Here is a 55,096-nt window from a genome sequence, read left to right on the forward strand (position 1 = left end):
GGCTGCGTCCTCGTCCACAACGCTCAGGGTCACGGCCAGCTTTGCCGCGCCCAGCACCGGCTTTGTCATCTCCTGCCGGTAGGCATCGCTTACCTGCTGCATCAGATCACCCCGCAATCCACCACGCTGAAGCTGGCATCCTCGTAATACTCCGGCATTCCGGTGGCCGCATCCACGTTCACCGGGCTGCAGCTCACGTCGCTGAGATAAAACATCCGCGTCTCCCACCGGCCCAGGTTATGGCTGAAATAGTGACAGTAAAAGGTGAAGTGGCCGTCCTCAAACCAGCGGTTCATCTCCCACCACAGCTCGGGGCTGATGGTCTGCCAGCCCAGCTCCTGCTTGTCCACGCTGCGGCCCACCATCCGGCCCACCATGGTGCCCTGGGCGTTGCGGGCCGAATCCACCATGCGGCTGGTAGTAAAAGGCGCCTTGCCCTGGGTGGGGTAAGGCGCCGCAATGGCATAATTGCTCCGGTCGGTCTGGGGCGTGGCCCCCAGATAGATAAAGCCCTTGTTTTCCTTCAAATCAATAGGCATTTGCGAACGCACCTCCAATCTTTACGCCCCGGTTTGCCTCGATCTTCGCCATGGCGCGGTACAGCACCTGGCCGTCCAGCTTGACCTCGATGGGCTGATTTGCAACCAGCTCCCGCGCGCCGCCGCTGCTCACCGCCTGGGCCAGCTGCAAAATCGCTGCCAGCACCGGGCCGTTCTGCTCGGCCATCAATTCCCGCAGGCGGCTTTCCGGCGCGGCGATCTCGGGATTCGTGGCCGCGCCCGCGTACTCGCCCATCATGGCCAGCACCGGCTGGCGGATCACACCGCCCCTTGCCAGCATGGGGATCTGGGGCGCACTCACGGTGGGGATGTCGAACCCGAAGGTCATGCCGCCGATCTCCGGCACCAAAGAGGGAACCTCAAAGCTGATGCTGTTCAGCAACCGGATCACGGTGTTCACGCCCTCCACCGCCCCGCGGATCATGCCGTTCACAAAGCCGATGATGGAATTCACCGCTCCGCGCACACCGTCCGCGATGCCGTCCCACAGGTTAAGGACAATGTCCTTGAATCCGGTCCAGGCGCTGGTCAGCGGGTCAATCACGAGCCGCTGCATCCAGCCGCACAGCGTACCCCAGAGGGCCTGCAGCTTACTCAACGCCAGCTGGGCCAGATTCTGCACGATCTGCCAGAACGTACTGAACAGCGTGATGATCGGTTGCACCACGACCGCATTGAACCACTCGCAGGCCGCCGCCCATACTTCCTGAAGGAACTGCAGCGCGGCTGCACCCACCTGCTTCACCTGATCCCAGTGGGTGATCAACAGCGCGACCACGGCAATCAGCGCCGCAATTCCCGCAATGATCAGCGTGACCGGCGAGGTGAGGAACGCCACTGCCGCGCCCAGGGCTGTGGCTCCCGCAGTGGCCACCAGGCTGATCACGTTCCACACCGCAAGGGCGGTGTTCACCAGCACCCAGGCCGCCGCAAAGGAGCCCACCAGCGTCACGATCAGCTGCACCATCTCCATGTTCTCGCTGATCCAGGCGGAGAACAGGGTCAGCCCGTTCACAATGCCCCCGATCACGGTCACCACAACACCGCCGGTCCATTCGGCCAGGGGCTGCAAAAAGCTTTCCCATAAGTACTGGGCGAAGGGCTGGAACGCCTCCACAATGGGGTTCAGCGCCTGCATCGCCGCGCTCAGCAGATCGAAAAACGCCGGGGCAACGCTTTGGATGGCCCAGCCGCTCAAGGGCAGAAGTACGTTCTGCCAGGCCCAGGCAAGGCCGCCCATGGCCAACTGGACCACCGGCCCGATGGCCGATGCCAGACCGGCGAAGCTGCCCGCCAGACCGGAAAGGTCCAGCCCCTGCATCCATGTGCCGGTGGCCTGCCCCAGCTTGGAGAACATGCCAAGGATGCCGTCCAGCCCGGCGGTGAGCGGCGCAAGCAGACCGCTCAGGTCCACGCCGGAAAGCGCTTCACCGATTCCCCCCATCACTCCGTTCAGCAGCGGGGTCACCGTCTGAACCAGACTGCCGATTATCTGGACAAAGGAGTTGACAAATGGCGCCGCAGCCTGCGCCACATTCGCGATCGATTGTGCGAAGGTATCCACCAGCGGCAGCACCGCCTCGGTAATCGGAGCGAACGCACCCTGCAGGCTGGACTTCACGCTTTCCAGCGAAGCCTTCAGGGCTTCGTTTTCCTTGAGCATACCGGCAAGCCCGCCGCCCAGCATACCAAGCGCACCGGTCACCAGCGGCCCGCCGATGGCTGCAATGCCCTTACCCAGACCGCTCATTCCGCTTTGCAGCTTTTTCATTGACTGCTCAGCCCTCACCGCCCACTGGTTCAGCTTTTCCTTGCTTTCATCAATCGCATCTTTCTGCTTCTCCAGCGCCTTCGTTTGCAGCTCGGTAGCTTTCTGCGCCTCCTGAGAAAATTTTTTCTCCATTCCCATTGCTTCCCGCTGCGCATCAAAGCTGCTTTTATAAGCGTCTTTTAGTGTTTCCACTAATTTTTTCTGTTGTTCTAAAAGCTTATTTTCCAACTTAATGTCAGCAATATTTATCAAAAATGTCACCTCACATTCTTGCTCTATAGCGTTACTACATCACGATATTTCTTCCATTGATTTTCACGACCTGTATGCTATACTAATTATTAAACAAGTACTTTAGGAGGCCGTTTCATGGAACTGATTGATGCTTTGAATGAGACCTATGAGCTTCGTCGAAAAAACTTCATGTTCAAGCTTACTGGTGCACTTTACCGTCCTTTCCGTCAAGAGTATGATGCTTGTGTTTCAATGTTCCTTCCAAGCGAAAGCATCACATTTGCCTGCCGTATGGCTGCAAGCTTTTATCCGGCTGGTTTCGCTAGCTACAGATATAATCCAAGCGACGAAGTCTATGGCACCCTCATGGTAAGCAATGCGCGCATTTTCTTCTGCCGCTATTCTGATAAACGCTCCTTTTCTTATGAAATCTCCGCAGACGACATCACAGATGTATACTACGATACCGACCCAAAAGAAGCATATCTACGTGTAAACGGCCGGAACATCGTTTTTGTGATTCACGATGAACTGGCAGTTGTGGAGCGTCTGAAAAAAGCAGTCGACGAGCTTCGCTATGCACAACCTGAGCCGGAAGCCGCTGCCCCCATCCAGACCAATCCCGCCGATAACATGGACCAGATCACAGAAGCCATCAAGAATCTGAAAAGCCTGCTTGACCTTGGCGCCATTACCCAGGAAGAATTCGACGCGAAGAAAAAGCAGCTGCTGGGCTTGTGACTATCACCCTCCCTTCGTTTTCCGCCCCCTTTGTTCCAAAGGGGGCTTTTTCTTTTTACGCCGCCGCGTCCATAGGCATCCCCTCCTTTCGCCTTATCCTGCCGACCTCTCCCATCCCTTTTTCTGTGTGTTTCTTTTCGTGCTTTTTTGTCAGCCGAACGGCACCCGCGAATGGTTTGACCACCGGCCCGATGGCCGACGCCAGACCGGTGAAGCTGCCCGCCAGACCGGAAAGGTCCAGCCCCTGCATCCATGTGCCGGTGGCCTGCCCCAGCTTGGAGAACATGCCAAGGATGCCGTCCAGCCCGGCGGTGAGCGGCGTAAGCAGACCGCTCAGGTCCACGCCGCCAAGCATACCCGCAGCGACCTTGCTAACACTGCCCAGTACATTGCTCAGCAGCGGAGCTACCGTTTGGGCCAAGCCGCTGATGGTCTGGGCGAAGGTATCCACCAGCGGCAGCACCGCCTCGGTAATCGGAGCGAACGCACCCTGCAGGCTGGACTTCACGCTTTCCAGCGAAGCCTTCAGGGTTTCGTTTTCCTTGAGCATGGTGGCAAGCCCGCCGCCCAGCATACCAAGAGCACCGGTCACCAGCGGCCCGCCGATGGCGGAAATGCCCTTGCCCAGGCCGCTCATTCCGCTTTGCAGCTTTTTCAGCGACTGCTCACCCTTTGCGGCCCATTCCTCCAGCTTGGCCTTGCTCTGCTCCACCGCGGCTTTCTGCTTCTCCAGCGCCTTCGTTTGCAGCTCGGTGGCTTTTTTCTGGCTTTCCGCTCCTTTGACCGCTTCATTCATGGCTGCTTTTTGAGAATCCAGCGAATCTTTGTACACTCTTTTCAAAGCTCCCATAGCACTGGAGATTTTTGAGATTAGTTCCTTCTGTGTTTCCAACAATTTATTACTTTTTTCAATATCCGCCGTATTGATTTCTGCCAATTCATTTCACCTCCAACTTATATTTTGATTAGTCTCTTTCACAAACCAATCTCCTTTCATTGAAATTTTATCTTCACTATGCTATACTGTTTCCAAAATAGTAAGGAGGGTTTCTCATGACACTGGAGCAAGCATTTGAAGAATCACTTAGCGTAATCTCTACTGGTCTTTTCAGCAAAGTAAAGCGGGCTTTTGCTGAACCTCTCCCACGGGATATCCGTGCAATCAAATCCTCTTTACTAGCAAATGAAGATGTTTCATTTGCCGCTAAAATCGACCTGGGCGACACGCACGATAAGATCGGCGGTCTTATGGGAATTTTGATCATTACCAATCTACGTGTTTTGTACTATTACGGTCCTAATAAAGACAATTGGACCTTAGATCAGATTCCGGTGGATACCATTGAATCCATTGAATTTTCCCGCTCCTACACTTCTTCGTATTTAAGTGTTTATGGAAAATCCTCCATCTTCCATCTTAACAGCGACCGGCATATTTTAATGGAAAAAGCCCGCGACCTTATCAATCAGATGATTTACGACAAATCGCAAAATTCCGAATCCTCGGAATCCGAATCTTCGGCATCTGATAATATGGCTCAGGCCGCAGAAGCCTTAAAAAGCCTGAAAGAACTGCTCGACTCCGGCATCATCACCCAGGAAGAATTCGACACGAAGAAAAAGCAGCTGCTGAATTTATAAAATCGCCTTCCTTTCGCCTGTTTTGCCGCTCCCCGCTTTTTTGCGGGGAGCGGCTTTTTTCTGCCTGCCGTCAGCTGCCGAACGCCTTTGCCATCATCTGCTCCAGATCGTCCATCTGGCGGCGCAGCTGCTCGCCGGTGAAGGCTTTGGCCGCCTTTCGGGCCCGGAACGCTGCCCACTCGCTGCGCATTTTCCGCTGCTGTGGAGTGAATTTTTCCAGCATTTTTCGATCCCGCTCGCTGCGCACCGCCACCACCCGGCCCAGAGGGGTGTCGTCCATCAGGCCGCTCACCAGCTTGCTCCACTCCGGCCAACTCAGCTCCCCCTGCAAATGAGGCAGCACCCCATATTGCTTGGCGATGCTCTGCTCGATCAGCAGCGCGTCGAATTCCAGGTCATACCACTCAGGCCCGGGCGCTGTGCTTTGCCTGCTGAAATCGCTGCTCCATCGCCTGCTCCTCCTCGCCGGTCATGGCCGCCATCACCAGCTCGAACAGCTTCTGATAGGCGGGGAAGGGCAGGTCCATCTTGTCGATCTCCGCAAAGGCAGCCTCGCCCAGGGCCAGCTTCAGGGTCTGATCCATCTGCTCGCTCACCTGGCTGCCGTCCATCTGGTCGGTGTTGATCTGCATCAGCTTACGCACGGTTTTCTGCCGGTTATCCACCAGGTACAGCTTGTCCTTTACCCGAATCTCCGGGGTATCGGTGAGCAGCTTTTCGTCCAGGGTATACAGTTTTGCCATTTGTTTTACACTCCTTTTTCAATCAGTGCCCGGAGGCGGATGGCCCCCGGGCGTTTTCGGTTTTTCTCAGGCTGCCAGTCAGCCTTCCAGTGCAGGGGTGAAGGTGGGCTTGCCGTCGCTCATCACTTCCACCTCCAGAATGGCCACGTCGCGGCTCTCGCCGCCGCCGGGGTTGGTCACGTTCAGCACGCAGTCGAAGGCCAGCTTTGCGCCGCTGGGGAACTCCCACTCAAACTTGCTGGCGCAGCCGTCGCCGGTGGTCCAGGCGCTCTGGGCAACGTAATCGTTGCCCGCATCGCCCAGGCAGCGCTTGCCGGTGAGGGTGACGGTCAGTGCCTTGCCGGTCACCATACGTCTCAACCAACCCATGGCTGGCTCGGAACAGGGCGGCACTGGTTTTGGCTTAGGGGTTTGGCGCATAGGCGCATCGCAGCGGGCTTGGAAATACACCAAGTATTCCGCGCGCCCGCTTCAATGGCCTCTGCATCCAAACCCCGGCGCCAAAACTGCAAAGCACCCACGGCCCGGCGATTTTGCTGCAAATGCAAGGAAAAACGGCGAAGGCACCCTTGGTGGTTGTCGAGCCGTTTTGACGCAGTCAGTTGCACAAAATCGCCAGTCCGTGGGCAGCGCCGCCCTATTCCGAGTCAGCCCATCTCCATGGGGCTCCACTCCACGGTGTTGCCGTCGATGCTCACCTCAAAGGTTTCCAGCTCGGCAATGGCGACCATATCGCCCTCTTCGCTTGCACGGCCATTGGTGCCGATCTTAAACTTGTTTTCGTATACGGGATAAACGCCAGTATTCATAGCCATAATTCAGTTCTCCTTTTCGTTGTCTGATTTTTGTTGTTTGATTTGTTTGGTTTTTGTTCGGTCCTGCTTCGCCCCCGCCGGGGCCTGCCCCTCCATAGGCACCACCTCCTTTCCTGCGCCTTGGTCAATAGGCCTCGGCGAAGGCGCCGCCGATGCGCACGCCCCGGTTGGCCTCGATCTTCGCCATGGCACGGTACAGCACCTGGCCGTCCAGCTTGACCTCGATGGGCTGGCTCACGTACAGCTGAGCCGCGCCCGCGCCGCCCAGCACGTCCGCCACCGCCTGACGGATGGTCTCCAGCGGGGCCTCCACGTTGGTGCCCCGCCGCTGGTCGCCCACCACCGCCAGGAATGGCCGGTTGGCGGGCAGCACCGCGCCCTTTGCCAGCCGGGGAATTTGGTATTCCGGCACCCGGGGCAGGTTCACGCCGAAGTGCTGGCCGCCGTAGTCCGGCACCCAGGAGGGGATCTCCACCCCGATGCCGTTCAGCCGGTCGATCACCGCGTTCATGCCGCCGGTCAGTGCCCGCAGCATGGCGTTCACCAGGTCGATGATTCCGTTCACCCCCTGCTTTGCCACGCCGACCATGGTGTCCCACACGCTTTCAAAGATGTCGCTCAGGCCGCGCCAGGCCCGGTCCCAATCGCCGGTGAACACGCCGCTCACGAACTCGCACAGCCCGCGCAGAACTCCGGCGATGCCGTCCGCCACCTTGGCGATGGTCCCCAGCCCGTTGAAGAAGCTGTCCACAACGTACTGCACCGCCCCGGCCACCAGCGGCGCGAAGGTATCGGTGATGTTCTGCAAAAGCGGCAGAAGGGCCTCGGTCCACAAAATGGCGATCAGCTCCATCACCGCGCCAAACAAAAGGGTCAGGTTTTCCCACAAAGGGGCCAGATGCTCCTCCCACAGCTCCTGCAGCCGGGCCATCAGCTCATCCAGCACCGGGCGGATCAGCTCGTAATAGAGCGTCTGCACCCAGTTCCGCAGCTGTTCAAAGCCCTCGGCCAGCCGGTCCAGAATGGGCTGGCCGTACACCGCCCAGGCCTCGCTCACCGCGGCCAGCATATCCTGCACCACCTGCTGCAAAAAGCCCAGCAGCGGCATCAGATAATTCTGGATGGCGTCGCCCACCAGCTGGCAGCCCAGCGAGAAGTTCTGGGCGAACTGCTCCAGAAAAAGCTCGCCCACCGCACCCACGATGGGGGCGAAGGTCTCGGAAAAGGCGTTCACGATATTGGGGATGAACTCCCCCAGCAGATACTCCCCCAACGGGCGCAGGGCGGTGTCCCACAATTCCAGGGCGCTGTCCCGGATGACGGCCCAGGCGCTTTTGGCGGCCCGGGCCAGCTGGCCGAAGGCCTTGCCCCAGGCCTCGATGCTGGGGGCGAACAGCCGGTTCACTTCGTCCAGCACCGGGCGGAGCAGGTTCACAAGGCCGACCCACTTTTTCTGGGCCTCGTCCACCTCTTCGCCCGCCGTGCCGCCGCTGCCGCCGCCGGAAGTGGAACCGCCCCCGCCGCTCGCCTGCTGCTGCACCAGGTTCAGCTCGTCGATGCCCAGCACCGTGCGGGCCACCGCCTTGGCGGCTGCCTTGGTGCTTTTGGTCAGGGTCTGCTGGCCCTTGGCGGCTGCCCGGCTGCTTTGGGCCAGCGCGTCGGCCGAATCGGCCCCGTCGCCGAACAGCAGCCAATTCACCCCCTCGCCGATCTTGCGCAGCCCCTCTGCAAAGGCCGCCAGCACCTGGCCCAGCCCGCCCAGCTGCCCCTGCATCACCTGCAGCAGCTGCCCGCCACTGGATGCGGCCTCGTCCTGCGCGGCCTTCACCTGCTGCCAGGCCAGCCGCAGTGCGGCGGATTGGTCCAGCCCCAATTTTCGGTAATCCGCCGCCAGCTTCATCACGGTGCTGCGGGTGTCCCGCTCGGCCTGTTTGGCATCGCCCACCAGCAGGTCCAGCCAGGTCGTTTGCTTGTCCATTCATTTCCCTCCTTTCTCAATCCTTTAGCAGCCGGTTCAGCCGCTCCCGCTCGGCCTGCTCCTCGGGGGTGTAGCGGGGCTTCAGGTCCACCCGAGCCCGGTTGCGCTGATAAAATTCCCGCTCCCAGCCCTCCAGCTTTTTGCCCCGGCGCAGCTTGTCCCGAATGGCCACCACGGCGGACAGCTGCCCCTCCCCGATGGCCCCGAACCAGGCAAGAAAGGTCCACCAGTGCACGAAGGGCAGCGCCCGGATCTCGCACCCGGCCGCCTTGTTCACATCCGCCACGATCAGGGGCAGGTCCTGCTGCCAGTCGATCAGCCGGGGACCCGCCGGGCCGCTGTCCTCTTCGCCGCCCGCCAAAAACCGGAGCATGGCCTCCATGGCCTGCCCCCGCAGCGCCGGGGGCAGGGCGGCAAACTTCCGGTAAAACACCCCCATAGCCAGAAAGGCCCGCGCCTCGGGCGGCTCGGCGGCATCGTCCAGCAGGCGGATGACCTCCAGCACCTCCCGGAAGTCCGCCCGGATGGGCTCGATGCGCCCGGCGATCTCCAGCGCCTCGGGCAGGTCCCAGCCGGTCACCGGGCCGCCTCCCGCCTTGCTGCCTCCCGGGCATCCGCGGCGGCGGCAAGGGCTTGGGCCTTCGCGCTCAGAAAGGCCTCGGCTCCCGCCTGCACCTGGGGCTGCAGCGCCGCGAACAGATTGGTCACCACCCGCTCGCCGTTGGCGACCACCGCCATCAGGTTCACGCCGCCCAGCAGCCGGTCGAAGTCGTTTTCCTCGCCGAACACCCAGGCCAGCACCTCCTTCACCGACCGGTCGGCCTTTGCCAGCAGCTCCAGCGCCTTCTGGCCGGTGGCCTGGGCCGCGCGGCCCTCCTCGGCCATTTCCTGCTCAATGGCGGCGATCCGGTCCGCCGCCTGCAAAAACCGGCTGTACACGTTGGGGTCGCTGGGGTTGAAGCGCAGCACCCCGCCGCCGTTGATTCGGTATTCCCGCACGCCGGTGTCGATGTTCAATTCCTGCATTCTCGTTCCTCCCTGCTGTTTTCAAGATGCCGCCCGGGCCACTGCTTCCCGGCCCGGGCGGGGCGGCTGAGCTGCTTACTCCTCGGCCGGGGTAAAGGTCTTGGTGTCCGCCTTGAAGTGGCCCTTCACCGGTGCGCCCTTGTAATGGATGGTGAAGGGGATCTGATAGCCGTTGGAATCGCCGCCGTAGCTGCTCACCTCGATGACCGCGTCGTCTTTCACGGCGGGGAAGCCCTTTTCCGGGTCCTCCTCCTCCCACATGTGCACCTCCACCACGGTGGTGTCGCAGCCGTCCAGGATCTTGCACTCGTCCACGATGCCCTGCAGCCGCTCAAACAGGGGGTCGCCCACCACCGCGTAGTAGGTCTCCACGCTGCCGCTCTTTTCGTAGCTGGTCACCAGGGTGCTGGTCTCACCCAGAATGTTCCGGGTCTTTTCCACGTTGGCGCTCAGCTCGGGGCTGTACTCCTCCAGGTCCTTGCCCAGCCGCACATAGTTGGGGCTGCCCTCCAGCGCGCCGGGTTCGGCGGCGTCGATGTAGTGGGCCATCCACTTGCGCTCAATTTTCTTGTTCTTCTCCATCTGTTTCTCCTTTCAGTTCGGTGATGTGTTCCGCCACCAGCTCCAGCCGGTAGCGGGCCAGGCCATCCGGCCCGGCCTGCTGCAGCCCGGCTCCCTGCGCCCGCAGGCTCTGGCGGCCGGATTCAAAAAGCTGGGGCACCCGGCCCCGGGCGTTCTGGGTGTTCACCCAGTCCTGCAAAGCCAGCACCAGGGCCGCGTTGTGCAGCCCCGCGCCGGGGTCGCCCACAGGTTTTTCCAGCCGCAGCTCCAGCCAGAACCGGTAGCTGGTGGAAAGCCGGCCCCCGCCCAGGATGTTTTCTTGAAAATTGCTCTCGGACGCGCCGCCCGGCCGCAGCGACACCGCGCCCCCCGCCAGGTCCAGCCCGTCGATGGCGATTGCGGGCGTGCTGTCCCAGCCGGGCCAGCCTTCCAGCCATTCGCGCAGCTGTTCCAGCATGCTGATTCCCCCCTTTACCATTTTTTGTACCATTCGGTCTGGGCCTCCACGTGGCGCACCTGTCCGTCCAGCCGCTTGGCCGCCACCTCGCGGATCACCGCAAGGCCCGGCACCGCCGCGGGCACAAAGGCGCGCCACTGGTCCGCCGTCTCGATTTCCGGGCCCTCGCCGGGCAGCACCCGGTCCCCCGGCTCCAGCGAGAACCAGTCCTCCTCCGGCTGCGCGCCCTCGCCGCCGGGCCGCCAGGCGGGCCACTGCCCGCCGCAGGGGGCCAGCAGAAAGCAGTACCGCTGCCCGGTGGCCCCGATTGCATCCGCCCCGCCGGAATCCCGCTCATCCAGCCAGACTCCGCGCAGCACCGTGCGGCGGCAGGAAAATTCCGGCCGGAACACCGCGTGATACACCGTGACGGTGTGGGTGCAGAAGCGATAATCCGGCAAGCCACCGGTCAGCCGCATGCCGCCACCCCCTGTTCATCCCGCCGGATGTCCAGATACAGCCCGGCGCAGCGGTAGAGCTCCCGGCTTTTGGCGGCGGGGCTCAGATCCGGCGCGGGGGCGGCGCTGGTCTGGCTCAGGCTGCCCAGCTGCATCCCGGACAGCACACCGCCGTTTTCCGCCGCTTCATAAAAGTGGATCGCCTCGGCCATGGCGCACACCGCCAGGGCCTCGCTGTTTTCCTCCGGGGCCGTTACCCGGTAGATGCGCTTGTAGCGCCCCAGCTGAGCCGCGGCGGCCCGCTCGGCCGCCGCGAACTCCTGCTCGGTCATCTCACCGGCCCAAACGTCCCGGTAAAATGCGTACTCCACCATAGGCTCAGGCGGATTTGTGGCTGGCGTACACGCCGGCCAGCTTGTTTTTGTACACGTCGGCCACGCCCACGTTGCGGTAGCCGTACTTGTAGGCGTCCGCCTCCTGGTTCTGGTCGGGGGTCACGATCTTGGGGGCCACGTGCTTTTCAAACTGGATCAGGGCAGGCTTGTGGATGACCATGAAGTTCAGCTCCTTGCCGTCGTCCGCCTTGGCGTAGCCGCCCGCCTCCTGGCCGCCGGTGTGGCCATCCTTCTGGTCGATGGCGGTGTAGAAGCGGGTCTGGGGCACCAGGGTCTTGCTGGCAAAGCGGGACAGAATCTCCCGGCTCTTGGTGGTGTCCAGATCGGCGATCATGCCGTCCAGGGTGGGGGTGATGAAGAGGTGACGGTCCTCCATGGGCACCTCGGCCTCATCCATGGCGTTGGTGGCAACGCGCAGGGCGGCCAGCACCGCCGCGCCGTCCTCCAGGGTTTCCTCCTTCTGGGTCACGCCCTCCTTGGAGGCGTAGCTGGCGAAGCGGAAGGCGTCCAGCTCGGGGGCCACCTTGGTGCGGATGAACTCGCCCGCCAGACGGCCGAAGGCGATGCCGGCGCTGTCCGCGTCGTCCATGTTGTCCACGGTGAACATGCGGCCCCGGTCGAAGTTGCACTTCACGGTCTCGTTGGTCAGGGTCACGTCGCCGGACACATAGCCGCTGTTGCGGTCGTAGTCGCCCAGACCCTGCAGCTCGATCATGGGGATGATCAGCTCGTTGGCGTTGGCGCCCTGGCGCACCAGCTCCTCGGGGCCGTCCAGCTTGGCGGTGAGGGACACGGTGCGGTACACCTCGTCCAGCAGAGGGATGAATTTGCCTGCGGTGGTAATCTTGTTAGCCATAGTGTATTTTCCTCCTGTTGTATACAATTTGTTTATTTAAGACTTGGCAAAACAGCGGGGCAAAAACGCGGGAGGCCCCCGGGGCCCCGGTGTTCTCCGGTCAGACACGGCCCAGCCCGAAGGCCCGGCGCAGCACCTCATCCGGCTCACCGCCGGGCGCGCCCGCACCGGTGCCCGCCGCATAGGGGGGCGGGGTGATGCCGCCGAAGAGATAGCCGTTTTCCTGCTCCAGCTGTTCCAGCGCGGCGGCGATGGCTCCCTCCGGGTCGGCGCTGGTGCGCAGGCCGTCCAGGTCCAGCAGGGCCCGGATGGCCTTTTCGCTGCGGCCGCCCGCCTTGCCGATGGCGGTGTTCAGCGCCGCGTCAAAGCGGGCCGCCGCCACCTGCTCCTCCGCCGATTTGCGGGCCTGCTCGGCCTGCTGCTTCCAGTCGGCAGCCTGGGCGCGGGCAGTCTCCAGCTCGGTCTTCCATCTGGCCTGCCGGGCATCCAGCTCCTCCCTGTTCACAAAGCGCTGGGCCAGCGCGGCGGTCAGCGATTCCTCCAGCTGGGGGGTATAAGCCTCGCCCAGCAGCTCCTTCAGCCATTCCTGCATTGTTTTCTGTTCTCCTTTCCTGTTCCATTGGGTTTCGGGCAAAACAAAAGGCCTGCGGTTCTTTGCAAAACCTGCAAGCCTTTTTTCATGAATTGTTCGGGGCCGTTTCCCCGGGCATCAGCCGCTGGCGTACCCGGGCCAGGTCCTCGTCGGTCTCCCAGGGCAGACTGTATTTCCAGGCCAGGGCGATCTCCGGCTTCAGCAGCCCGGCGTTCACCAGCTGCAGGGTGTCGGCCCATTCCCTGTCCTTATCAAACAGAACGCCGTTGCCCCAGTCGATGCGCACCGCCCGCGCCGGGTCCGGCTCGAAGGCGCCGGGCATCCGGTACAGCCTGCCCAGCCTGCCGCAGAGGGCCACCGCCCGGCGCACCGCGCTCTCCCACAGCTGCTGCAATTCCTGGATGGTCAGGCTGTAGTCGCCCTGGCTGCTGGTCACCTCGGTGGCGGTGCGCTGTGCGGCCTCCACCTCGCCCAGAATGCCCCGCTTCAAGCCGATCAGGCTTTCCAGATTGCGCAGATATTCCCGCTTGCGGGCCAGAAAGCTTTCCTGCCGCAGAGCGGGGGCGAACACGGTCACGCCGGTGTTGGCGATGTCGTCGTCGATGCCCACGAAGAGGCCGGGCGGCAGCACCGGACGGCCATTCTTGCGCTTGTCCAAAAGGTCCGCCGAGGCGAACACCCGGCTCTCGCCGTGGTCAAACTCCCGGTCCAGCTGGCGCTCGTTGCGGTTGATGTTGTGGATCAGCCCCGCCGCCGCGGCGTACACGCTCACCGGGTCGGGGCTGCCGTCCACACAGTTTTCCAGCGGCAGACGCAGGCTCACAAGGCCGAGGCCACCCACGTCGCCCACCACCGCTTTCGGCTCCAGCGCCGCGTACCGGGGCAGGGCGGAAAGGCTCACCGGCGTGCCAATGCTCTGGCCGTCCCAGCTGCAAAAGAGCTTGTTCTCGATCACCAGACGGCCCGCCTCATCCAGGCTGCGGCGCTCCAGGAGGGTGTAGAACTTGCCGTTTTCCATGGTAAGCTCCGCGCTGCCCAGGGCGGTGGCCTCGCCGTCCGGCGAGCGGCCCAGCACCGTGACCATGTCCCGCCGCATCACCGAAAAGCCAAAGCCCCCGGGCCCCGGCACCGGCTTGAGCCAGGCCTCGCCCCCGATCAGGGCCAGCTGCATGGCCTTGCGGCGCACCCCGTCCAGCCCGGCCAGAATCCCGGCCACAAAGGGCTCGCCCCCATCGGCAGTAGCCCGGTACTCGGCAAAGCAGCTGCGGCTCAGCTTGCTCACCACCGTGTAGGGCAGCCGCTGGCAGGGGTCCTCGGCGTCGGTCACCTCCCGGTCAAAGTAAAGGCGGAACCAGTCCTCAATGGCGGCGTTCATGGCGGCGGTGGTGCAATCCCGCGCGCCGGGGTAGGCCTGGGCAAAGCTGTGGATCTGCCGCCCCAGGGCGGCGCCGAACACGCTCATTCCTCCACCTCCCAGCTGCGGGCGGCCAGCCGGTTGCGGGCCCGCACCCCGGCCTGCATGCCCTGGATGTAGGCCTCCAGCCGCTCGATCTCCCGCTCCTTTTTCTCCAGCTGGCTGCGCAGTGCCCCGTTCTCCCGCAGCAGCTGGTCCCGCGCCCACTCGGGCAGAAAGCGCCGCCAGAACCATTCCTTCAGTTTGTGCATTTGTTCTCTCCTTTCCTGTTTTCCGGCACGGCTCAGCCCCCCGCCCGCCGCCAGATGCGGCTGGTGGCGTAGCGCACCGCGTCGATGTGGTGATTGTCCCGGTCCGGATAGCCCTCCAGCACCTGGCCGCTGGAGCGGTCCCGGTCGTACTCGTATTCGCTGAACTCCTTGGCGGTGTCCGGGCAGCGGGCCGGGTCGATGCGGATTTCCGCCAGACTTTGCAGCCACTTCATGCCCGCCTTCACGCTGCCGGGGCCCTTTTCCGCTCCCCGGCAGGGCAGGCCCATGGACCGGTAGTCCCGGCAGCTTTTTTCCTCAGCGCTGTCCGCAATGAGGGTCTCGCTGTCCCCCGCGCAGACGCCCTTTTCCAGCAGGATGCGGGCGGTGTCCGCGTTGGAGGTGCGGCGGCGGGTGGCCTCGTCGAAGATGTACAGCACCCGCCGGGCGGCGTCGTAGCCGCAGCTGTTGAAGGCCCAGGGGTCCGGGAACCAGCCCCAGTCCACCCCGTGGTACCGCCGCTCCAGCCGGGCAATGGCCTCCTCCGGGATTGGGACCAGCTTCACATTCTCGAACACCAGGCTGCCGCTGCCCACCACCTGGCCCAGGTATTCGTGGCGGTAGGCCCGCTCGTTGGTGCGCCGCAGGTGCTCGGCCTCCTGCAAAAAGCGCTCGCCCAGCCAGTGGGGCGGCAGGCTGCGGTAGTCGGAATGGACCACCAGCATGCCGGGCTTTGGCTGGCGCACATACCGGTTGACCCAGCTGGAGGGCAGCGGGGGCGGGTTGAAGCTTTTGATCACCAGGCTCTGCCCCTGGCCCCGCAAAAGGCTCTGCTCGGCGCTACGCACCTGGTCCGGGCCGGAGAACTGGTCCAGCTCCTCGAACCAGACCGCGCCGATGTACCCGAAGGGGGGCTTGATGCTTTTCAGCTTGGCCGCGTCGTCCAGCCCGAAGCACCAGACGCACTGACCGGTGGTTTTTCGCACCAGCTCCATCCGGCTCACGTTGGGCTCGAATTCATCGTCCAGGCCCATCCGCTCCAGCGCCCAGAGCAGCTGGCTCCACACACTGGTGCGCAGGGTCCGGCCCACCCGGCGCAGGGCGACGGCGTGGCAGTCCGGGTGGCGCATCAGCTGCACCAGCAACTCGATGGCCGCATAGCTGCTCTTGGCGCTGCCCCGCCCGCCGGTGAGCACCAGCTCCCCCACCCGGCCCCGGCGCACCGCGCTGTGGGCCTCATGGAAAGCCGGGGCGATCAGTCCGCTCAGCGCCGCCCGCTGCTCACGGGATGTCATCCACCAGCACCACCCGGGGCGCAGGCTCCGCCGCCGGGGTGTCCAGCAGCTTTGCCAGCATCTCCATGGCCTTCATCCGGGTGGCAAGACTGGGCAGCTGCATCATCTCCTCGCCGTTCTTGCCGTATTCCGGGTAGGCCTTTTCCCCCATGGCAATGGCCATCAGCTCCTGGCGCAGCCGCTGGGCGGGGTCCTCTTTTTTGCGCGCGGCCATCGGCACTCACACTCCTTTCCTGTAAAATTGGGATGGAAAAAGGCGGGGAGCCCGGTTTTTGTTCCGGGCCCCGCCGCCTACTTTCCTCATGATACAGGATAGCACGGGTCGAACCGGGCTTTCCAGGGTCAAATCCTGTTTTTTTCCGGGTTTTCCGGGTCAATTTTGCCTTTTGACCGGGCTTTTCGCGGTTTCATGCCTCCGGGTGCGCCTCCTCCACGCAGATGCGCTCCAGCGCCCGCGCGTGCTGGCGGCGCAGCCAGCGCTCGTCCATGTCCAGCATCTGCCCGATTTCCACCCAGGTCTTGCCCAGCAGATAGCGCGCCCGCATCATCTGGCGGGTACGCTCGTCCTCCAGCAGCTCGATGGCCACCACCACCCGGGCCTGGGCCTGGGCCACTGCGTCCAGCTTCTGGGCCAATTCGCCCCGCAGCGCCTCCAGCCGCTCCACGCTCTGCTCCAGCTTATGCAGATTCGGCCCCCGCACCACCTGCACTCCCTGATTCAGGTAAGGCGTGATCCGGGTGACCACCTCTTCCAGCTCCCGCAGCTGCTCGCTGAGCAGCCGCGCCTCGTGCAGCTGGGTCTGGTAACTGCGCAAAAATTCCAAGGTCTCCGTTCTGTTTTTCATGGTACTTTTTCCTTCCGCTCTTCACATGCTTCATACATACCGGCAGCAGGCAGTTGCCCTCGCCGTCCCGCTTCCATTGGCAGTGCGCGCAGCCCCGCCAGGTCCATTTCGTGTTCATCGGTTTCCTCCTTCCAGATCCAGTTGCCCGAAAAATACCATTCCACCAGCATGGCCCTGAACTCCGCCGCCTCTGCCGCCCGCTCATCCCATTGCAGGATACCGCAGCCCCGGCAGGCGACGGCAAAGCCGTCGGCCCCGTTCACAAAGCGGCCTCGGTTCGGCCCGAGGCCCTGCCAGCTTCCCACCGCATCGCCCTCCTTTGCGGCCCGAGTTATCGGGCACTTTTTGTGGTATAATAAATAATTCTTTTTATGAAGTCACGTTTCGTGTCTTTATAAAATAAAAAAATACACCGAACCGGATTTTATGGAAAAATCTTCCGGTTTGTTCGGTGGCTTCATTCTACATCAATTCACGAATCGTGTCAACACCTTTTGTGAATATTTTCTTTACAAAATTCACATTTCGTGCTATCATCAATACAGAAACCGGAAAGGAGTCGATCGTATGGGTCAATTTGCATCCATCTTAAAGCAGCTTCGGCTGCAAAAGGGTCTCACCCAGCCCCAGCTGGCCGAGCGTCTGGGCATCAGCCGCAGCGCCATCAGCATGTATGAGCGGGGCGAGCGCGAGCCGGACACCACCACTATGGAGGCCATCGCGGCCCTGTTCGGGGTGGACATGAACTATCTGTACGGCATGCCCACCGTCACCTTCGACGACTTCACCTATGCCTTGCACAACGAAAGCAAGGACCTGACCGAGGAAAACAAGCAAAAATTACTGGAAATGGCGCGTCTGTTCAAGCTGGCCCAGCAGCATGGCAGCGGGAACTGACCGCCGGGAGGGCCGCATGGTATCATTGGCAACGATTTATCAGGACGCGCGCCATCTGGGTGTGTCTCTGATCCCCTATTCCATCGGCTTTGCAGACGCCGCCACCCTGGAAATGGACGGCCGCTACGGCATTTTTCTGGACTTTGACCAGTTCGAGACCATGGCGGACTACGCCGCCGCGCTGGCCCATGAGGTGGGCCACTGTGCCACCGGGGCCACCCACGCGGTGCACAGTCCCTTCGAGCTGGTGGCCCAGCACGAGGACCGGGCCAACCGCTGGCACTACGAGCACTACCTGCCCTTTTCGGAATTGCAGGAGCTGGTGGCGGACGGCTACACCGAACCCTGGCAGCTGGCGGAGGCCACCGGCTGGCCGGAAAAAACGGTGCGGGACGCACTGGAATACTACACCCAGCGCCGGGGCCTGCGGCTGCAATGCCCCTGAAAATCTCAATAACAAAAAACTCCCCCCGAACGGCAATTTGCCATTCGAGGGGAGTTTTCTGTTTTGAAGAAACGGTCAGGGCTTGGGCCGTCCGGCACGCACGGCGCGGATCTCGTCCAGCAGAATCTGCCGGGCGTTGGCCGCGGCTGCCTTTTCCAGGGCGGGCACCCCTTCCAGGGGATAAGCAAGGCCCAGGGCCTTGTACTTGTTCACGCCCATGGTGTGGTAGGGCAGCACCTCCAGCCCTTTCAGGTTCCGGTAGCCGCCCAGCATCCGGCCCAGCCGGTGCAGATGCTCCTCGCCGTCGGTGCGGCCGGGCACCACCACATGGCGTGCCACCATGGGCACGCCCGCAGCCTCCAGCGCGGCGGCGAAGGCCAGAACCGGGGCCTGGGGCTGGCCGGTCAGAGCCTTGTGGCCCGCCTCGTCGCTGTGCTTGAAGTCCAGCAGCACCAGGTCGGTGACCGCAAAGAGGGCCGCGAACTGGTCCTTTTTCTTATCGGTGTAAAAGATGCCGCTGGAATCCAGGCAGGTGTGGATGCCCCGCTGCTTTGCCTTTTGGAACAGCTCGGTGAGAAAGGGCAGCTGGGCCAGCGGTTCGCCGCCGGTGGCGGTGATGCCGCCGCCCTTATAAAAGCTCTTGTTCTTCTCGTACTGGTCCAGAAGCTCGTCGGCGGTCATCATCTGGCCGCCGGTGAAGGCCCAGGTGTCCGGATTGTGGCAGAAGGCGCACCGCATGGGGCAGCCCTGAAAGAACACCACGAACCGGATGCCCGGCCCGTCCACGGTGCCGAAGCTTTCCACCGAATGGATGCGCCCGGTGAGCGGCGCGGTTTGTTCAGCTTCCATCTTACATGCCTTCGTGGAAGGTACGGCTGATGACCTCGTCCTGCTGCTCCTTGGTGAGCTTGTTGAAGTTCACCGCGTAGCCGGACACGCGCACGGTCAGCTGGGGGTACTTTTCGGGATGGGCCTGGGCGTCCAGCAGGGTCTCCTTGGTGAACACGTTCACATTCAGGTGATGGCCGCCCTTTTCGGCGTAGCCGTCCAGCAGGCCAACCAGGTTGTCGATCTGAGAATCGCTGATCTTCATAGTGAATACACTCCTTTTCACTTGGGGAATTGAAAAAGCGGGCGGGGATTGCTTGCTTTTTCCTGTTTGCAGTTATCGCTTACAATTCAACATTGGGCTCGCAGCAGGCGCAGTCGTGGGGCATGTCCAGCTCGATCTCGCCGAAGAACACCTGATCCTCCTTGCCCAGCGCGCCGGGGATGATGGAGAAGGTGTTGGAGATGCCGTCCTGGGCATCCTTGAAGGGCAGCTTTGCCACCGAGCTCAGGGAGGCCACCGCACCGTGGCTGTCACGGTGGTGCATGGGGTTGGCGCCGGGGGCGAAGGGCTCGCCGCCCTTGCGGCCGTCCGGAGTGGAACCGGTGTTCTTGCCGTACACCACGTTGGAGGTGATGGTCAAAATGGAGGTGGTGGGCTTGCCGCCACGGTAGGTGTGGTTGGACTTGATGTGCTGCATGAAGCGATGCACGATGTCGTGAGCGATCTGGTCCACACGGTCGTCGTCGTTGCCGTACTTGGGGAAGTCGCCCTCCACCGCGTAGTCCACCACGATGCCGTTCTCGTCCCGGATGGTCTTGACCTTGGCGTACTTGATGGCGCTCAGAGAGTCGGCCACAACGGACAGGCCCGCGATGCCGGTGGCAAACCAGCGGGTGACCTCCTTGTCGTGCAGGGCCATCTGGATGCGCTCGTAGCAGTACTTGTCGTGCATGTAGTGGATGATGTTCAGCGCGTTCACATACACCCGGGCCAGCCACTGCATCATGTCGTCAAAGCGCTGCATCACGTCCTCGTAGTTCAGGTACTCGTCGGTGATGGGGCGGAAGCGGGGGCCCACCTGCTTCTTGCTGATCTCGTCCACGCCGCCGTTGATGGCGTACAGCAGGCACTTGGCCAGGTTGGCGCGGGCGCCGAAGAACTGCATCTCCTTGCCCACCCGCATGCTGGACACGCAGCAGGCGATGGCGTAGTCGTCGCCGTGGGTCACCCGCATCAGGTCGTCGTTCTCATACTGGATGGAGCTGGTGGCGATGCTCATCTTGGCGCAGTAGCGCTTGAAGGCCAGGGGCAGCCGGGTGGACCAGAGCACGGTCATGTTGGGTTCGGGAGCGGTGCCCAGGTTCTCCAAAGTGTGCAGGTAGCGGAAGCTCATCTTGGTGACCAGGGGCCGGCCGTCGATGCCCACGCCGCCGATGGACTCAGTGACCCAGGTGGGGTCGCCGCTGAACAGGGCGTTGTACTCGGGGGTACGGGCAAACTTGACCAGACGCAGCTTCATGATGAAGTGGTCCACCATCTCCTGGATCTCGCTCTCGGTGAAGGTGCCGTCGGCCAGGTCGCGCTGGGCGTAGATGTCCAGGAAGGTGCTGGTGCGGCCCAGGCTCATGGCGGCGCCGTTCTGCTCCTTCACCGCGGCCAGATAGCCGAAGTACAGCCACTGGATGGCCTCCTGGGTGTTCTTGGCGGGCTGGGAGATGTCGAAGCCGTAGATCTTGCCCAGCTCCTTCAGCTCCTTCAAAGCCTTGATCTGCTCGCTCAGCTCCTCGCGCTCACGGATCACGTCGGAATACATGATGACGCGGGTGGAGTCCTTCTGGCTCTGCTTGTCCTCGATCAGGCGGTCCACGCCGTACAGGGCCACGCGGCGGTAGTCGCCGATGATGCGGCCGCGGCCGTAGGCGTCGGGCAGACCGGTGATGATGTGGCTGGAGCGGCAGGCGCGCATCTCGGGAGTGTAAGCGTCGAACACGCCCTCGTTGTGGGTCTTGCGGTATTTGGTGTAGATCTCCACCACTTCCGGGTCCACATGATAGCCGTTGTCCTCGCAGGCCTTCATAGCCATGCGGATGCCGCCGTTGGGCTGCAAAGAGCGCTTAAAGGGCTTATCGGTCTGGAAGCCCACAATCTTCTCCTTCGCCTGGTCCAGATAACCGGGACCGTGGGAAGTGATGGTGGAGATGACGCGGGTGTCCATGTCCAGCACGCCGCCGGCTTCCCGCTCCTTGGCGGTCAGGTCCATGACCTGATCCCACAGCTCGCCGGTCTCCTTGGTGGGACCCTGCAAGAAGCTCTCGTCGCCCTCGTAGGGGGTGTAGTTCTTCTGGATGAAGTCCCGCACGTTGATCTCATTCTGCCAGACGCCGGGGGTAAAATCCTTCCATTCCTGTCTCATTGGCCTGTGCCCTCCTGTATTTGGATGGTGAATAAATATCGGTCCGCCCATTGCTGGGCGTTATCGCGGCGGGACCCAGGGCTCTCTCCCTCCCTGTGCCGGGCCGCGGTAAAACAAAGTTTCGGGGTTCCTCAATCCTTGCGGGGGAACACCACGGTGAGCAGCATCTTGAAGCTGCGGGGCGCGTACACCGCGTGGGGCTTGCCCGCGGGCATCACCAGCACCTGACCGGCCGCGACGGTATGCTCAACACCGTCCACAGTGAACAGGCCCTCGCCCTCCAGCACCTGCACCATGGCGTCACCCTCGGAGGAATGGGTGCTGATCTCCTCGCCCTCGTCGAAGGCGAACAGGGTCAGACTCACCGCCGGGTTCTGGGCCAGGGTGCGGCTGACGATCTGGCCCGGCTGCACGCTCACCAGCGCGGCCAGGTCCTGCGTCTGCTCGTGGGGAATGTTTTTGATGTAGGGATACATGGGCCGTCCTCCTTTTTTCCCGCCCGGGACCGGCGCGGCCTTTTGAGGGGCAGCGGGGGTGGGCTTCGGTTCGGGTACGGCCTGAGTATAACGGATTTCAACCGGTTCCGTATGTTTGTTTTCCAACAAATCAAAGTTTTCTACACACGCGTCCGGGCGAGTCTCGGGTTTTGGCATGGCAATCCGGGGCTCGGCAACCGGCTCCGGCTTCGGCTGGGGCATAGGAGTAGGGGCAGCCGGTTCCGGGCGCTGGGGCGCAGGGGCCGGGGCGGGCTGCTCCGGTTCGGCCTGGCTTGCTTCGGAAACAAAGTAGCTGCGCAGCGCGCCCTTGTCCTCATACTGCACGAAGGTGTACAGGCCGAAGGCGAAGGCTTTTTCCACCTCGTTCAGCCCCTGGGGAAGTTTCAGATCCTCCCACAGGCACCGGGCGATCCGGTCCTTCTGGGCGGGGGTGAGCAGCTGCTCGGCCTGTTCAAAGGTCATATTGTCCATGGTAGGTCCTCCTTTTCGGTGCTGCCCTTTTTATTCTACCCCAAAAGGGCGGCGCGCCGCTTGCTTGTGATTTTCCGTTTTTGGCAAAATGTTGCGGACATGGGATAAAACAGCAATGGCTTTTCCCCCGCCGCGAAGGACGGGGAAAAAGCCATGGGCAGTTTGCGTTATTGGCCGGCGCTCTTATGCTGGCTGGCCAGCTGGATGCTGCCCCGTTTCAGCTCGGCCACGAACACCGGCACGAGCTTGGGGTCGAACTGGCGGCCCGCCTCCTCGGTGAGAATCTCGATGCCTCGCTCCAGGCTCACCGCTTCTTTGTAGCAGCGCTTGCTGGTCATGGCGTCGAAGGAGTCGGCGATGCACAGGATCCGCGCCAGCAGCGGGATGTCCTCGCCGCCGATGCGCCGGGGATAGCCCCGGCCGTCGTACCGCTCGTGATGGCCGATCACCGCCGGGATGATGTAGTCCAGAGCGGGCAGGTAGCGGATGATGCCCACCGCCGCCTCCACGTGGCCCTGCATCTGCTCATATTCCTCTTCGGTGAGCTTGCCGTTCTTGTTCAGCACCGTCTCGGGGATGCCTATCTTGCCGATGTCATGCAGCAGGGCCGCCTGGCGCACGATCTCGATCATGTCCGCGTTCAGGCCTGCGGCCCCGGCCAGCGAGGTGGCGTAGTAGGCCACGTTGTGGGAATGGCTGAAAGTGTAGTGGTCCTTGGCGTCGATGGCGGCCATCAGGGCCAGCACCGTCTGCTCGTATTCCTGGTAGATGTGGGCGTGGTCCATCTTCTCGGTCTCGCTGTCCGCCTTGCGCAGCACCGACTGGAAGATCTCGATGCCGTTTTTGCCACTATGCTTTACATGATACACCGCCATGTCCGCGTTGTCCATCAGCTCCCGGCTGGTGGAGGCGTCAAAGGGGGCGGCGCTGATGCCGATGCTCAGGGTCAGCACCTTCAGCTTGTGGTCCACGGTGCGGCGGTTCATGTTGAACACCTGGTCCCGGATGGACTCCGCCAGGGTGCGGGTGGCCAGCACGTCGTAACGGGGCAGCAGCACCGCAAATTCCTTGCCGCTGTAGCGGGCCACAAAACCATTGTCGCCCACGCTGCTGCGGATGATGTCCGCAATGCGGCGCAGGGCAAGGTCGCCTTCTTTCTGGCCGTAAAGCTGGTTGTACAGCTTAAAGTCGTCCACGTTCACGATCATCAGCGCCAGGGTGCTCTCTTTGGTGGTCTCGAACTGCTCCTCCAGCACCTGCAAGAAGTGCTTGCGGTTCAACAGACCGGTCAGATCGTCCACCCGGGCCTCGTGGTAGGCCTGCTCATACAGGGCGGCGTTTTTCAGGGCGATGGACGCCACCGAAGCCACCGACAGCATCCACTGCATGTCCTGACCGCTGACCCGGTGCTTGCCCTGCCCCTCGGACACCAAAATCAGGCCGGGCATGTCGCCCTCCTCGCCGGTGAGGGCCACGCCGCCTGCAACCCGCAGATAGCGCAGCTGGTTTTTCTCGCTGTCCCACATGGCCTTGTAGTCCACGGTGGTCTCGAACCGCCGCCAGCTGACGCACTGGCTGCGGTGCAGCACCCGCACCAGCGGGCTGTCCGCCCGGATGGAGAAGGAAAGATCGTTCAAGGGCTGGTCGCTGTAGCGGGCGTCGTAGTCGCCGGTGGCCGCGTTGCGGGTGCACACGTACACGCCGCCCACGCTGGCTCCCTCCCGGATCACCTCCACGGTCTTTTCCAGAATGTCCTGCACGTTCAAAAAGCGCGCCACAGCGGTGCTGTATTCGTTCAGCGCCTCACTCTGGCGGTTCTCCTCCCGCACGAACACGTTGTTCACCAGCTTGCGCCACAGCCAGGAGAACACGCCCGCGGTCACGAAGAAGAAGACCGCGAACAGAATCACCTCGTAGTCGCCCGCGGCGGGCACCAGCGCCTCCAGATGCTTCATCAGGTAGGGCTTGAGGTTATAGAACAGGATGAAGGTGAGCATCAGGCCCACCATGTAGCACACGCTCTCGGAGGCCAGCAGCCGCAGCTTGAACAGCCGCTTTTTCACCAGCGCGTAAAACAGCAAAAGCGCGTTGCCCACACCGGCCAGAATGTCGATGGGGAAGCCAGCGAACATGGGCAGCAGCAGCGCCGCGTGACCGGCGAACATCACCACGATGCCCTGGGTCACCGGCTGGAACTGGCCCCGGTAGGCAGGCCGTTCCCGGTAGGCGCTCCACAGATGGTACAGGCTGTGGGCCATGACCCAGCCCACCGCAACAAACAGAAAGCACACCGGCCAAGTGATGGTGTATTCAAACACCACCTCGTCGCCCCGGTCCAGAAGCTGGGGCGCGGCCAGGAAAAAGCCGGTCTTCACGTTCACCGCGATGATGCCCGCCATGACCAGTAAGTAGATTTTCTCCCACACGCCGGCGGGCCGTTCCACAAAGTCGCTCAGGAAGCGGTAGTAGGCGCAGGCCATGAGCAGCAGCCCGGCAATGGACACATGGTACCACACCTGATAGGAGGGCGCCACCTGCCAGCGCATGAGCATGGAGCCGCCGGCCCAGCAGACCATGGTCACCAGCAGCCACAGAAAGGACCACAGCTCCCGGGTCTTATGGGAGGCCAGCACCACCAGAAAGATGCCCGCGTAGATGAACAGGGCGATGGCCGAGATATAACCGTACATGTCCATTGGAATCACCTCCTGCCCGGCCGCCAGGTTCCGGCGCGCTGGTTGTGCAGCAGGGCCTCCATGGCGTAGTTGTCCGGGTTCATGTGGCGGGGCGGCCGCCCGTGGGCCGCGCAGTATTCGGCAAAGCTGCCGCTGCGCAGGATGGTCACCTTCAGCGGGTCCATCCCCAGGATCTTTTTCAGGTCCCGATAGTCCTGATCGGTGTACTTGAAGTAGGTGGTCAAAAGATCACGCAGCACCTGGGTGTTCACCGCCCGGTTCAAAAACTCGCTCTTCTCCACCTCCACGTACAAATGGAAGTAGGGCCGGTTCTCGGCGGTGTACTCCTTCAGGGCCACCCAACCCACCACCGGCAGGCCGGACAGGTCCAGCACGTTCTGGATGCCCTGCTCGGAAATGCGGGTGAAGCCCGCGATGTCGATGATGGCAGGCACCCGGTCCACGTATTCAAACCGGGGGATGCTGGTGCCGTCCTCCCGGCTGGAAAGGCCCACGCAGCGGTAGGTGTCGCCCACCCGGTAGCGGGCGAAGGCGCCGCCCTTGAGCACCGTAAGCACGATCTCGTAGATCTCGCCGGGCACCACCTCGTCCATCAGATAGGTGCGGGGCTTGTAGTCCGGGTCGTCCATCAGGCGGATGGTGTCCGCAATGGGCAAAAATTCATAGAAGCAGGTATCCGGGAAGAAATACATGCCGTTGCGGGTCCAGGTCTCGGTGCCGATGATGGAGGGCTCGGTGCCCGCGAACAGCTCCATGGGCCGCACGCCCCACAGCTCCTCCAGATCGTCCTTGTAGCAGCGGTTGTCGGTGCCCGCCACCATGAAGCCCTTCAGATGGAACAGGTCCCGGGGCTTCAAGGGCCGGTTTTCCTTTTTGCAGCGCTGTTTGGCCCGGGCGATGCGCAGCAGCATATCCGGCCGGAACTTGAGCAGGTCGCCGGCCTTCAGCTTCGCCTTGCCGCCCATCTGGGAAAGGCTCTGGCTCACCGCGTAAGCCACGCTGCCCAGACCGAAGAAATATTCCACGTCCTGCTGCATGGCCATCTTGAAGCCCAGCTTGTTGCGCTCGCTGAAGCTCATGTTCACCGCATCCTTCACGGCGGGCAGGAACTTGATGTCGATGGCCTCGTTCAGCGCCAGCGGGAACAGGCCGGTGGCGTAGGGCAGCGGGGCCAGGCCGTAGAGCACCTTGTCGGTCTTGTCCACATTGAAGCTGCCCTTCTTGCGGCTGGTGCTCAGAATCAGGCAGGCCACCACATTGTCCCGGAAGGTATCCAGCATGCTGCGGGTGTAGGGGGCCAGCTTGATGGGATGCCGTCCGCCCTCCCAGGTGGTCTGGATCCAGATGACCGGATTGTCCGGCAGCATGCTGGCGTTCTTGCGCAGCAGAATGTCGGCGTAGTCCTCGTAGCTGGTCAGGGGCACCATACGGCGGAATTCCTCGATGGTAGCGGGCTTTTTGCCCTTCAGGATGGACTGCCCCAGCATGCAGCCGCTCCACAGCTGAATCTGCTCGGCCATCAGCCGCTTCTGGATGGCCATGTATTCTTCCATGCTCAGGTCCAGAAAGCCGCAATACTGGCTCCAGACCTCGTCGTACTCCTGACGGTCCAGCTTATCCTGCAGGCTCATTGCTCGGCGCCCCCCTTCCAGGTCCGCACGCAGCGCGCGGCGCTGCCCGGCGTGGGCAGCAGAAAGGGCGTGGTGCGGCGGTATTCCTCATAGTTCACAAAGCTTTTGGGAAAGGTCCAGCAGTCCTGAAACAGAACGTAAGCGATGTTCAGCCCGGTCATGACCAGGGCGAACACCGCCGCTTTGGGCGCGCCCAGCAGCAGCCCCAGACACAGATACGCCCCGGCGAACCAGAGCACGCCGGGGTGGCGGCACAGCGCGTACATTCCCCCCGTGTAAGCCTTGCGGGGGGCGTTTTCCTCCAGATACGTGGCGCTGAAGGGCAGCGCAAAAAACAGGGTGTAGACCATCAGGGCCAAAAACACCGCCGCCAGCGCCCCCAGCGCCAGCGCTCTGCCGCTGAACGCAAAAAAGGCCCGGCAGTTCCACACCAGCAGTCCGGTGGCCGCGGCCAGAAGCGCGCAGCCCACCGCGAACAGCCGGTGGAACCAGGGCCGTACCGGGCGAACGCTGTTTACGTCGTAGGCAAAAAAGGCGGCAAAGGCCGCCGTTCCCAGCACAAACTCCATCCTCTTTCCATTCCTTCCTCAAACCGCGGGAACCGGCCCGTCCGCTGGGCCAACGTTTTACTTCTCCCCTGTTCCCGCGTTTTATCGCGTTATTTTAATCATATCAAAATCCCGCGCGGTTTACAATTTTTCTTTTGCGGTTTGGAGCAATAATTTAATACTTTTTGGCGGTTTTTCGCCCCTTTTGCAAAAAAAGACCGCCGCCGGCTGTTTCAGCCGACGGCGGGGATGGATATTTTGCAAACGCAGCGGGGATTTTCCCCTGCGGCGGCCCGGCTCACATCTGGGCCAGAGTCTCCAGCATGGAGGGGATCATCTGCTTTTTGCGGCTGACCACGCCGGGCAGAACCACGCTGCCGTCGGTGTCCCGCTCGCAGCGGAAGGCGGTGCCGATCAGCTGCTCGGCGCCCTCGCCGCAGAACAGTACCTTGCTGGACTGATCCTTCACGCTGGTGAGCATGAAAAAGATCATCTGCACACCCTCGCGCTTGAGGGCCTCGGGCAGGTAGGGACGCAGCAGCTCAGCGGCGCGCTGGCGGTTCTTCTCGCTCATGTAGCTGCCCTGACCCACGCCGAAGCGGATGTCGCCATGAGTGAAGATCTTGAAGTCCTGGAAGAACACATCCTCAGCGGCGCGGCCCTCCAGATTCTCACCGGCCTCGAAGATCTCGTTGGCCAGCTCCTCGGGCTCGACCCCGACGATCTTTGCCAGCTCACGGGCGGCAGCCTCGTCCACGGGGGTGCAGGTGGGAGAACGGAAGCACAGCGTGTCGGACAGAATGGCGCTGAGCATCAGGCCCGCGATGTGGGGCTCGATCTCCACGCCCTGCTCCTGGTACATCTGGTACACGATGGTGCAGGTGCAGCCCACCGGCTGGTTGCGGAAGAACACGGGCTGGCTGGTCTCCAGGCTGCCCAGACGGTGATGGTCCACCACCTCCAGGATGTCGGCCTCTTCCCAGCCGTCCACGCACTGGGTCTTTTCGTTGTGGTCCACCAGGATCAGCTGCTTGCGCTGCAGATTCAGCAGGTTACGGCGGCTGATCAGGCCCAGATACTTGCCGGAGTTGGTGTGCACGGGGAAGTAGTTGTCACGCACCTTACTCATGACCTTCTTCACCTCGTCCACGGGGGTGCTGGGCAGGAAGGTGCGCAGCTTCTCGCGGGGGGTCATGTGGGTGCTTACGGGCACGCTCTGCTTGATCAGGCAGGAAACGGCGTAGGTATCGTAGGGGCTGCTGATCAGCAGGCAGCCGCGCTCGTTGGCCAGCTTGACGATGGTCTTGGCCACGGTGGGCTCCATGCACACCACCACGCAGGCGGCGCCCATCTCGATGGCGCACAGCTGGGTCTCGTAGCGGTTGGCCACCAGCACGATGTCGCCGGCTTCCATGGTGTTCTCCAGCACGTCGGGGCTGGAGGCGCCGATCACGATCTTGCCGCTCTCGAAGTAGCCGGAATCATCGCCGGCCAGCACGGTGCCGCCCAGGACCTCCACCACGTTCTTGATGGGAGTGCGGGCGTTGCTCAGGGCATGGGTGTCCAGGCTGTCCATGTTGGCCACAGCCAGATCGCCCAGGGTGATCAGGCCCTGCAGCATGCCCTTCTCGTCCACCACGGGCTGGCTGTTGGCCTGGGTGTCGCGCATGGTTTCCCAGGCGCGGCGCATGGTGGTGTCGCCCAGAATGCCGGGCACGGGGCGGATGTCGATGTCTTGCACCTGAGCGCTCACGTTCAGGCAGCGGCGGGGGGTCTTGGCGCCGAAACGCTTGAGCACGAAGGCGGTCTCCTGGTTGATCTCGCCCGCGCGGCAGGCTTCATGCCAGGGGCCCACGGTCTTATTCTTCAGATTGGAATAGGCAATGGCCGAGCAGATGGAGTCCGTGTCCGGGTTGCGGTGGCCGATCACCATGATTTTACGCTTGGCGTTGGTCTGGTCCATGTTAAACTATACCTCTCGCTTTCCCCTGCAGGGCGCCTTTGCCCACCAAACGGCCACACCGGCGTTCGGCCCCCTGCAATTTTATAATCTATAAATAAGGTTGAAAGAATCCTGCTGTACATTATACACTACTCTTTGCAGTAAAGTACATCAAATTGCGCAAAATGGCTTTATTTTTCACGAACTGCTGCTATTTTGGCACAAAAGGCGCAAATCTACTGGTGATTTTGCAGGCGATACCGGTATTTTTTTCGCAGGCTGTTTCCACCCGTGCCCGGAGCGCCCGGTTTTTGGGGTGCATTTCGCATCCTTCCGGCGGCGGATTTTCCACAGAACGGCCACCAATGTGTGGAAAAACAGGGCGCGGCTGCGGGACCAAACGCCACACCCCGCAAGCATTACATTTCCGGCATAAAAAAGGACGCGGCAGGCGAAATACGGCCTGACGCGTCCTTCTGCTGTTTTATCTGCCGGGCGCTGTGCTCCAGCTGCTTACCACTGGATGTGCACCACCGGCTTGATCAGATCACGGGGCTTCTGGTCCATGGCCACGAAGGCTTCCGGGATCTTGTCGAATCCATCGTACTGGTAGTTGAGCATCTTTTCCGGTGCGACCCGGCCGTTCTGGATCAGACGGAGCATCTTCTGGATGCGGTAAGCGCCGCCCGGGCAGAAGCCGCCGCGGATCGAAATATCCGACATACCCAGTCCCCAAAGCGGAGCGGGAATGTGGTAGGTGTCGGTGGGGTCCAGGAAGGTGACATTGGAGACCACACCGTTGGACTTCACAACCGACAGCGCCTGATTCAGAGTGGAAGCGTCTCCGCCTGCCAGGATCGCACGGTCCACCTTGCCGCCCTCCAGCTCCAGGATCTGCTGCACCACATCGCCGTCCTTGTAGCTCACGATGTCGGTTGCGCCGTATTCCCGTGCCAGCTCCGCGCAGTTGGGCCGGGTGCCGATGCCGATGATGCGGCCCGCCCCCCGCAGCCGGGCACCGGCCACCGCCATCAGGCCCACCGGGCCGATGCCGAACACGACCACGGTGTCACCCAGCTGGATATCGGCCATTTCCGCACCGTAGAAACCGGTGCTCATCATATCGACGGTCATCAGGGCGGCGTCCACGCTCACGTCCTTCGGCAGCAGCACCAGGTTGGCGTCCGCGTTGTTCACGTGGAAAAATTCCGCAAACACGCCGTCCTTCTGGGTCAGATATTTGAAGCTGGCCATGCTGGCATAGTCATGGGCATTGTTCGCGCCGCGCTGCTGCAGGGCAGGCGCTTCCCAGTCGGGGGTGACGCAGGGTACCACCACGATGTCACCCGGGCGGAAGCCGCGCACCAGAGCGCCCACCTCCACCACCTCGGCCACCGCTTCGTGCCCCAGGATCACCGGGCTGCCGGTGGTGGAACCCATGTGCATGGTGTGGGTATCGGAGGAGCAGGGCGCCACCGCAATGGGACGCACCACCGCATCCATCGGCCCAGCCGTCGGTTTTTCACGCTCCAGCCAGCCATGTTCGCCCGGAGCCAGTACTGCATAACCTTTCATCGTTACAACCTCTTTTCTGAAATTTGCGCGGAACACCGTCCGCAGAGTACAGATGGCTTCCAATACAAGCGCACCTGATTTTATAACCAATTCCAGTATGGAAGTATGATGTTTTTTTGTTAATATTGTAAAGTGCCAAAAATACCGCACGTTCCTCGGTCAGATGACCATTTCCCTGTTCCGGCGCTTCCTTATTCACTATTCACTATTCATTCCCCTGCGGCGGGCAGCCTTCAGTGAAGAGTGAAAAGTGAAGAGTGAAAAAGGAAAACCCCGAACGCAAATGCGTTCGGGGTTTTTGGCGGAGAAGGAGGGATTTGAACCTGCTTCGCAGGCCCCCTTGCGGTGCCCGGAACCCGGTCTGCGGCGGACCAGGCCGCCTTGCCGCGTTCCGACCGCTGCGGTGCGGGCTTCTCCCTGTTTCCGCCACTGGCGGCGGTCGAACCCCGCACCCCCGCCGGTCCCCGGCGCTTCGGGTTCAAATCCCACACCTGACCGGAACTTCTGAAAAAATAACAGCCGCTCGAAAAATCCGAGCGGCTGTTCTGGCGGAGAAGGAGGGATTTGAACCCTCGCGCCGGTTTCCCGACCTACGCCCTTAGCAGGGGCGCCTCTTCGACCTCTTGAGTACTTCTCCAGAGCAAAGTCCATATCAAAATATGAAATTGTAAAATGGCGGAGAGGGTGGGATTCGAACCCACGGCCCTTGCGGGTCACCGGTTTTCAAGACCGGCTCCTTAAACCACTCGGACACCTCTCCAAGAGTGGCCATCACACACGCCATCGCTAGTGCGTTATCTATGTTATCACAGGGTCACGGGTTTGTCAACCATCTTTTTTAAAAAATCGAACGTTTTTTAAAAAAGCGCCGGTGTGCCCCGCAAAGGGGGGCGCGAGGCACACCGAACGCCTTTGTTCAGGCCGCCCGCAGCGCCTCGGCCTTCCGGGGGCGGGGAGCAGGGCGGCGGTAACGTCCCCGCCCGCGACGCACCCGGCAGACTGCCCGGGGCTGCTCCAGCCGGACGATGCCGCGCATCCCACCGGCCAGCACGGCCAACAGGCCCAGCGCGGCCGCCAGGGGCATGGTGCCCTCTATCGCCGCGCCCACCACCACAACGAAGGCCAGAGCGTCCAGCACCAGCATGGAATCACAAATCATTCGTTTCATCTCAAACCGCTCCTTTGCACTGACGGCCCGCGTTTTGTGGCCTGCCTGTTTGTTGTGGCTTCATTCTACAACAACTATCAGTTGTTGTCAATGGTATTTTCACAACTTTTTCGCGTATTTTATTTACAAGAACAATTTTTAGTTGTATAATGAAACCAGCAAGAAAGGAGTGTTCACACATGTTCCCACAACGCTTGAAGCAGCTGCGCAAGGAGATGGGCCTGAGCCAGAAAAGCCTTTCCGAACATCTGGGCGTGACCCAGCAGGCGGTGGGCAAATGGGAGACCGGCCGCTCCTCGCCGGACCCTGCCACCCTGGCCCGGCTGGCCGAGCTGCTGGAAACCTCGGCGGATTACCTGCTGGGCATCAGCGAGCAGCCCGCCGAGCCCGCGGCCCCTTCCCTGCCCTATGCGGAAAGCCCCATCCCGGTGATCGGCACCGTGCGCGCGGGCTACGGTTCGCTGGCCTTTGAGGAGGACTACGGGGTGGAATACGCCTGCGTGAAGGACCCCGCCAACTATTTTTATCTGGTGGTCAAGGGCGACAGCATGGAACCCCGCATCCAGGACGGCGACCTGGCCCTGGTGCACCGCCAGCCCACCCTGGAAAACGGCGACCTGGGCGTGATGGTCTTCGGCGAGGGGGAAGGCACCCTGAAAAAGTACATTCAGCGGGGCAACGCGGTGATTCTGCAGCCCTTCAACCCGGCCTATGAGGAAAAGGTGATCCGCGGCGAAGAGCTGAACCAGCTGTTCATCGCGGGCAAGGTGGTGGAGACGAGGGCCAAGTGGTAATTTTGCCCTTTCCTCCCCCCGCTTTCCCCGCCGCCCTTATACTATATAGAAGGAAGTGGAATTTCCCATGCAGCCTACACGGCTTTATCTTGTACGCCACGGCCAGACCGACTGGAACCTGGCGGGCCGTCTGCAGGGCCAGACGGACATCCCTTTGAACGACACCGGCCGCAGCCAGGCCGAGGAAGCCCGGCAGCGGCTTTCCGGTGTACAGTTTGACGCGGTATACTCCAGCCCGTTAAGCCGCGCGGTGGAGACCGCCATGCTGGTGAGCGGCTGGCCCGCCGACAAGGTGCGCACCGACGAGCGCATCAAGGAAATCGCCTTCGGCGACTGGGAGGGCCAGGCCCCCCGCACCCTGGGCGAGGACTTCGCCCCCTTCTTCGCGGACCCGGCCCACTTTGTGCCCGCCCCGGGCGGCGAGAGCCTGCCCGATCTGATGGCACGGGTGAGCGATTTTACGGCTTACGTGAAACAGGCTCACCGGGGCCAGACCGTGCTGGCCGTGAGCCACGGCGCAGCGCTGCACGCCCTGCTCACCGCCGAGCTGGGCCTTGATATGAAGGACTACTGGAGCGTGGGCCTGGGCAACTGCGCCGCCGCCAAGCTGGAGCTGGAGGGCGAGCGCTTTGTGCTGAAAAGTACCAGCGGCCCCACCAGTTCCAACTATCTGGAAAAATACTTAAAGTGATTGCCGGCCGGCACGAGGAGGCCCCCACCATGAAGCTGCTGTTTCCCATCCTGGCCGGTCTGGGTGTTGTTTTGCTGTATCTGGTCTGGGCGGCCCTGTTCCACGACCTTTTGAACGGACTCTCTCCGGAGGGCGCCCTCACCGTGGCCACCGGGTCCTTTCTGGCCTTTGAGCTGGTGATCCTGGCGGCCTGGGTCCGCTCCAAAACCGACCGAAAATAACGCCTTTTTCTTTTTTCAAAAAAGCCCCATCAAACCGTTGGTTTTGCCATGCGCCACATGGGGCTTTCTTTTTTGCGCCTTTTTTGCGGTTTCACTCTCTTTTTTGCTTTGTTTTTGCTTCTTTCTTCGCTTTTGTGAACACTCCCATTCCTTAAAATCCAACCAGAGAAAGGAGGGGTCCGGGCATGGACCTGATGGAAAAACTCACCATCCTGGCGGACAGTGCCAAATACGATGTGGCCTGCACCTCCAGTGGTGTGGACCGGGGCGGCGCGGCCGGGAGCATCGGCAGCGCGGTGGCCCCCGGCTGCTGCCACACCTTCTCGGCGGACGGCCGCTGCGTGAGCCTGTTGAAAGTGCTGCTCACCAATGTGTGCGCCTACGACTGCGCCTACTGCGTGAACCGCCGCTCCAACGACCTGCCCCGGGCCGCCTTCACCCCCCGGGAGCTGGCGGAGCTGACCATCCAGTTCTACCGGCGCAACTATATCGAGGGGCTGTTTCTGTCCAGCGCGGTGCTCATCAGTCCCGACCACACCACCGAGCTGATGATCAAGGCGCTGGAACTGCTGCGGAACGAATATCACTTCCGGGGCTACATCCACGCCAAGGCCATTCCCGGGGCGGACCCGGCGCTGATCCACCGGCTGGGCCTGCTGGCGGACCGGCTGAGCGTGAACATCGAGCTGCCCAGCGCCGCCAGTCTGGGCCGCCTGGCTCCGGACAAGAAAAAGTCCGCCATCCTGGCCCCCATGAGCCAGATCGCCCGCGTCCGGGACGAAAACCGCCAGGAGCTGACAGTCTACCGGTCCGCGCCGAAATTCGCCCCCGCCGGGCAGAGCACCCAGATGATCGTGGGCGCCACCCCGGAGACCGACCGGCAGATTCTGAAGCTCACCGAGGGCCTTTACCAGAAATACCAGCTCAAGCGGGTGTTCTACTCCGCCTATATCCCGGTGGCCCAGGACAGCCGCCTGCCCGCGCTGAACACGCCCCCGCCCCTGTTGCGGGAGCACCGGCTCTATCAGGCGGACTGGCTGCTGCGCTTTTACGACTTTTCGGCGGACGAAATTCTGGACGATGCCAGCCCCAACTTCGACCCATTCCTGGACCCCAAATGCAACTGGGCCATCCAGCATCTGGACCAGTTCCCGGTGGACGTGAACCGGGCGGACAAAACCATGCTGCTGCGGGTGCCGGGCATCGGGCCGAAAAGCGTCCGGCGCATTGTGCAGGCCCGCCGTCAGGGATCGCTGGGCCTGGAGGAGCTGCGCCGGATGGGCGTGGTGCTCAAGCGGGCCCAGTATTTCATCTGCTGCAAGGGCTTTTCCGGCGCGGCGGGCTTTGGCCGCCGGAGCATCGCGGCGGCGCTGGTGGATTCCGGCGTGTTCGCCGCCGGGGCCCAGCAATTGAGCCTGTTCGCCCCGGAGTTTGCCCCCATGCTCACCGCGGGCAGGCCGGGCATTGAAGCGGCAAAGGAGGAGGCGGTCACATGGATCGAGAAGCGGATGTAGTCTACCGGTACGACGGCAGCTTTGAGGGCTTTCTCTGCTGCGTGTTCGAGAGCGTATACGCCCACGAAATTCCCTTTGCCATCCTGCCCCATTCCAGCCCTATGGCCACCCTCTTCCCGGAAAAGCTCATCGAGACCGACCCGCAAAAGGCCCGCCGGGTGGACGCCAGCCTGCCCAAAAAGCTGGGCAAGGGGGCGCGCAGCTGCGTGGCCCACGCCTTTCTTTCCGGCAGCGAGGAGAAGGAGCTGCTGATTCTGCGGTTTCTGCGGCTGGGCTACCGGGTGGGTCCGGGCGTGATGTTCATGGCGGGTCACAAGGACGTGGCCCCGGTGCTGGCGCTGGAAAAGGCGGTGTGCGGCGAGGCGCACCTGCTCACCGGCTTTGTGCGCTTTCAGGACTACGGCGACTTTCTGGGCGGCACCATCACCCCCAAGCACTATGTACTGCCCCTGCTGCGGCTGCACTTCTGCCAGCGGCTGCCAAGCGAGGATTTCATCCTCTACGACGCAACCCACGGCGCAGCTCTTTTGTGGCAGAAGGGCAAGGCCAGCTACGCCCAGCTAGATGAGGCTCCCCCCTTCCCGGAAATTTCCTGCGAAGAAGCGGCCTATCAGGAGCTGTGGAAGCGGTTTTACAAGACCATCGCCATCGCTGCCCGGGAGAATCCGGCCCTGCGCCGGAGCCTTTGCCCCAAGCGGTACTGGGTGAACATGACCGAGCTGAAAGAGGAGCTGTGAGCATTTTCGCCCCAGCCTTAACAATTTATTGCTTTTTCCTGCATCAGCCGATGGTATAATAAGAAAAAACACCACGGAATCCTAATGCAAAGGAGCGATGCCCCATGTATGCCATCGTGAACGGCTTAAAGCTTTTTTATCATAAGGAGGGCAGCGGCCGCCCGGTGATCTTGCTGCACGGCAACGGCGAGGACCACACCATCTTCGACGTGGCCATGAAGGACCTGGCCCGGTCCTACACCGTTTACGCGCTGGACAGCCGCTCCCACGGCAAGAGCGACCCGGTGCCCACTCTCACCTACCGGGAGATGGCCGAGGACGTGGCCGCCTTCATCCGGCAGCAGGGGCTGGAAAAGCCCGCGCTGGTGGGCTTTTCGGACGGCGGCGTGGTGGCGCTGCTGGTGGCGCTGCGCTGGCCCGACCTGCCCGGCAGGCTGGTGGTGGCCGGAGCCAACATGACCCCCGCGGGCATCAAGCAGCCCTGGCGCACCCTGATGCGGGTACAGAACCGCATCTCCCCGGACCCCAAGCTGGACCTGATGCTCACCCAGCCCCATCTGGCGGGCTGGCAGCTCACCGGCATCACCGCCCCCACGCTGGTGCTGGCAGGCGAAAAGGACCTGATCGACGAGAACCAGACCCGGCGCATCGCCCGGTCCATTCCGGGGGCAAAGCTGCTGATTCTGCCCGGCGAGACCCACGGCAGCTACGTGATCCACAGCGACAAGCTCTACCCCGCCATGGCAAACTTTTTGCGGGGCTGAACCGTAAAATATCCCCGGCGCGTTCCCCTTGCAAAAGAGGGACGCGCTTTTTTGTTGTTTTTGAAATTTTTTCAGAAAACCATGAACCGCCGCCCGCCTGGCGACGATCACAGGATGCAGGGGGGATGAACAAAACGCCCCCCGGCGCCATGGCATTTTGCAAGGCAGCGCCGCACCGTAAAGCGGGCGGTATTGCCCCAAGAGAAAGGAGAGGACGCGATGCACGCGGAGGAGGTAGCCCGCCTGGTGGACCGCTTCGGGCCGGAGATCTACCGCTACTGCCACCGGCTCACCGGCCGGACCCAGCAGGCGGAGGATCTGTATCAGCAGACCTTTTTGAAATGCCTGGAGCTGACCCTCACCCTGGACGAGCGCAGCAATCCCCGGGCGCTGCTGTTCAGCCTGGCAGGCGGCATCTTCAAAAACGAACAGCGCAAGGCCGGGCGGCGGCTGGCCATTGCAAGGCCGGTGGAGCTGGACGGCGAAAACGCTCCCGAGCCGCCCGCGCCGGACGACCCGGCCAGGACTGCCCAGGACCGGGCACAGAGCGCGGCCCTGCTGGCGGCGGTGGACCGGCTGCCCGCGAAGCTGCGAATCCCCATCACGCTGGCCTACGGCTTCGACTGGAATCTTGAGGAGATCGCCCGCATGGAAAAGGCCCCGGTGGGCACCATCAAAAGCCGGCTGCACAAGGCCCGGCAACTGCTGAAAAAGGAAATGGAGGCCCAAGGCTATGGAACACTTTGATCTGGACAAGGCCCTGCAGGCCCAGCTGCACACCCCCGCCCCCGGCCCCGCGCCGGAGCTGGACGCGGCCCTGAAAGCCAAACTGTGGCAGCGGCAGGAGCAGCTGGACGCCGCGCCCGATACCCGGGCGGTGTCGCTCTGGTGGCTGCCCATGGTGGCCAACTTCATCGTCTGCGGGGTGCCCGCGGTGATCTTCGCGCTGCCCATCATGCCGCTGTGGGCCCATCTGGCCTCTTTTGCCCTTGCCTGGCTGGCGGTGGGCGGCGTGGCGCTCACCTTCATCAGCCTGCGCATGGCGGACCTGCGCCAAGCCACTACCATCTATCTGCCCAAACGGACCCGCAAAAAGGAGGGGTTTTAAATGACCGCAACCGCTCTTCCCATTGTATTTTTTCTGATGATTTTCCTCTGCATGGCATCCAGCCTTGCTTTTCTGGTACTGCTGGCCATCTGGCTGTATCGGGACGCAAAGCTCCACGGCCAGGACCCGGTGCTCTGGGTGCTGATCTGTATTTTTGCCAGCCCCATCATCGCGCTCATCCTCTATCTGGCCTTTGGCCGCAAGCAGACCATGCTGCCCTGCCAGAGCTGCCAGCAGCCCATTCCCCACACCGCCCAATACTGTGAACACTGCGGCGCGGCCAACAGCCAGTACGACCAGCCGCTGCCCCGCCGCAAGATGAACGGCTTTTTGAAGGGAGCCATCGCCACCGGGGCGGTGTCGCTGCTGAGCGTGGTGTTCATGTTCGTGGCCCTCTTTGCCTTTGCCATGAACGCCGGCGGCGGCTCCCAGGTAACGGGCTCCGCCTCGGTGCCCATCCGGGGCGCTTCCTTCACCGTGAACAGCGGCTGGGCACTGGTGAGCGCCGAAAACCACAGCGAGGGCGTGTGGAATTTTAGCCTAAGCAAATCCAGCAACGGCTACCATATGGACTCCACCTTCACGCTGGATGACCCGGACGCCCGCACCCTGATGGCCAACGCGGAATGCACCGGCGGCCCCCTGCTGCTGAACATCAGCCAGGACGGCCAGCTGGTGGAGAGCATCGACCTTTCCCGGGCCGAAACCCAGCCGGTGGCCATCCCGCTGGACGGCTGCGCCGCCGGTCAGGTGGACCTGCAGCTGGTGAACGAGGGCGCCACCGATATCTCCGGCAGCATCTGGGTGGAATAATTTGATACACAACAAAAAGCCTGGACGGTTTGAAACCGCCCAGGCTTTTTTACTAATTGTATAAAACCGTCACAATATTTGGTTTTTGGGTCATACAGGGTGTGCATGCCCAGAAACAGCGAGCCGAAGCTGGCCGCGGTGACCACGGTGCAGATGGCGATCATCACCGCGATCTGATACAGAATGGCCGTGGTGGGCATGGTGCCGGACAAAATCTGGCCGGTCATCATGCCGGGCAGCGACACGATGCCCATGCCCACCATGGAGTTCAAAGTGGGCAGCAGGGCGGTTTCCAGCGCCTGCTTTGCCAGCGGCTGCAAAATCGCACGGGGCGACGCGCCGAAGCAGAGCAGCGCCTCCACCCGGGCCTTCTGGCCCTGCAGGCTCTCCCGGAAGGTCTTGATGCCCAGCGAGATGCCGGTCATGGTGTTGCCGATGAGCATGCCCGCCAGCGGGATAGTGTACTGAGGATTAAAAATGTTTTCGCCCACCACCGCGCAGACGAAATAGGCCAGCACGAACACGCCGCTCAAAGCGATGGAGGCCGCGATGATGGCCTGGAACCGCCGGTTCAGCCCCGGGTTGCCGCTGAGCACCCGATGCACCGCGAAGCCGATCATCACCGCCAGATACACCACCACGAACACCGGGTTCGGGTTCTGGAAGATGTAGGACAGCACAAGCACCGCCGGGGGCCTTTGTGTGTTTCCTTTATTCCGCGTGGGCCGCCAGCCAGTTGGCGGCGCAGCCTGCCAGCACCGCCGCGCCCAGGGGGAGCACCTCTTCATTGAAGACCACCGCCGGGTGGTGGCTGCCCGCCCGGTTATAGATCTCCTCCGGGCCGCCCGCGCCGATGCCCATGAACACCGCGGGTACCTGCTGGCTCACCTCGGCAAAGTCCTCGCTGCCCATCTGGCGGGGCAGCTCCTCCATCTTTTCGGCAATTTGGCCCGCGTAGCCCGCCAGCTCGGCGGCCAGCTGGGGCTGGTTGTGCAGCGAGGCCACGCCCGCCAGGAACTCCACCTCACAGCTGCCCCGGAACAAAGCCGCGGTTCCCTCGCAGATTTCCACCAGCCGCTTGCGGGCGTGGGCCCGGTTGTGGTTGGAGAAGGCCCGGATGCTGCCCTTCATCTCCACCGTTTCCGGAATGGAATTGTGCAGCTCGCCCCCGTGGATGGTGCACACCGTGAGCACCAGCGGGTCCTGGGGGTCCACCTCCCGGGCGTTCACCTCCTGCAGGGCCAGCAGGATGTGGGCCGCGATGGTCAGCGGGTCCACCGCGTTCTGGGGAATGGCGCCGTGACCCGCCTTGCCCCGCACCAGAATGGAAAAGCTGTCCGACGAGGCCAGCGCCGGGCCCTGCCGCCAGGCCAGGGTCCCCACGTGCATGGGGCCGGGGAACACATGCAGCGCCAGGGCCGCGTCCACCGGCGGGTTTTGCAGCACGCCCGCCTGCACCATGGCCGCTGCGCCCTTCAGATTTTCCTCCGAGGGCTGGAACATCAGCTTCACCCGGCCGGGCAGCTCGTTTTCCCGCTGCTTTAACAGCGCCGCCGCGCCCAGCAGCATGGCGGTGTGCAGGTCGTGGCCACAGGTGTGGGCGCACTCGCCCTGCGCCGCAAATTCCAGGCCGCTGGCCTCCTGCATCTTCAGCGCGTCCATATCCCCGCGCAAAAGGAACACCGGGCCTTTTTCCGGGCCGATGCAGGCGGTGATACCGCCGCCCAGCCGGGTGGGCTCGATCCCCATTTCCCGCAGGCGGCTCTCCACATAGGCGGTGGTGCGGGGCAGCTCCATCCCCAGCTCCGGCATACCGTGCAGCGCGCGGCGGTCGGCCCGCAGGGTATCGGCCATGGCGGCCGCCTGCTCATAAAACTGCTTCATTTCAAACATTTGTATAAACGCCCCTTTCCGGCAAAATACTTCTGTTATTTTTGCAGCAAATTCCGTGCCAGCGCCGCTTCGCCCGGGCCGGACCCGCCCGCCGGGCCGCTTTTCTTGACAGCGCCCCCGCCCCATGCCATAATAAGCTCAGAAAAATAGGTTGAACAGGTTGAAATGAGGTGTTTTTATGGCCAAACAACTCGCCATCATCACCTGGGACGCAGCCTCCGCCCGGCTGTATGCCAGTCAGGTGCGGGAATTCTTCGGCGACCAGGTCAACACCCGGTGCTACAGCACCCAGCTGCAGCCGGACCCGGTGATCGAACCGGCGGACGTGTATCTGGTCTCCACCTGCGCCTTTGCCGACCGGGACATCGGCCAGCTGCTGCCCAGCCGGGGACCGGTGGTGCTCAGCGAGGTGCGGGTGACCCGGCAGGGGCTGGAACGGCTGCTGGCCATCCCCCGCAGCACCCGGGCGCTGCTGGTGAACCTGAACCAGTCCATGGCCACCGAGACCATTGCCACCCTGAACCAGCTGGGCGTGACCAACATCCAGTTCCTCCCCTATTACCCCGGCGCGCCGGAGCCGCCCCATGTGCCGCTGGCCATCACCACCGGCGAGCGGCGGTTCGTGCCGGAATGGGCCACCGAGGTGATCGACCTGGGGCCCCGGCTGCTGAGCGGCAGCACCTTTCTGGAGTTGGCCCATCAGCTGAAATGCGAATCCGCGCTGGACGGCCCCGCCTTCAAGGAATACCTGGCCTCGCTGGCCGAGCAGTCCTACGGCATCGAGCAGATGCTCCAGCGCTCGGTGCAGATGGAAAGCCTGTTCGAGCTGTTCGAGCAGGCGCTGGACGCCGGGCTCATCGGCGTGGACGGCGAGGGCATGATCTTTGCCTGCAGCCCCAAGGCCGAGGACATCCTGGGCCTGCCCGCCCGGCAGCTGCTGGAGCGGCGGGCCCAGCAGGCGCTGCCCTTTCTGCCCTTTGCCGAAAGCCTTTCCGCCCAGAAGGCCATCCACAGCCGCCTGGTGGAGATTCACGGAAACCCGGTGTCGGTGAGCATTCACTCCTTTTACCGGGGCGGCGGCAGCCCCACAACCTTCTGCGTGCTCCAGCGTTTCCGGGACGAGGAGCGCCGCCAGCAGAAGATCCGCCGCCAGATCCTGGGCAAGGGCCACGTGACCAAATACACCTTCGACAGCATCATCGGCGACAGCCCCTGCATGGTGGCCGCCCGCCAGCTGGCCCGCCGGATGGCCGCCAGCAACGCCTCCATCCTGATCAGCGGCGAGAGCGGCACCGGCAAGGAGCTGTTCGCCCACGCCATCCACGCGGCCAGCCCCCGGGCAAACGAACCCTTTGTGGCCATCAACTGCGCCGCCATTCCGGACGCTCTGCTGGAAAGCCAGCTGTTCGGCTACGAGGAGGGCGCCTTCACAGGCGCCAAAAAGGGCGGGCACATCGGCTTCTTCGAGGCCGCCCGCAGCGGCACTTTGTTTCTGGACGAGATCGAGGCCATGAGCCCCATGCTGCAGGTGAAGCTGCTGCGTGTCTTGCAGGAAAAGGAGATCGTGCGGCTGGGCGGCGTGGACGTGATCCATGTGGACGTGCGCATCATCGCGGCCTCCAACGTGGACCTGAACGAGGAGGTACACAGCGGCCGGTTCCGGCGGGACCTGTTCTACCGGCTGAGCGTGCTGCCCCTGCAGCTGCCCCCGCTGCGCCAGCGGGGCGGCGACGTGCTGCTGCTTCTGCGCCGCATCCAGGAGGGCATCGGCGCCCGGTTCGAGCTTTCGCCCGCGGCGGCCCAGCTGCTGCTGCGCCACCCCTGGGAGGGCAACGTGCGGGAGCTGCGCAACTGCGTGGAATACCTGGCCTACCTGGAAAAGCCCCTCATCGAGCCGGAGGACCTGCCGGTGACCCTGCTGGCCGCCGCGCCCCACGCGCCCGCCGCCGAGCCTGCCCAGGCCGCCGAGCTGCGCCGCCTGGCCGGAGACCGGCTGCAAAGCTACCTGTTTTTGCTGCAGCAGCTGGCCGCCAGCCGCTCGCTGGGCCGCCAGGCGCTGGAGGCCCGGGCCGCCGCTGCGGGCCTGACTTTGAGCCAGCAGAACATCCGCACCATGGCCGCCCAGCTGGAGCAGCTGGGCCTGGTGAGCATCCAGAAGGGCCGGGCGGGTACCTGCATCACCCCCCAGGGTCTGGAGCTGCTGGCCGAGCTGACCCGAAATCCTCAGTTTTAGGTTGTTAATAGGTTGATATTTCATCCAATTCATCACCTTTTATAGACCAATTTCCGCACAAACGGGGTTTTCTTGTCCAAAATGGTCAAAAATCGCTTCCAAATTCTGCGGATTTTTTCGGCGTTTCCGACAATCAGAACTTGTTCTATTTGTCGGGAACGCCAATTTTTGCCTGTTGTCAAAAAAATTACCTCTTTTGGCCCGATTCTTGCTATAACATAAGCAACAGCAACCGGGCGGCACACCGCCCAGAGCCCACGCAAAAGGAGACGACGCTATGAAATACGATTTCGACCGCCCCATCGACCGGTGGAACAATTTCGCCGCCAAGTACGACGAGATGGAGGCCCGCTTCGGCCGCAGGGACCTGATCCCCATGTGGATCGCCGACATGGATCTGATGACCGCCCAGCCCATTCTGGACGCCATCGACGCGCGCAACCGGCAGGGCATTTTCGGCTACACCAGCCGCCCGGACTCCTATTTTGAAGCGGTTTGCCAGTGGCAGGAAAAGCGCAACGGCTGGAAGCCGGACCCGGCGCTGTGCCTGTACACCCTGGGCGTGGTGCCGGCGCTGTGCACCTTTGTGCGGGAATTCTCCAAGCCCGGCGACGAGATTCTGTTCACCACCCCCGTTTACGGCGAGTTCTTCGATTCGGTGGAAAACTGGGGCCGCAAGTGCCTGACCGTTCCCCTGAAGGAGGAAAACGGCTACTACTCCATGGACTTCGAGGCCTTTGAGGAGGCGCTCAAGCGCCGCCCGCCCCTGTTCATCCTGTGCAACCCCCACAACCCGGTGGGCCGCGTCTGGACTGCCGAGGAGCTGCGCCGGATGGGCGAATTGTGCGTGCAGTACGGCACCCTGATCATCAGCGACGAGATTCACAGCGATCTGATGCTCTTCGGCCACAAGCACATCCCCATGGCCACCGTGAGCGAGGAGATCGCCGCCAATACCATCACCTGCACCTCCGCCACCAAGACCTTCAATCTGGCGGGCCTGCAGGCGGCCACCCTGATGTTCCCCAACGAAAAGCTGCGGGACACCTACCAGGCCTTCTGGAAATCCATGGACGTGCACCGCAACAACTCCTTCAGCCTGGTGGCGGTGGAGGCCGCCTTCCGTCACGGCGAGGAATGGCTGGAGCAGCTGCTGGCCCATCTGGAGCGCAACGTGACCTACGTGGAGAACTACCTGAAGGAGAACATCCCGGAAATCACCCTGCACCGGCCGGAATGCACCTATCTGCTGTGGCTCAACTGCAAGGGTCTGGGCCTTGCGGGCGATGCGCTGCCCGCCTTCATGGTGAACGAGTCGCACCTGGCCCTCAACGACGGCCGGGGCTTCGGCAAGACCGAGGGCGAGGGCTACATGCGCATGAACATCGCCTGCCCCCTGTGCACGGTGGAAAAGGCCATGGCTCAGCTGAAGGCCGCCGTGGACAAGCACATGGGCCGCTGACCCGGCCTCCCCAACTGCGGATCAAACTCTTCACAGCGGAGGAGAGTGTGATAAGGCGGCACTGCCGCCGGAGAGAGTAACCATTTATAAGGAGGAATCCCCATGGCAAAAAGCAATTCCCTGCAAAAGAAAAGCCTGATCGTTCGTGCGCTGGACAGCATCGAACGTGCGGGCAACGCCCTGCCCAGCCCGGCTACCATCTTCCTGATCCTGACCATCGCGGTCATGATCATCTCGGCCATCTGCGCCAAGCTCGGCGTGTCGGTCACCTACGAGACCATCGACACCGCCAACGGCAACGCCATCGTTGAGACCACCGTTTCCGCGGTGAACCTGCTCTCGGTGGAATCCATCCGTGACCTGATCACCAAGATGGTCACCAACTTCACCTCGTTCTTCGCTCTGGGCACCGTGTTCACCATCATCCTGGGCGTGAGCGTGGCCGACGGTTCGGGCATGCTGTCCGCTCTGCTGCGCAAGGCGGCCACCTCCGCCCCCCGCAGCCTGGTCACCGCCATGGTGGTGTTCCTGGGCATCATGTCCAACATCGCCTCCTCCACCGGCTACGTGGTGCTGGTTCCCCTGGGCGCGATTCTGTTCATGGCCTTCGGCCGTCATCCCATCGCGGGCCTGGCCGCTGCCTTCGCCGGTGTGTCCGGCGGCTGGAGCGCCAACCTGCTGATCGGCACCAACGACCCCATGTTCGCGGGCATGTCCACCCAGGCGGCCAACATGCTGGACCCCAACTACGTGGTATCGCCCCTGTGCAACTGGTTCTTCATGTTCGCCTCCACCTTCGTGATCACCGCCATCGGCACCTTCGTGACCGACAAGATCGTTGAGCCCCGCCTGGGCAAATACGAGGGCGCCATCGAGTGCGAGAGCAACGACCTGACCGCTGCCGAGAAGCGCGGCCTGAAGTTCGCCGGCATCGCCGCCCTCATCTACATCGCCCTGATCCTGATCGCCGTGGTTCCCACCAACGGCCTGCTGCGCAGCGCTACCGGCGGTTTCCTGTCCAGCCCCTTCATGAGCGGCATCATCTTCATCATGATGCTTCTGTTCCTCATCCCCGGCATCGCCTTCGGTGTGGGCGCGGGCACCATCCACAACGACAAGGACGTTGTGGACCTGATGACCAAGGGCATCTCCGGCCTGTCCGGCTTCATGGTACTGATCTTCTTCGCGGCTCAGTTCACCAACTTCTTCACCTACTCCAACCTGGGCACCATCCTGTCCGTTGCGGGCGCCAACTTCCTGGAGAGCGTGGGCTTCGTGGGTCTGCCGCTGATCATCGCGCTGATCCTGCTCACCGCCATCATCAACCTGTTCATCGCGGTGGACAGCGCCAAGTGGGCCATCATGGCTCCCGTGTTCGTTCCCATGTTCATGCGTCTGGGCATGTCTCCTGAGCTGACTCAGGCGGCCTACCGCATCGGCGACTCCTGCACCAACATCATCGCCCCCACCATGCCCTTCTTCGTACTGACCGTGGCCTTCTTCCAGAAGTACGACAAGAAGGCCGGCATCGGCACCGTTGTTTCCACCATGCTGCCCTACTCTCTGGGCTTCCTGCTGGGCTGGATCGCGCTGTTCATCATCTGGTACGTTCTGGGCCTGCCTCTGGGACCCGGCTCTCCCATGTTCTACCCCGCCTGATCCCGTCTGCCGGTTTTGTAAGGAGCCGCGCGCGCCGCTGCGCGCGCGGCCCTTTTCCGTTACATCCATCACTCAAAGGAGGATTGTTCCATGCTTCCCAAAGAAAACCGAATCAAGGAGCTTCTGCGTGAAAAAGGCCTGGACGGCGCCATCGTCTCCTCGCCGGAAAACTTCCATTATGTGACCGGCTTCGCCGGCCATCAGCACACCGTGTCCCGCCAGGCGGGCTTTTCCATCGCGGTGGTCAGCGCCCGGGAGGATGTGCCCACCCAGCTGACCACCATGGACTTTGAGGTGCCCACCTTCGAGATCAAAAGCGCGGGCCGCTTCATCGTGCGCAAATACGACACCTGGGTGGGCGTGAAAACCTGGGACGAGATTGCACACGGGGCCGTTGTGCCCGCCCCCGCGGTGATGGAAAGCTCCTCGGACATCCTGGCCAAAATGGTGCGGGAGATGGACCTGGCGGACAAAAAGCTGGGCGTTGAGCTGGACTATCTGCCCGTGGGCTATTACAATAATCTGTGCGGCATGTTCCCGGAGGCAAAGTTCGAAAACATCTCCGAGCTGTTCGTCTACGCCCGCAGCGTGAAGACCCCCGAAGAGATCGAGATGTTCCGCACCCTCTGCCGCGCGGCGGACGAGGGCTTCACCGCAGTGAGCCGCATCGCCCGCCCCGGCGTGAGCGAGCGGGAGCTGGTGAACGAGTTCCGCCGCACCGTGATCGCCACCGGCGTGGCCGCGCCCAGCGCCTGGTCCATGTTCTCCACCGGCGAGAGCGGCAGCCGCCTGACCATTCCCGGCGACGCGGTGATTCAAAAAGGCGACGTGGTGAAGTTCGACGCGGGCGTGAACGCCGAGTTCGACTTCTACACCACCGACACCTCCCGCGCCTGGGTGATGGAGGGCGCGGACCCGGCGCTGTACAAGCTGAAGGACCGGCTGTATGAGGCCCAGCGGCGGATGATCGCCGCCGCCAAGCCCGGCCTGCCCATCAACGAGCTGTACCACATCGCCTACGACTACGTGAAGGAGATGTATCCCAGCTACCGCCGCGGCCACCAGGGCCACAGCATCAGCATGGGCCCCGCCACCGCCGAAGCCCCCTACATCAACCCCACCACCACCCGGCCGCTGGAAGCGGGCATGGTGCTGGCCATGGAGGTGCCCTGCTACATCGGCGGGGTGCAGGGCTTCAACATCGAGGACATGGTGCTCATCACCGAGGACGGCTGCGAGGTGCTCACCCCCAACACCCCCCATTACCTGTAAATTTCCCTTTTCCCATTCCCAAGACCCAATTCCCCCTGACCCAAACCGTTTGTTTTCCAGGGCGGCGCCGCCTGATCGCAGGCAGCGCCGCCCCAAATCCCATTTTTTCCGAAAGGCAGGGAACGTTCCATGAAAATTCTGATCGTGGGCGGTGTGGCCGGCGGCGCCGGCACCGCTGCCCGGCTGCGCCGCAACGACGAAAACGCCCAGATCATCCTGTTTGAAAAGGGCGAGTACATCTCGTTTGCCAACTGCGGCCTGCCCTACTACATCGGCGGAGCCATCACCGAGCGGGAGGCGCTGCAGCTGCAAACCCCCGAGGCCTTCCACGCCCGCTTCAACGTGGATGTGCGGGTGAACAATGAGGTCCTTTCGGTGAACAGCGCCGAAAAGACCGTGACCGTGAAAAACCACGCCACCGGCGAGACCTACACCGAAAACTACGACGCGCTGGTGCTCTCGCCGGGCGCTTCGCCCATCCGCCCGCCCTTTGACGGCATCGAGAAAAACCACGTGTTCACCCTGCGCAACATTCCGGACACCTACGCCATCTACGACCACATCGCCGCCGCCAAGCCCCGCACCGCCGCCGTGATCGGCGCGGGCTTCATCGGCCTGGAAATGGCCGAGAACCTGGCCGACCGGGGCATCGCCGTGTCGGTGATCGAGGGTGCGGACCACGTGATGGCCCCGCTGGACGGCGACATGGCCCACCTGGTACACAACCGCATCCGCGCCGCGGGCATGGGGCTGTATCTGGGCAAAAAGTGCGCGGGCTTCACCGAGAACGCCGTGCTGCTGGAAAGCGGCGAGGCCGTTCCCGCCGACATGGTGATCCTGTCCATCGGCGTGCGGCCCGAGACCGCCTTCCTGGCGGGCAGCGGCGTGGAGCTGGGCGCGCGGGGCGAAATTCTGGTGGACGAGCAGCTGCGCACCAGCGTGCCGGACATCTACGCTTTGGGCGACGCGGCCACCGTGACCAACCTGGTGAGCGGCGCGCGGCAGGTGATTCCCCTGGCAGGCCCCGCCAACAAGCAGGCCCGCATCGTGGCGGACGTGATCTGCGGCAAGAAAGCCGCCTACAAGGGCAGCATCGGCACCTCGGTGATGAAGTTCTTCGACATGACCGTGGCCGCCGCCGGTGAAAAGGAAGAGAGCCTGCGTGCCGCGGGCACCGCCTTCCGCAAGAGCTACACCGTATCCGCCAGCCACGCGGGCTACTACCCGGGCGGCACCCAGATGTTCGTCAAGCTGCTCTACAGCCCCGAGGGCCGGGTGCTGGGCGCTCAGATCGTGGGCGGCGAAGGGGTGGACAAGCGCATCGACGCGCTGGCCATCGCCATCCGCTTCGGCATGACCGTGTACGACCTGGAGGAGATGGAGCTGGCCTACGCGCCCCCCTTCTCCAGCGCGAAGGACCCGGTGAACATGGCGGGCTTCGTGGCCCAGAACCTGCTGGAGGGCAATGTGGAGCTGTTCTACGCCGAGGACGTGGACAGCCTGCCGGAGGACGCTGTGAAGCTGGACGTGCGCAACCCGGAGGAACTGGCTGAGCTGGGCGAGATTCCGGGCTTTGTGAACATTCCGCTGAACCAGCTGCGCCAGCGGCTGGAGGAGATCGACCTGACCCGGCCGGTGTATGTGACCTGCCAGGTGGGCCTGCGGGGCTATGTGGCCGCCCGCATCCTTGCGCAGAAGGGCGCAAAGGTGTATGATCTTTCCGGCGGGTATGCCTTCTACAATGCCCGCCGCACCGATCTGGCCGGCCGGGCGGACAAGGGCGGCAACACCTGCGCCGCCTGCGGCATGCAGATCACTCGATAAAAAGGAGCGCAAGACAAAATGCTGGACCGTACTGTTTACGATACCTATGTTCGAATCCTCACCCGCGAGCTGGTGCCCGCGCTGGGCTGCACCGAGCCCATCGCCATCGCGCTGGCTGCCGCCAAGGCCCGCGAGGTGCTGGGCGAGGAGCCCCGCCGCCTTCTGGTCAAATGCAGCGGCAACATCATCAAGAACGCCAAGGGCGTGATCGTGCCCACCACCGGCAACATGCGCGGCATCGACACCAGCGCCGTGCTGGGCGCGCTGGCGGGCAACGCCTCGCTGGGCCTGGAGGTGCTGAGCAAGGTTGGCCCCGCCGACCTGGAGGCCACCCGCCAGATGCTGGCCCAGGGCGTTTGCACCGTGGAGCTGCTGGACACCCCCTCCCGCCTGCACATCATCGTGGAGATCACCGGCGACAGCCACACCGCCCTGGCCGAAATTCGGGACGAGCACACCAATGTGGTGCGCATCGAGCGGGACAGCGAGCGCCTGTTCTACAAGGAAGTGGAAGAGGTGGCCGACGAGGACGACGGCGATCTGGACGCACTGAACCTGGCGGATATTCTGGAATTTGCCAACACCGTTGAGCTGGACGACATCCGCCCCATCATCAAGCGGCAGATCGAATACAACACCCGCATCGCCCAGGAGGGCATGACCCACGCCTACGGCGGCCGGGTGGGCGCCACTCTGATGCGCCACTACGGCGGCGACGTGCGGGTGCGCGCCCGTGCGCTGGCCGCCGCGGGCAGCGACGCCCGCATGGGCGGCTGCGTGCTGCCGGTGGTCATCAACTCCGGCAGCGGCAACCAGGGCATCACCTGCTCGGTGCCCATCATCGTGTACGCCAAGTACCTGGCCGCCACCGAGGAGACCCTGTACCGGGCGCTGGTGCTGAGCAACCTGACCGCCCTGCTGCAAAAGCGCGGCATCGGCCGTCTGAGCGCCTTCTGCGGTGCGGTGTGCGCGGCCTGCGGCAGCGGCGCGGGCATCACCTACCTGCACGGCGGCGACTACGACGCCATCAGCCGCACCATCACCAACACCCTGGCCAACGCCTCCGGCATCGTGTGCGACGGCGCCAAGGGCAGCTGCGCCGCCAAGATCGCCACCTCGGTGGACGCGGCCATTCTGGGCCACGAGATGTCGCTGGACGGCAACACCTTCGGCGCGGGCGAAGGTCTGGTGAAGGAAAACGTGGAAAAGACCATTGCCAGCATCGGCCGCATGGCCGCCGACGGCATGCGCGAGACCGACAGCGAGATCCTGCGCATCATGATCGATCAGGGCTCCGGCTGCTGATCGCCCCTCTTCCCCGAAAATCCATCCCATTAGAAAAGAAGGCCCGGGGCCGCGTGGCAGAACACCACGCGGCCCCGGGCCTTTTATGATTGCAGAAATGAGGAATTGTCAAAAGATTGCGCTTCGGGCGGCTCAGCCCTCCTGGAAGACCACCTCGGTCTTGCCGTTCTCGCCCACCTCAATGGCAAAGCGCTCGGCGGCAAGGTCCATGGTCAGCGCGGCGGTGTGGCCCTCCTTCTCCCAGCGCAGGGTCAGCTGGGCGGGAGCCGGGTTCTCCACGGTGAGCTTGGCGTCCCAGCCGAAGGCGGGGCAGCTGTTGCGCAGGCGCAGCAGCTCCAGCTGGCGGCGGACTACCGGCTGCTCCAGCTTCTCCACCGCATCCTCCAGGCTCAGGTTGGTGCGGTTGATCTCCTTGTGACCCGCGCCGCCGCCGCGGCGCACCGCCTCCAGATCGTTTTTGCCCGCGAACAGGTCCAGGTACCACACCTGGGGCTTGCCGGGCATGAACAGCTGCAGGGCACGGGCCATCAGCATCTTCCGGTCGCTTTCGCCCAGGGCACTGTAGTAGGTGCAGTTCACCTGGTAGTACATGTTCTTCGCGCCGTGCAGGTCCTTTACAAGACCGCCACGGCCCTTCAGGGTCTCCACCATGGCCAGGATGCGCTCCTCGGGCAGCAGGCCCTTCAAATCCAGCAGGGGGATGCCGTCGTGGCAGCCCAGCATGTTCACCACACGCATGCCCTTTTTCTGAATGTCGTCGATCCAGCGCACCAGATATTCAAAGTTCTTATGCTCAAAGGCGTCCAGAATCAGGCCGGGCAGGAAGAAGTCGTAGGTCATGCAGCCCGCCTCGCACAGCTTCTCGTGGGTCTTCTCCCCGTAGCTGGCGTGGATCTCGGGCAGGATGCTCAGGCCATATTTCTCGGCAATGCCGCCCACCCGCTGCAGCATCTGCCAGGTGTCCGGCTCGTTGAGGAAGTTCTTCGCGCCGGGGGTCTTGGGGGCATAGGCGAAGGCATCCAGACGGATGATCTTCGCGCCGTAATCCGCCAGCTTGTGCAGGGTCTCGTCGTAGAACTCCCACACCAGCGGAGAAGCCACGTTCAGGTCCATCTGGCCCAGATAGCTGCGGCGGCTCTCCAGATGGTCCACCACCGCGGCCTTGTGGGTCTGGAATGCGCCGAAGTCCATGGCGGCGGGCTTTTCGCCCCGCTCCAGCGCGGCGTTCACCAGGTCCGCAATGCGGCTGGCCGCCTGATACTGGATGCCCATGCTCTCCACCAGCTCGCTGGCGTCCACCTTGCGGTAGCGCACCTCCTGATAGAAGGTGTTCCAGTAGGGCACCTCGCTGCCGTCCGGCATGCGCACCATCAGAATGGGCAGGCCGGGCTTGCGGAAGAACATGTCCTTTATCAGCTCGGCATCCGGCTGGATGTAGCCCTCCTGGGTCATCTGGCCGTGGCCGGCCCAGAATTTGTTCCAGTTGATGAAGAAGTCCTTATAGCGGGAGTTCTCGCCGTTTTTCAAAAGGTCCTGGAACTGGGGCGACAGCACCGAAGCGTGGTTCAGAATCAGGTCGAATTTCAAATCGATGCCCAGCTTGCGCAGCGCGTCCAGATCGGCCTGACCGGCGTAGCACTCGTTCAGGTTGTAGTCGATCACCGAGAAGCCCCGGTCCAGATCGGTGTTGAAAATACTGGGCAGGATGTAAAAGGCGTCGAAGGCGCCCTTCATCTCGCCGCGGCCCAGCAGGGCCACGATGTCGGCCAAAGTGCCGCCCATGCTGTCCGGGTAGGCGTTCAGCATCACACCGGCGGAAAGTGCCGTTTTGTTTTCCATTGCTCTGTTCCCCTTTCTCTCTTGCGCCGCTCAGGCGTTGGCCATCAGAGCCTGGTAGTCGGCGTAGCTGAGCAGCTCGCCGCTCTTGGACAGAATCACCGCCGCCTTGTGGGCCTGAGAGGCCAGCAGGCCCTGCTCGATCTCCAGCACCATGGTGGTGAAGGGGCTGTCCACCTTGCCGTCCCGGTTGCGCTCGCGGCGGTGGGCCATGGTCTCGGCGGGGGTGCTGTTCAGCAGCACCGGCAGGTCCACCCCGGCCAGATTGTCGTTGTTGCTGTGGGTCCACTCGATGATCAGCACGCTGGTGGCGGAGAAGTCCACGGTCTCGGTCCACAGCTCGCTGGGGCGGCGGCCCATCCGCTTCAAAGCGATGTGCTCCGCGCCCGCCTGGAACTGGGCGATGATGCCGTTCACCCGGTCGAAGTCGATCTCCCCCGGGGTGCCCAGATAGCCCTTCAGGCCACGGCGGCCCGCCGCCTGATAAACGCTCAGCCAGCCGTACTCGCCGCACAGAGCCGGGTCGGCGTCCTTGTCCGCTTCCATCAGCTCGTGGAGCTTGGCGCTAATTTCGGCGGTGTGCAGGCCACAGGCCACCAGGCCCTTCAGGCCGAAGTCCCGGAACACGCGCAGACGCTCGGCGTCGTTGTACTCGGGGATGCGGTGGGGGTAGTTGTCGCCGGAGAGGATATAGCTCTTCGCGCCCAGCTGGCCCAGGTACCAGCCCAGCAGGGACGCGGTCTCGCTCTTGCCCACGCCGGAGCCGCCGCACACGCTGAGCACGCACCGCTGCAGGGGCTTATTCTCCAGAGCGGCGATCATCTTGTCCACCAGAACGGGCAGGATGGTCTTTGCCTTGGCCACGTGGCTCTCGGTGATGAGCACCTTGTCGCCGGGCATGTCGCCGTGGGGGATCGCGGCGGGCAGGGTCATGGCGTCCAGCCGTTCGGCCAGGCCCTCGCGGGCAGCCTTCAGCGTATTCAGCAGCGTGTTGTTCATAATACGTTCTCCTTTGCGCTTTGGAATGGATGAAAACTTGTCCGGGCAGTACCGCCTGAGCCGTCAGGCAGAATGTGCGGCATTGCCTTGGATATCTGCAAAGGTCCGTTTGACTTCGCCCCCGCCGCTGTGGGATAATAAAGAGAATGATTTGCGGCGAGAGGAGCAACGGTCCTATGGCAACTTTAAAAGATGTGGCACGCCTGTCCGGCGTGACGGTGACCACCATTTCCCGGATGCTGAACAACCGGGTCAACGTGAGTGAAAAGACCCGGGCCAAGATCATGGCGGCCATGGAGGAGCTGGACTATCACCCCAACGAGCTGGCCCAGTCGCTCATCAAGCAGAAGAGCAGCTTCATCGGGCTGATCGTGCCCTCGGCGAAGAACTTCTTCTTCGGCGCGGTGATCGACTGCGTGGAACGGCATGTGTGCGCCAACGGCTACAAGCTGCTTTTGTGCGTGTCCGACCTGGATGTGAACAAGGAGATCGAATACTTCCACATGCTGAAAAGCAACAAGGTGGCGGGGGTCATTCTGGCCAGCCACACCCAGAACCTGCACCAGCATGTGAACCTGAACAACCTGCCCCTGGTGACCATCGACCGCACCCTGTCGGATTCGGTGCCCAGCGCCTGCGCCGACAACTACGCCGGCGGACGGCTGGCGGCCGAGCATCTGCTGGACAGCGGCTGCCGTCGGCTTGCCTACATCAGCGGCAGCGCGGGCATCGAGATGGACGCCAACAAGCGCTGGGTGGGCTTCTGCGACGTGTGCCGCGAGCGGGGGGCCCAGGTCCCGGTGATGGTTGACGCCAGCGAACGGGACTTCATCGCCATGCGCTACGAGCCGCTGATCCACCAGCTGTTCCAGACCCACCCGGAGGTGGACGGGGTGTTCTCGTCCAACGACATCATCGCCGCCCAGGTGCTGCAATATTGCAGCCAGCAGGGCATCGACGTGCCCGGCCAGATGAAGGTGGTGGGCTGCGACGACACCGACCTTGCCTGTCTGACCACCCCGCCCCTGACCACCATCCACCAGCCGGTGGAGGACATCTGCCGCTGGGCGGTGGAGCGGATCGTGGCGGGCGAAAGCGCCGGTGAGCCGGAAGCCCGGGTCTTCCCAGTGCAGCTGATTCAGCGTCAGAGCACCTGAAATTCCCTCGTTCCTCCCCCATGATAAAAGATGCGGGGCAAAATGTCAATCGTTTGACATTTTGCCCCGCATACAAAATTTGCCCTTGCTTTTGGTAAAAATCCACAAAAGCAGGGGCATTGTTTTTTCGCTGCCTTCCCCCGTTTTCTCTCTTCCTGCCGCCGCCCCCACCACCTGCTCCACCCTTCTTTCCGCAGCGCCAATCGCTCCTCCCGCCCGCCGAAAATCAGCCTTTTCTACCGGGGGCCCGGCCGGTGAACAGCCCCGCCGGACCCCCTGTGCCCTGTTCCGGCCGGGCTGCCTTTCGCGGCATCCGCCGCGCCGCTTTTCCTTTCCCACCGGTCTTTCCCGGTCCTTCCTTAAACGAATTTTTATTCTTTATTTTTGCACGGTTCTTGCATTTTAAGAATATTTATGCTAATATTCTGAATATAATCACAAAACGGCAGATTGAGACAGCACCGCATGATTCCAGGTGGCGCAGCGCCGGAAACCTTTGGCGCAATGCGCCGCCCGAAACGTTCGCCGTGAAGCGTGCAGGGTTGCCTTAAAAAAGAGGGCCGTGGGAAAAGGGGGATCGCCCGGCGCTGGCCGGGCCGGAACGGATATGGAAAAGCTTTGGGCAGGGCGGGCACAGGCCGCCACCAGTAAGATCGCGGACGACTTCAACTCGTCCATCCACATCGACTGCCGCATGTACCGGCAGGACATCACCGGCTCGCTGGCCCACGCGGCCATGCTGGCGGCGAAGGGCATTCTGAGCGGGGCGGACCTTGCCGCCATCACCGCCGGTCTGGAGGGCATTCTGGCCGATCTGGACAGCGGCGCATTGGCCATCGATCCCACCGCCGAGGACATCCACATGTTCGTGGAAGCGGAATTGACAAAGCGCATCGGCGACGCGGGCAAGCGGCTGCACACCGCCCGCAGCCGGAACGACCAGGTGGCCACCGACCTGCGGCTCTATCTGCGGGACGCCTGCACGTCCCTGCAGGGCCAATTGAAACAGCTGCTGGAGGCCATTTACGAGCAGGCCAAGGCAAACCAGGATGCCATTATGCCCGGTTATACCCATCTGCAGCGGGCGCAG

The 55,096-nt window shown here is 62.8% G+C and carries 57 protein-coding genes and 2 tRNA genes (1 of these 59 cut by a window edge); 21 read left to right on the forward strand and 38 right to left on the reverse strand.

From position 1 onward, the window contains the following. Nucleotides 1-101 precede the first annotated feature (101 nt). Both B5G03_RS00005 and B5G03_RS00010 read right to left on the reverse strand, forming a co-directional pair. Nucleotides 102-539 (reverse strand): hypothetical protein, encoded by a 438-nt coding sequence (locus B5G03_RS00005; RefSeq protein WP_242962229.1) that lies wholly within the window; start codon nt 537-539, stop codon nt 102-104. Continuing rightward, nucleotides 529-2,463: a phage tail protein gene (locus tag B5G03_RS00010; protein WP_087179787.1), complete on the reverse strand. Its 1,935-nt coding sequence runs from the start codon at nt 2,461-2,463 to the stop codon at nt 529-531. Before B5G03_RS00010 ends, B5G03_RS00005 begins: the two co-directional genes overlap by 11 nt. Nucleotides 2,464-2,700: 237 nt before the next feature. On the opposite strand from B5G03_RS00010, the gene B5G03_RS00015 reads away from it, so the two are divergent. Then, the gene (locus tag B5G03_RS00015; RefSeq protein WP_087179788.1) at nt 2,701-3,306 is read left to right on the forward strand and encodes an SHOCT domain-containing protein; all 606 of its coding nucleotides are present in this window, start codon (nt 2,701-2,703) and stop codon (nt 3,304-3,306) included. 55 nt (nt 3,307-3,361) lie between these two features. On the opposite strand, the gene B5G03_RS00020 is transcribed toward B5G03_RS00015, so the two are convergent. Then, nucleotides 3,362-4,138: a hypothetical protein gene (locus B5G03_RS00020; protein WP_140401601.1), complete on the reverse strand. Its 777-nt coding sequence runs from the start codon at nt 4,136-4,138 to the stop codon at nt 3,362-3,364. 221 nt (nt 4,139-4,359) lie between these two features. Here B5G03_RS00020 and B5G03_RS00025 point away from each other — a divergent pair, with 221 nt between their 5' ends. Further along, the gene (locus B5G03_RS00025; RefSeq protein WP_140401602.1) at nt 4,360-4,947 is read left to right on the forward strand and encodes an SHOCT domain-containing protein; all 588 of its coding nucleotides are present in this window, start codon (nt 4,360-4,362) and stop codon (nt 4,945-4,947) included. 70 nt (nt 4,948-5,017) lie between these two features. On the opposite strand, the gene B5G03_RS00030 is transcribed toward B5G03_RS00025, so the two are convergent. The 19 genes from B5G03_RS00030 to B5G03_RS00110 form a co-directional block, all read right to left on the reverse strand. Continuing rightward, complete coding sequence (locus tag B5G03_RS00030) at nt 5,018-5,341, reverse strand: Gp15 family bacteriophage protein (protein WP_087179790.1); 324 nt, start codon at nt 5,339-5,341, stop codon at nt 5,018-5,020. A 10-nt stretch (nt 5,342-5,351) separates the two neighbouring features. After that, nucleotides 5,352-5,690 carry a hypothetical protein gene (locus B5G03_RS00035; protein WP_087179791.1) on the reverse strand — a complete coding sequence of 113 codons (339 nt, stop codon included), beginning with the start codon at nt 5,688-5,690 and terminating at the stop codon, nt 5,352-5,354. 78 nt (nt 5,691-5,768) lie between these two features. Continuing rightward, the gene (locus B5G03_RS00040) at nt 5,769-6,059 is read right to left on the reverse strand and encodes a phage tail tube protein (protein WP_140401603.1); all 291 of its coding nucleotides are present in this window, start codon (nt 6,057-6,059) and stop codon (nt 5,769-5,771) included. Between the two features lie 278 nt (nt 6,060-6,337). Next, the gene (locus B5G03_RS17265) at nt 6,338-6,505 is read right to left on the reverse strand and encodes a phage tail tube protein (protein WP_162613289.1); all 168 of its coding nucleotides are present in this window, start codon (nt 6,503-6,505) and stop codon (nt 6,338-6,340) included. 124 nt (nt 6,506-6,629) lie between these two features. Beyond that, nucleotides 6,630-8,483 (reverse strand): phage tail protein, encoded by a 1,854-nt coding sequence (locus tag B5G03_RS00045; RefSeq protein WP_087179793.1) that lies wholly within the window; start codon nt 8,481-8,483, stop codon nt 6,630-6,632. 16 nt (nt 8,484-8,499) lie between these two features. Beyond that, entirely contained in the window at nt 8,500-9,063 is a 564-nt protein-coding gene (locus B5G03_RS00050; RefSeq protein WP_162613290.1) for a Gp15 family bacteriophage protein, read from the reverse strand. Beyond that, the gene (locus tag B5G03_RS17270) at nt 9,060-9,509 is read right to left on the reverse strand and encodes a hypothetical protein (protein ID WP_162613291.1); all 450 of its coding nucleotides are present in this window, start codon (nt 9,507-9,509) and stop codon (nt 9,060-9,062) included. The genes B5G03_RS00050 and B5G03_RS17270 overlap by 4 nt, the downstream gene beginning before the upstream one ends. Nucleotides 9,510-9,584: 75 nt before the next feature. Next, on the reverse strand, nt 9,585-10,091 hold the full coding sequence (locus B5G03_RS00055) for a hypothetical protein (protein ID WP_087179795.1): 507 nt from the start codon (nt 10,089-10,091) through the stop codon (nt 9,585-9,587). Continuing rightward, nucleotides 10,069-10,527, reverse strand: a complete 459-nt coding sequence (locus B5G03_RS17275) for a hypothetical protein (RefSeq protein WP_087179796.1) — start codon at nt 10,525-10,527, stop codon at nt 10,069-10,071. Before B5G03_RS17275 ends, B5G03_RS00055 begins: the two co-directional genes overlap by 23 nt. 14 nt (nt 10,528-10,541) lie before the next feature. Next, on the reverse strand, nt 10,542-10,985 hold the full coding sequence (locus B5G03_RS00065; protein WP_087179797.1) for a hypothetical protein: 444 nt from the start codon (nt 10,983-10,985) through the stop codon (nt 10,542-10,544). Further along, on the reverse strand, nt 10,976-11,338 hold the full coding sequence (locus tag B5G03_RS00070; protein WP_087179798.1) for a hypothetical protein: 363 nt from the start codon (nt 11,336-11,338) through the stop codon (nt 10,976-10,978). The genes B5G03_RS00065 and B5G03_RS00070 overlap by 10 nt, the downstream gene beginning before the upstream one ends. Before the next feature lie 4 nt (nt 11,339-11,342). Then, a complete protein-coding gene (locus B5G03_RS00075; protein WP_087179799.1) occupies nt 11,343-12,215 on the reverse strand; it encodes a hypothetical protein in 873 nt (290 codons plus the stop codon). A gap of 100 nt (nt 12,216-12,315) precedes the next feature. Then, nucleotides 12,316-12,807 carry a phage scaffolding protein gene (locus B5G03_RS00080; protein WP_087179800.1) on the reverse strand — a complete coding sequence of 164 codons (492 nt, stop codon included), beginning with the start codon at nt 12,805-12,807 and terminating at the stop codon, nt 12,316-12,318. A gap of 85 nt (nt 12,808-12,892) precedes the next feature. After that, complete coding sequence (locus tag B5G03_RS00085) at nt 12,893-14,269, reverse strand: hypothetical protein (RefSeq protein WP_087179801.1); 1,377 nt, start codon at nt 14,267-14,269, stop codon at nt 12,893-12,895. Beyond that, nucleotides 14,266-14,472, reverse strand: a complete 207-nt coding sequence (locus tag B5G03_RS00090) for a hypothetical protein (RefSeq protein WP_087179802.1) — start codon at nt 14,470-14,472, stop codon at nt 14,266-14,268. The genes B5G03_RS00085 and B5G03_RS00090 overlap by 4 nt, the downstream gene beginning before the upstream one ends. Nucleotides 14,473-14,504: 32 nt before the next feature. After that, nucleotides 14,505-15,764, reverse strand: a complete 1,260-nt coding sequence (locus B5G03_RS00095) for a PBSX family phage terminase large subunit (RefSeq protein ID WP_087179803.1) — start codon at nt 15,762-15,764, stop codon at nt 14,505-14,507. Further along, nucleotides 15,751-15,978 (reverse strand): terminase small subunit, encoded by a 228-nt coding sequence (locus tag B5G03_RS00100; protein ID WP_087179804.1) that lies wholly within the window; start codon nt 15,976-15,978, stop codon nt 15,751-15,753. The genes B5G03_RS00095 and B5G03_RS00100 overlap by 14 nt, the downstream gene beginning before the upstream one ends. 193 nt (nt 15,979-16,171) lie before the next feature. Further along, entirely contained in the window at nt 16,172-16,609 is a 438-nt protein-coding gene (locus tag B5G03_RS00105; protein WP_087179805.1) for a hypothetical protein, read from the reverse strand. Beyond that, nucleotides 16,606-16,914: a hypothetical protein gene (locus B5G03_RS00110; protein ID WP_087179806.1), complete on the reverse strand. Its 309-nt coding sequence runs from the start codon at nt 16,912-16,914 to the stop codon at nt 16,606-16,608. The genes B5G03_RS00105 and B5G03_RS00110 overlap by 4 nt, the downstream gene beginning before the upstream one ends. Before the next feature lie 262 nt (nt 16,915-17,176). On the opposite strand from B5G03_RS00110, the gene B5G03_RS00115 reads away from it, so the two are divergent. Next, nucleotides 17,177-17,506 carry a helix-turn-helix domain-containing protein gene (locus tag B5G03_RS00115; protein ID WP_087179807.1) on the forward strand — a complete coding sequence of 110 codons (330 nt, stop codon included), beginning with the start codon at nt 17,177-17,179 and terminating at the stop codon, nt 17,504-17,506. After that, nucleotides 17,490-17,951: a hypothetical protein gene (locus tag B5G03_RS00120; RefSeq protein WP_087179808.1), complete on the forward strand. Its 462-nt coding sequence runs from the start codon at nt 17,490-17,492 to the stop codon at nt 17,949-17,951. Before B5G03_RS00115 ends, B5G03_RS00120 begins: the two co-directional genes overlap by 17 nt. A gap of 75 nt (nt 17,952-18,026) precedes the next feature. Here the strand turns inward: B5G03_RS00120 and pflA are convergent, their stop codons facing one another. The 12 genes from pflA to B5G03_RS00180 form a co-directional block, all read right to left on the reverse strand. After that, nucleotides 18,027-18,800 carry a pyruvate formate-lyase-activating protein gene (gene pflA, locus B5G03_RS00125; protein ID WP_087179809.1) on the reverse strand — a complete coding sequence of 258 codons (774 nt, stop codon included), beginning with the start codon at nt 18,798-18,800 and terminating at the stop codon, nt 18,027-18,029. A gap of 1 nt (nt 18,801) precedes the next feature. Beyond that, a complete protein-coding gene (gene grcA3 / locus B5G03_RS00130; RefSeq protein WP_058964204.1) occupies nt 18,802-19,044 on the reverse strand; it encodes an autonomous glycyl radical cofactor GrcA3 in 243 nt (80 codons plus the stop codon). A 79-nt stretch (nt 19,045-19,123) separates the two neighbouring features. Then, a complete protein-coding gene (gene pflB, locus B5G03_RS00135; protein WP_087179810.1) occupies nt 19,124-21,196 on the reverse strand; it encodes a formate C-acetyltransferase in 2,073 nt (690 codons plus the stop codon). A 131-nt stretch (nt 21,197-21,327) separates the two neighbouring features. Further along, the gene (locus B5G03_RS18105; protein ID WP_481808398.1) at nt 21,328-22,164 is read right to left on the reverse strand and encodes a cupin domain-containing protein; all 837 of its coding nucleotides are present in this window, start codon (nt 22,162-22,164) and stop codon (nt 21,328-21,330) included. Between the two features lie 167 nt (nt 22,165-22,331). Continuing rightward, nucleotides 22,332-24,860: a diguanylate cyclase domain-containing protein gene (locus tag B5G03_RS00145; RefSeq protein ID WP_087179811.1), complete on the reverse strand. Its 2,529-nt coding sequence runs from the start codon at nt 24,858-24,860 to the stop codon at nt 22,332-22,334. A gap of 5 nt (nt 24,861-24,865) precedes the next feature. Further along, entirely contained in the window at nt 24,866-26,491 is a 1,626-nt protein-coding gene (locus B5G03_RS00150) for a GH3 family acyl-acid amido synthetase (RefSeq protein WP_087179812.1), read from the reverse strand. After that, nucleotides 26,488-27,060, reverse strand: coding sequence for a hypothetical protein (locus tag B5G03_RS00155; protein WP_087179813.1), 573 nt, complete (start codon nt 27,058-27,060; stop codon nt 26,488-26,490). Before B5G03_RS00155 ends, B5G03_RS00150 begins: the two co-directional genes overlap by 4 nt. Nucleotides 27,061-27,337: 277 nt before the next feature. Beyond that, entirely contained in the window at nt 27,338-29,002 is a 1,665-nt protein-coding gene (locus tag B5G03_RS00160) for a putative manganese-dependent inorganic diphosphatase (protein ID WP_087179814.1), read from the reverse strand. A gap of 492 nt (nt 29,003-29,494) precedes the next feature. Further along, complete coding sequence (locus B5G03_RS00165) at nt 29,495-30,556, reverse strand: zinc-binding dehydrogenase (RefSeq protein WP_087179815.1); 1,062 nt, start codon at nt 30,554-30,556, stop codon at nt 29,495-29,497. A 546-nt stretch (nt 30,557-31,102) separates the two neighbouring features. Continuing rightward, a tRNA-Ser gene (locus B5G03_RS00170) sits at nt 31,103-31,193 on the reverse strand. A gap of 36 nt (nt 31,194-31,229) precedes the next feature. Further along, nucleotides 31,230-31,316: transfer RNA gene (locus B5G03_RS00175), tRNA-Ser, on the reverse strand. A 156-nt stretch (nt 31,317-31,472) separates the two neighbouring features. Then, nucleotides 31,473-31,724 carry a hypothetical protein gene (locus B5G03_RS00180; protein ID WP_087179816.1) on the reverse strand — a complete coding sequence of 84 codons (252 nt, stop codon included), beginning with the start codon at nt 31,722-31,724 and terminating at the stop codon, nt 31,473-31,475. Between the two features lie 179 nt (nt 31,725-31,903). Between B5G03_RS00180 and B5G03_RS00185 the strand changes: the two genes are divergently transcribed. The 9 genes from B5G03_RS00185 (at nt 31,904) to B5G03_RS00225 (ending at nt 38,366) form a co-directional block, all read left to right on the forward strand. Next, on the forward strand, nt 31,904-32,518 hold the full coding sequence (locus B5G03_RS00185) for a LexA family protein (RefSeq protein ID WP_087179817.1): 615 nt from the start codon (nt 31,904-31,906) through the stop codon (nt 32,516-32,518). A gap of 67 nt (nt 32,519-32,585) precedes the next feature. After that, complete coding sequence (locus B5G03_RS00190; RefSeq protein ID WP_087179818.1) at nt 32,586-33,209, forward strand: histidine phosphatase family protein; 624 nt, start codon at nt 32,586-32,588, stop codon at nt 33,207-33,209. A gap of 29 nt (nt 33,210-33,238) precedes the next feature. Further along, nucleotides 33,239-33,430, forward strand: a complete 192-nt coding sequence (locus B5G03_RS00195; RefSeq protein ID WP_140401604.1) for a hypothetical protein — start codon at nt 33,239-33,241, stop codon at nt 33,428-33,430. Between the two features lie 185 nt (nt 33,431-33,615). Continuing rightward, a complete protein-coding gene (locus B5G03_RS00200; protein WP_087179820.1) occupies nt 33,616-34,944 on the forward strand; it encodes a putative DNA modification/repair radical SAM protein in 1,329 nt (442 codons plus the stop codon). Then, nucleotides 34,923-35,681: a TIGR03915 family putative DNA repair protein gene (locus B5G03_RS00205; protein ID WP_087179821.1), complete on the forward strand. Its 759-nt coding sequence runs from the start codon at nt 34,923-34,925 to the stop codon at nt 35,679-35,681. The genes B5G03_RS00200 and B5G03_RS00205 overlap by 22 nt, the downstream gene beginning before the upstream one ends. A gap of 104 nt (nt 35,682-35,785) precedes the next feature. Next, nucleotides 35,786-36,445, forward strand: a complete 660-nt coding sequence (locus B5G03_RS00210; protein ID WP_087179822.1) for an alpha/beta fold hydrolase — start codon at nt 35,786-35,788, stop codon at nt 36,443-36,445. 219 nt (nt 36,446-36,664) lie between these two features. After that, the gene (locus tag B5G03_RS00215; RefSeq protein ID WP_087179823.1) at nt 36,665-37,192 is read left to right on the forward strand and encodes an RNA polymerase sigma factor; all 528 of its coding nucleotides are present in this window, start codon (nt 36,665-36,667) and stop codon (nt 37,190-37,192) included. Continuing rightward, the gene (locus tag B5G03_RS00220) at nt 37,179-37,553 is read left to right on the forward strand and encodes a hypothetical protein (protein WP_087179824.1); all 375 of its coding nucleotides are present in this window, start codon (nt 37,179-37,181) and stop codon (nt 37,551-37,553) included. The genes B5G03_RS00215 and B5G03_RS00220 overlap by 14 nt, the downstream gene beginning before the upstream one ends. Then, nucleotides 37,554-38,366: a zinc ribbon domain-containing protein gene (locus B5G03_RS00225; protein ID WP_087179825.1), complete on the forward strand. Its 813-nt coding sequence runs from the start codon at nt 37,554-37,556 to the stop codon at nt 38,364-38,366. Here B5G03_RS00225 and B5G03_RS00230 read toward each other — a convergent pair. After that, nucleotides 38,300-39,046: an ABC transporter permease gene (locus B5G03_RS00230; protein ID WP_206423582.1), complete on the reverse strand. Its 747-nt coding sequence runs from the start codon at nt 39,044-39,046 to the stop codon at nt 38,300-38,302. The two genes, B5G03_RS00225 and B5G03_RS00230, sit on opposite strands and share 67 nt — an antisense overlap. A gap of 31 nt (nt 39,047-39,077) precedes the next feature. Beyond that, a complete protein-coding gene (locus B5G03_RS00235) occupies nt 39,078-40,259 on the reverse strand; it encodes a M20 metallopeptidase family protein (protein WP_162613292.1) in 1,182 nt (393 codons plus the stop codon). Nucleotides 40,260-40,437: 178 nt separating this feature from the next. Here B5G03_RS00235 and B5G03_RS00240 point away from each other — a divergent pair, with 178 nt between their 5' ends. The 6 genes from B5G03_RS00240 to B5G03_RS00265 all read left to right on the forward strand — a co-directional run bounded on the left by B5G03_RS00240 (nt 40,438) and on the right by B5G03_RS00265 (nt 50,014). Further along, nucleotides 40,438-42,492, forward strand: coding sequence for a sigma-54 interaction domain-containing protein (locus B5G03_RS00240; protein ID WP_087179828.1), 2,055 nt, complete (start codon nt 40,438-40,440; stop codon nt 42,490-42,492). A 277-nt stretch (nt 42,493-42,769) separates the two neighbouring features. After that, on the forward strand, nt 42,770-43,954 hold the full coding sequence (locus tag B5G03_RS00245; RefSeq protein ID WP_087179829.1) for a MalY/PatB family protein: 1,185 nt from the start codon (nt 42,770-42,772) through the stop codon (nt 43,952-43,954). A gap of 102 nt (nt 43,955-44,056) precedes the next feature. Next, a complete protein-coding gene (locus tag B5G03_RS00250) occupies nt 44,057-45,613 on the forward strand; it encodes an AbgT family transporter (RefSeq protein ID WP_087179830.1) in 1,557 nt (518 codons plus the stop codon). A gap of 90 nt (nt 45,614-45,703) precedes the next feature. After that, the gene (locus tag B5G03_RS00255; RefSeq protein ID WP_087179831.1) at nt 45,704-46,885 is read left to right on the forward strand and encodes a M24 family metallopeptidase; all 1,182 of its coding nucleotides are present in this window, start codon (nt 45,704-45,706) and stop codon (nt 46,883-46,885) included. Nucleotides 46,886-47,014: 129 nt separating this feature from the next. After that, nucleotides 47,015-48,709 carry an FAD-dependent oxidoreductase gene (locus B5G03_RS00260; protein WP_087179832.1) on the forward strand — a complete coding sequence of 565 codons (1,695 nt, stop codon included), beginning with the start codon at nt 47,015-47,017 and terminating at the stop codon, nt 48,707-48,709. Nucleotides 48,710-48,727: 18 nt separating this feature from the next. Then, the gene (locus B5G03_RS00265) at nt 48,728-50,014 is read left to right on the forward strand and encodes an L-cysteine desulfidase family protein (protein ID WP_206423583.1); all 1,287 of its coding nucleotides are present in this window, start codon (nt 48,728-48,730) and stop codon (nt 50,012-50,014) included. Nucleotides 50,015-50,146: 132 nt separating this feature from the next. On the opposite strand, the gene B5G03_RS00270 is transcribed toward B5G03_RS00265, so the two are convergent. Then, a complete protein-coding gene (locus B5G03_RS00270; RefSeq protein ID WP_087179833.1) occupies nt 50,147-51,853 on the reverse strand; it encodes an alpha-amylase family protein in 1,707 nt (568 codons plus the stop codon). 30 nt (nt 51,854-51,883) lie between these two features. Beyond that, nucleotides 51,884-52,849 (reverse strand): nucleoside/nucleotide kinase family protein, encoded by a 966-nt coding sequence (locus tag B5G03_RS00275; RefSeq protein WP_242962230.1) that lies wholly within the window; start codon nt 52,847-52,849, stop codon nt 51,884-51,886. Between the two features lie 176 nt (nt 52,850-53,025). Between B5G03_RS00275 and B5G03_RS00280 the strand changes: the two genes are divergently transcribed. Together B5G03_RS00280 and argH are read left to right on the forward strand one after the other, a co-directional pair. Continuing rightward, nucleotides 53,026-54,006, forward strand: a complete 981-nt coding sequence (locus B5G03_RS00280) for a LacI family DNA-binding transcriptional regulator (protein ID WP_162613293.1) — start codon at nt 53,026-53,028, stop codon at nt 54,004-54,006. 607 nt (nt 54,007-54,613) lie between these two features. Next, nucleotides 54,614-55,096, forward strand: partial view of an argininosuccinate lyase gene (gene argH / locus B5G03_RS00290; RefSeq protein ID WP_087179836.1) — the 5' portion only. Its footprint extends 897 nt past the window's final position; the window shows 483 of its 1,380 coding nt (coding positions 1-483); its start codon is at nt 54,614-54,616; its stop codon lies beyond the right edge, outside the window.

This window comes from Gemmiger sp. An50 (assembly GCF_002161595.1).
Classification (GTDB): Bacteria; Bacillota; Clostridia; order Oscillospirales; family Ruminococcaceae; genus Allofournierella.

Excerpts from the sequence above, each read along its gene's own strand:
- B5G03_RS00005 (WP_242962229.1), bottom strand. The coding sequence starts at position 539 with ATGCCTATTGATTTGAAGGAAAACAAGGGCTTTATCTATCTGGGGGCC.
- B5G03_RS00010 (WP_087179787.1), bottom strand. The coding sequence starts at position 2,463 with ATGGAGAAAAAATTTTCTCAGGAGGCGCAGAAAGCTACCGAGCTGCAA.
- B5G03_RS00015 (WP_087179788.1), top strand. The coding sequence starts at position 2,701 with ATGGAACTGATTGATGCTTTGAATGAGACCTATGAGCTTCGTCGAAAA.
- B5G03_RS00025 (WP_140401602.1), top strand. The coding sequence starts at position 4,360 with ATGACACTGGAGCAAGCATTTGAAGAATCACTTAGCGTAATCTCTACT.
- B5G03_RS00035 (WP_087179791.1), bottom strand. The coding sequence starts at position 5,690 with ATGGCAAAACTGTATACCCTGGACGAAAAGCTGCTCACCGATACCCCG.
- B5G03_RS00040 (WP_140401603.1), bottom strand. The coding sequence starts at position 6,059 with ATGGGTTGGTTGAGACGTATGGTGACCGGCAAGGCACTGACCGTCACC.
- B5G03_RS17265 (WP_162613289.1), bottom strand. The coding sequence starts at position 6,505 with ATGGCTATGAATACTGGCGTTTATCCCGTATACGAAAACAAGTTTAAG.
- B5G03_RS00045 (WP_087179793.1), bottom strand. The coding sequence starts at position 8,483 with ATGGACAAGCAAACGACCTGGCTGGACCTGCTGGTGGGCGATGCCAAA.
- B5G03_RS17270 (WP_162613291.1), bottom strand. The coding sequence starts at position 9,509 with ATGCAGGAATTGAACATCGACACCGGCGTGCGGGAATACCGAATCAAC.
- B5G03_RS00055 (WP_087179795.1), bottom strand. The coding sequence starts at position 10,091 with ATGGAGAAGAACAAGAAAATTGAGCGCAAGTGGATGGCCCACTACATC.
- B5G03_RS17275 (WP_087179796.1), bottom strand. The coding sequence starts at position 10,527 with ATGCTGGAACAGCTGCGCGAATGGCTGGAAGGCTGGCCCGGCTGGGAC.
- B5G03_RS00065 (WP_087179797.1), bottom strand. The coding sequence starts at position 10,985 with ATGCGGCTGACCGGTGGCTTGCCGGATTATCGCTTCTGCACCCACACC.
- B5G03_RS00070 (WP_087179798.1), bottom strand. The coding sequence starts at position 11,338 with ATGGTGGAGTACGCATTTTACCGGGACGTTTGGGCCGGTGAGATGACC.
- B5G03_RS00075 (WP_087179799.1), bottom strand. The coding sequence starts at position 12,215 with ATGGCTAACAAGATTACCACCGCAGGCAAATTCATCCCTCTGCTGGAC.
- B5G03_RS00080 (WP_087179800.1), bottom strand. The coding sequence starts at position 12,807 with ATGCAGGAATGGCTGAAGGAGCTGCTGGGCGAGGCTTATACCCCCCAG.
- B5G03_RS00085 (WP_087179801.1), bottom strand. The coding sequence starts at position 14,269 with ATGAGCGTGTTCGGCGCCGCCCTGGGGCGGCAGATCCACAGCTTTGCC.
- B5G03_RS00090 (WP_087179802.1), bottom strand. The coding sequence starts at position 14,472 with ATGCACAAACTGAAGGAATGGTTCTGGCGGCGCTTTCTGCCCGAGTGG.
- B5G03_RS00095 (WP_087179803.1), bottom strand. The coding sequence starts at position 15,764 with ATGACATCCCGTGAGCAGCGGGCGGCGCTGAGCGGACTGATCGCCCCG.
- B5G03_RS00100 (WP_087179804.1), bottom strand. The coding sequence starts at position 15,978 with ATGGCCGCGCGCAAAAAAGAGGACCCCGCCCAGCGGCTGCGCCAGGAG.
- B5G03_RS00105 (WP_087179805.1), bottom strand. The coding sequence starts at position 16,609 with ATGAAAAACAGAACGGAGACCTTGGAATTTTTGCGCAGTTACCAGACC.
- B5G03_RS00115 (WP_087179807.1), top strand. The coding sequence starts at position 17,177 with ATGGGTCAATTTGCATCCATCTTAAAGCAGCTTCGGCTGCAAAAGGGT.
- B5G03_RS00120 (WP_087179808.1), top strand. The coding sequence starts at position 17,490 with ATGGCAGCGGGAACTGACCGCCGGGAGGGCCGCATGGTATCATTGGCA.
- pflA (WP_087179809.1), bottom strand. The coding sequence starts at position 18,800 with ATGGAAGCTGAACAAACCGCGCCGCTCACCGGGCGCATCCATTCGGTG.
- grcA3 (WP_058964204.1), bottom strand. The coding sequence starts at position 19,044 with ATGAAGATCAGCGATTCTCAGATCGACAACCTGGTTGGCCTGCTGGAC.
- pflB (WP_087179810.1), bottom strand. The coding sequence starts at position 21,196 with ATGAGACAGGAATGGAAGGATTTTACCCCCGGCGTCTGGCAGAATGAG.
- B5G03_RS18105 (WP_481808398.1), bottom strand. The coding sequence starts at position 22,164 with ATGGACAATATGACCTTTGAACAGGCCGAGCAGCTGCTCACCCCCGCC.
- B5G03_RS00145 (WP_087179811.1), bottom strand. The coding sequence starts at position 24,860 with ATGGACATGTACGGTTATATCTCGGCCATCGCCCTGTTCATCTACGCG.
- B5G03_RS00150 (WP_087179812.1), bottom strand. The coding sequence starts at position 26,491 with ATGAGCCTGCAGGATAAGCTGGACCGTCAGGAGTACGACGAGGTCTGG.
- B5G03_RS00155 (WP_087179813.1), bottom strand. The coding sequence starts at position 27,060 with ATGGAGTTTGTGCTGGGAACGGCGGCCTTTGCCGCCTTTTTTGCCTAC.
- B5G03_RS00160 (WP_087179814.1), bottom strand. The coding sequence starts at position 29,002 with ATGGACCAGACCAACGCCAAGCGTAAAATCATGGTGATCGGCCACCGC.
- B5G03_RS00165 (WP_087179815.1), bottom strand. The coding sequence starts at position 30,556 with ATGAAAGGTTATGCAGTACTGGCTCCGGGCGAACATGGCTGGCTGGAG.
- B5G03_RS00180 (WP_087179816.1), bottom strand. The coding sequence starts at position 31,724 with ATGAAACGAATGATTTGTGATTCCATGCTGGTGCTGGACGCTCTGGCC.
- B5G03_RS00185 (WP_087179817.1), top strand. The coding sequence starts at position 31,904 with ATGTTCCCACAACGCTTGAAGCAGCTGCGCAAGGAGATGGGCCTGAGC.
- B5G03_RS00190 (WP_087179818.1), top strand. The coding sequence starts at position 32,586 with ATGCAGCCTACACGGCTTTATCTTGTACGCCACGGCCAGACCGACTGG.
- B5G03_RS00195 (WP_140401604.1), top strand. The coding sequence starts at position 33,239 with ATGAAGCTGCTGTTTCCCATCCTGGCCGGTCTGGGTGTTGTTTTGCTG.
- B5G03_RS00200 (WP_087179820.1), top strand. The coding sequence starts at position 33,616 with ATGGACCTGATGGAAAAACTCACCATCCTGGCGGACAGTGCCAAATAC.
- B5G03_RS00205 (WP_087179821.1), top strand. The coding sequence starts at position 34,923 with ATGGATCGAGAAGCGGATGTAGTCTACCGGTACGACGGCAGCTTTGAG.
- B5G03_RS00210 (WP_087179822.1), top strand. The coding sequence starts at position 35,786 with ATGTATGCCATCGTGAACGGCTTAAAGCTTTTTTATCATAAGGAGGGC.
- B5G03_RS00215 (WP_087179823.1), top strand. The coding sequence starts at position 36,665 with ATGCACGCGGAGGAGGTAGCCCGCCTGGTGGACCGCTTCGGGCCGGAG.
- B5G03_RS00220 (WP_087179824.1), top strand. The coding sequence starts at position 37,179 with ATGGAACACTTTGATCTGGACAAGGCCCTGCAGGCCCAGCTGCACACC.
- B5G03_RS00225 (WP_087179825.1), top strand. The coding sequence starts at position 37,554 with ATGACCGCAACCGCTCTTCCCATTGTATTTTTTCTGATGATTTTCCTC.
- B5G03_RS00235 (WP_162613292.1), bottom strand. The coding sequence starts at position 40,259 with ATGTTTGAAATGAAGCAGTTTTATGAGCAGGCGGCCGCCATGGCCGAT.
- B5G03_RS00240 (WP_087179828.1), top strand. The coding sequence starts at position 40,438 with ATGGCCAAACAACTCGCCATCATCACCTGGGACGCAGCCTCCGCCCGG.
- B5G03_RS00245 (WP_087179829.1), top strand. The coding sequence starts at position 42,770 with ATGAAATACGATTTCGACCGCCCCATCGACCGGTGGAACAATTTCGCC.
- B5G03_RS00250 (WP_087179830.1), top strand. The coding sequence starts at position 44,057 with ATGGCAAAAAGCAATTCCCTGCAAAAGAAAAGCCTGATCGTTCGTGCG.
- B5G03_RS00255 (WP_087179831.1), top strand. The coding sequence starts at position 45,704 with ATGCTTCCCAAAGAAAACCGAATCAAGGAGCTTCTGCGTGAAAAAGGC.
- B5G03_RS00260 (WP_087179832.1), top strand. The coding sequence starts at position 47,015 with ATGAAAATTCTGATCGTGGGCGGTGTGGCCGGCGGCGCCGGCACCGCT.
- B5G03_RS00265 (WP_206423583.1), top strand. The coding sequence starts at position 48,728 with ATGCTGGACCGTACTGTTTACGATACCTATGTTCGAATCCTCACCCGC.
- B5G03_RS00270 (WP_087179833.1), bottom strand. The coding sequence starts at position 51,853 with ATGGAAAACAAAACGGCACTTTCCGCCGGTGTGATGCTGAACGCCTAC.
- B5G03_RS00275 (WP_242962230.1), bottom strand. The coding sequence starts at position 52,849 with ATGAACAACACGCTGCTGAATACGCTGAAGGCTGCCCGCGAGGGCCTG.
- B5G03_RS00280 (WP_162613293.1), top strand. The coding sequence starts at position 53,026 with ATGGCAACTTTAAAAGATGTGGCACGCCTGTCCGGCGTGACGGTGACC.